Source organism: Arthrobacter sp. Ms25 (genome assembly GCF_059090365.1).
The window spans coordinates 173,015-229,115 of the sequence record NZ_JBNHFP010000001.1; the positions used below are offsets into that span (position 1 = coordinate 173,015).

The 56,101-nt window shown below is 67.1% G+C and carries 55 protein-coding genes (2 of these 55 cut by a window edge); 21 read left to right on the forward strand and 34 right to left on the reverse strand.

Annotated elements, in window-relative coordinates:
• From AC5RT8_RS00765 to AC5RT8_RS00785, 5 genes are all read left to right on the forward strand, one after another.
• A protein-coding gene (locus AC5RT8_RS00765; RefSeq protein WP_494093803.1) for an aconitate hydratase crosses the window boundary here: on the forward strand, window positions 1–1,658 show its 3' portion. It extends 1,171 nt beyond the left edge of the window; only the last 1,658 of its 2,829 coding nucleotides appear in the window; its start codon lies beyond the left edge, outside the window; its stop codon occupies window positions 1,656–1,658.
• 175 nt (window positions 1,659–1,833) lie between these two features.
• Complete coding sequence (gene dxs / locus AC5RT8_RS00770; RefSeq protein ID WP_494093804.1) at window positions 1,834–3,807, forward strand: 1-deoxy-D-xylulose-5-phosphate synthase; 1,974 nt, start codon at window positions 1,834–1,836, stop codon at window positions 3,805–3,807.
• A gap of 45 nt (window positions 3,808–3,852) precedes the next feature.
• Window positions 3,853–4,710 carry an SDR family oxidoreductase gene (locus tag AC5RT8_RS00775; protein ID WP_494093805.1) on the forward strand — a complete coding sequence of 286 codons (858 nt, stop codon included), beginning with the start codon at window positions 3,853–3,855 and terminating at the stop codon, window positions 4,708–4,710.
• A gap of 49 nt (window positions 4,711–4,759) precedes the next feature.
• The gene (locus tag AC5RT8_RS00780; protein ID WP_494093806.1) at window positions 4,760–5,068 is read left to right on the forward strand and encodes a hypothetical protein; all 309 of its coding nucleotides are present in this window, start codon (window positions 4,760–4,762) and stop codon (window positions 5,066–5,068) included.
• 50 nt (window positions 5,069–5,118) lie between these two features.
• Window positions 5,119–6,096: an aldo/keto reductase gene (locus AC5RT8_RS00785; RefSeq protein ID WP_494093807.1), complete on the forward strand. Its 978-nt coding sequence runs from the start codon at window positions 5,119–5,121 to the stop codon at window positions 6,094–6,096.
• A gap of 27 nt (window positions 6,097–6,123) precedes the next feature.
• On the opposite strand, the gene AC5RT8_RS00790 is transcribed toward AC5RT8_RS00785, so the two are convergent.
• The 3 genes from AC5RT8_RS00790 to AC5RT8_RS00800 form a co-directional block, all read right to left on the reverse strand.
• Complete coding sequence (locus AC5RT8_RS00790; protein ID WP_494093808.1) at window positions 6,124–6,360, reverse strand: hypothetical protein; 237 nt, start codon at window positions 6,358–6,360, stop codon at window positions 6,124–6,126.
• A 148-nt stretch (window positions 6,361–6,508) separates the two neighbouring features.
• The gene (locus AC5RT8_RS00795; protein WP_494093809.1) at window positions 6,509–8,638 is read right to left on the reverse strand and encodes a 3-hydroxyacyl-CoA dehydrogenase NAD-binding domain-containing protein; all 2,130 of its coding nucleotides are present in this window, start codon (window positions 8,636–8,638) and stop codon (window positions 6,509–6,511) included.
• Window positions 8,638–9,879, reverse strand: coding sequence for a thiolase family protein (locus tag AC5RT8_RS00800; protein ID WP_494093810.1), 1,242 nt, complete (start codon window positions 9,877–9,879; stop codon window positions 8,638–8,640). The genes AC5RT8_RS00795 and AC5RT8_RS00800 overlap by 1 nt, the downstream gene beginning before the upstream one ends.
• Before the next feature lie 187 nt (window positions 9,880–10,066).
• On the opposite strand from AC5RT8_RS00800, the gene AC5RT8_RS00805 reads away from it, so the two are divergent.
• From AC5RT8_RS00805 to uvrA, 3 genes are all read left to right on the forward strand, one after another.
• The gene (locus AC5RT8_RS00805) at window positions 10,067–11,026 is read left to right on the forward strand and encodes an alpha/beta hydrolase fold domain-containing protein (RefSeq protein ID WP_494093811.1); all 960 of its coding nucleotides are present in this window, start codon (window positions 10,067–10,069) and stop codon (window positions 11,024–11,026) included.
• Window positions 11,027–11,259: 233 nt separating this feature from the next.
• Window positions 11,260–12,621, forward strand: coding sequence for an MFS transporter (locus tag AC5RT8_RS00810; RefSeq protein WP_494093812.1), 1,362 nt, complete (start codon window positions 11,260–11,262; stop codon window positions 12,619–12,621).
• A 245-nt stretch (window positions 12,622–12,866) separates the two neighbouring features.
• The gene (gene uvrA / locus AC5RT8_RS00815) at window positions 12,867–15,392 is read left to right on the forward strand and encodes an excinuclease ABC subunit UvrA (protein ID WP_494093813.1); all 2,526 of its coding nucleotides are present in this window, start codon (window positions 12,867–12,869) and stop codon (window positions 15,390–15,392) included.
• Here uvrA and AC5RT8_RS00820 read toward each other — a convergent pair.
• From AC5RT8_RS00820 to AC5RT8_RS00830, 3 genes are all read right to left on the reverse strand, one after another.
• The gene (locus AC5RT8_RS00820) at window positions 15,376–17,082 is read right to left on the reverse strand and encodes a 3-ketosteroid-delta-1-dehydrogenase (RefSeq protein ID WP_494093814.1); all 1,707 of its coding nucleotides are present in this window, start codon (window positions 17,080–17,082) and stop codon (window positions 15,376–15,378) included. The genes uvrA and AC5RT8_RS00820 overlap by 17 nt on opposite strands.
• Before the next feature lie 129 nt (window positions 17,083–17,211).
• Window positions 17,212–19,200, reverse strand: a complete 1,989-nt coding sequence (locus AC5RT8_RS00825) for a glycosyltransferase (protein WP_494093815.1) — start codon at window positions 19,198–19,200, stop codon at window positions 17,212–17,214.
• Window positions 19,201–19,358: 158 nt separating this feature from the next.
• On the reverse strand, window positions 19,359–19,814 hold the full coding sequence (locus AC5RT8_RS00830; protein WP_494093816.1) for a PGPGW domain-containing protein: 456 nt from the start codon (window positions 19,812–19,814) through the stop codon (window positions 19,359–19,361).
• 264 nt (window positions 19,815–20,078) lie between these two features.
• On the opposite strand from AC5RT8_RS00830, the gene AC5RT8_RS00835 reads away from it, so the two are divergent.
• Window positions 20,079–20,624, forward strand: a complete 546-nt coding sequence (locus AC5RT8_RS00835) for a GNAT family N-acetyltransferase (RefSeq protein ID WP_494094507.1) — start codon at window positions 20,079–20,081, stop codon at window positions 20,622–20,624.
• 9 nt (window positions 20,625–20,633) lie between these two features.
• On the forward strand, window positions 20,634–21,143 hold the full coding sequence (locus AC5RT8_RS00840) for a GNAT family N-acetyltransferase (protein ID WP_494093817.1): 510 nt from the start codon (window positions 20,634–20,636) through the stop codon (window positions 21,141–21,143).
• 222 nt (window positions 21,144–21,365) lie between these two features.
• Here the strand turns inward: AC5RT8_RS00840 and AC5RT8_RS00845 are convergent, their stop codons facing one another.
• Window positions 21,366–23,180: an immune inhibitor A domain-containing protein gene (locus tag AC5RT8_RS00845; RefSeq protein ID WP_494093818.1), complete on the reverse strand. Its 1,815-nt coding sequence runs from the start codon at window positions 23,178–23,180 to the stop codon at window positions 21,366–21,368.
• 199 nt (window positions 23,181–23,379) lie between these two features.
• Here AC5RT8_RS00845 and AC5RT8_RS00850 point away from each other — a divergent pair, with 199 nt between their 5' ends.
• Entirely contained in the window at window positions 23,380–25,173 is a 1,794-nt protein-coding gene (locus AC5RT8_RS00850; protein ID WP_494093819.1) for a bifunctional metallophosphatase/5'-nucleotidase, read from the forward strand.
• Between the two features lie 158 nt (window positions 25,174–25,331).
• On the forward strand, window positions 25,332–25,601 hold the full coding sequence (locus tag AC5RT8_RS00855) for a GlsB/YeaQ/YmgE family stress response membrane protein (protein ID WP_494093820.1): 270 nt from the start codon (window positions 25,332–25,334) through the stop codon (window positions 25,599–25,601).
• Between the two features lie 120 nt (window positions 25,602–25,721).
• Here AC5RT8_RS00855 and AC5RT8_RS00860 read toward each other — a convergent pair whose 3' ends face one another.
• Window positions 25,722–25,910 (reverse strand): hypothetical protein, encoded by a 189-nt coding sequence (locus tag AC5RT8_RS00860; protein ID WP_494093821.1) that lies wholly within the window; start codon window positions 25,908–25,910, stop codon window positions 25,722–25,724.
• 173 nt (window positions 25,911–26,083) lie between these two features.
• On the opposite strand from AC5RT8_RS00860, the gene AC5RT8_RS00865 reads away from it, so the two are divergent.
• A complete protein-coding gene (locus tag AC5RT8_RS00865) occupies window positions 26,084–26,584 on the forward strand; it encodes a DinB family protein (protein ID WP_494093822.1) in 501 nt (166 codons plus the stop codon).
• On the opposite strand, the gene AC5RT8_RS00870 is transcribed toward AC5RT8_RS00865, so the two are convergent.
• Both AC5RT8_RS00870 and AC5RT8_RS00875 read right to left on the reverse strand, forming a co-directional pair.
• Window positions 26,581–27,126, reverse strand: coding sequence for a GNAT family N-acetyltransferase (locus tag AC5RT8_RS00870; protein ID WP_494093823.1), 546 nt, complete (start codon window positions 27,124–27,126; stop codon window positions 26,581–26,583). The genes AC5RT8_RS00865 and AC5RT8_RS00870 overlap by 4 nt on opposite strands.
• 39 nt (window positions 27,127–27,165) lie before the next feature.
• Complete coding sequence (locus tag AC5RT8_RS00875; protein WP_494093824.1) at window positions 27,166–27,609, reverse strand: SRPBCC domain-containing protein; 444 nt, start codon at window positions 27,607–27,609, stop codon at window positions 27,166–27,168.
• Window positions 27,610–27,670: 61 nt separating this feature from the next.
• On the opposite strand from AC5RT8_RS00875, the gene AC5RT8_RS00880 reads away from it, so the two are divergent.
• On the forward strand, window positions 27,671–28,159 hold the full coding sequence (locus AC5RT8_RS00880; protein ID WP_494093825.1) for a GNAT family N-acetyltransferase: 489 nt from the start codon (window positions 27,671–27,673) through the stop codon (window positions 28,157–28,159).
• Here the strand turns inward: AC5RT8_RS00880 and AC5RT8_RS00885 are convergent.
• The 7 genes from AC5RT8_RS00885 to AC5RT8_RS00915 form a co-directional block, all read right to left on the reverse strand.
• Window positions 28,156–28,704: a hypothetical protein gene (locus AC5RT8_RS00885; protein WP_494093826.1), complete on the reverse strand. Its 549-nt coding sequence runs from the start codon at window positions 28,702–28,704 to the stop codon at window positions 28,156–28,158. The genes AC5RT8_RS00880 and AC5RT8_RS00885 overlap by 4 nt on opposite strands.
• Before the next feature lie 57 nt (window positions 28,705–28,761).
• Window positions 28,762–30,093, reverse strand: a complete 1,332-nt coding sequence (locus AC5RT8_RS00890) for an HRDC domain-containing protein (RefSeq protein WP_494093827.1) — start codon at window positions 30,091–30,093, stop codon at window positions 28,762–28,764.
• A gap of 70 nt (window positions 30,094–30,163) precedes the next feature.
• The gene (locus AC5RT8_RS00895; protein WP_494094508.1) at window positions 30,164–30,787 is read right to left on the reverse strand and encodes a DUF3000 domain-containing protein; all 624 of its coding nucleotides are present in this window, start codon (window positions 30,785–30,787) and stop codon (window positions 30,164–30,166) included.
• 122 nt (window positions 30,788–30,909) lie between these two features.
• Window positions 30,910–31,992 (reverse strand): threonine aldolase family protein, encoded by a 1,083-nt coding sequence (locus AC5RT8_RS00900; RefSeq protein WP_494093828.1) that lies wholly within the window; start codon window positions 31,990–31,992, stop codon window positions 30,910–30,912.
• A gap of 35 nt (window positions 31,993–32,027) precedes the next feature.
• Window positions 32,028–32,795 carry an SDR family NAD(P)-dependent oxidoreductase gene (locus tag AC5RT8_RS00905; RefSeq protein ID WP_494093829.1) on the reverse strand — a complete coding sequence of 256 codons (768 nt, stop codon included), beginning with the start codon at window positions 32,793–32,795 and terminating at the stop codon, window positions 32,028–32,030.
• Window positions 32,792–34,201 (reverse strand): DUF6421 family protein, encoded by a 1,410-nt coding sequence (locus AC5RT8_RS00910; RefSeq protein ID WP_494093830.1) that lies wholly within the window; start codon window positions 34,199–34,201, stop codon window positions 32,792–32,794. The genes AC5RT8_RS00905 and AC5RT8_RS00910 overlap by 4 nt, the downstream gene beginning before the upstream one ends.
• A 511-nt stretch (window positions 34,202–34,712) precedes the next feature.
• Complete coding sequence (locus AC5RT8_RS00915; protein ID WP_494093831.1) at window positions 34,713–36,341, reverse strand: peptide chain release factor 3; 1,629 nt, start codon at window positions 36,339–36,341, stop codon at window positions 34,713–34,715.
• Window positions 36,342–36,624: 283 nt separating this feature from the next.
• On the opposite strand from AC5RT8_RS00915, the gene AC5RT8_RS00920 reads away from it, so the two are divergent.
• The 4 genes from AC5RT8_RS00920 to AC5RT8_RS00935 all read left to right on the forward strand — a co-directional run bounded on the left by AC5RT8_RS00920 (window position 36,625) and on the right by AC5RT8_RS00935 (window position 40,588).
• A complete protein-coding gene (locus tag AC5RT8_RS00920) occupies window positions 36,625–37,791 on the forward strand; it encodes an acetyl-CoA C-acetyltransferase (RefSeq protein WP_494093832.1) in 1,167 nt (388 codons plus the stop codon).
• 227 nt (window positions 37,792–38,018) lie between these two features.
• Complete coding sequence (locus AC5RT8_RS00925; protein WP_494093833.1) at window positions 38,019–38,495, forward strand: YybH family protein; 477 nt, start codon at window positions 38,019–38,021, stop codon at window positions 38,493–38,495.
• Window positions 38,496–38,506: 11 nt separating this feature from the next.
• Entirely contained in the window at window positions 38,507–39,916 is a 1,410-nt protein-coding gene (locus AC5RT8_RS00930; RefSeq protein WP_494093834.1) for a purine-cytosine permease family protein, read from the forward strand.
• 3 nt (window positions 39,917–39,919) lie between these two features.
• Entirely contained in the window at window positions 39,920–40,588 is a 669-nt protein-coding gene (locus AC5RT8_RS00935) for a cyclase family protein (RefSeq protein WP_494093835.1), read from the forward strand.
• A gap of 7 nt (window positions 40,589–40,595) precedes the next feature.
• Here the strand turns inward: AC5RT8_RS00935 and AC5RT8_RS00940 are convergent, their stop codons facing one another.
• From AC5RT8_RS00940 to AC5RT8_RS01000, 13 genes are all read right to left on the reverse strand, one after another.
• Window positions 40,596–41,477 carry a hypothetical protein gene (locus tag AC5RT8_RS00940; protein ID WP_494093836.1) on the reverse strand — a complete coding sequence of 294 codons (882 nt, stop codon included), beginning with the start codon at window positions 41,475–41,477 and terminating at the stop codon, window positions 40,596–40,598.
• Window positions 41,478–41,698: 221 nt separating this feature from the next.
• On the reverse strand, window positions 41,699–42,358 hold the full coding sequence (locus tag AC5RT8_RS00945; protein WP_494093837.1) for a V-type ATP synthase subunit D: 660 nt from the start codon (window positions 42,356–42,358) through the stop codon (window positions 41,699–41,701).
• Window positions 42,312–43,712 carry a V-type ATP synthase subunit B gene (locus tag AC5RT8_RS00950; protein WP_494093838.1) on the reverse strand — a complete coding sequence of 467 codons (1,401 nt, stop codon included), beginning with the start codon at window positions 43,710–43,712 and terminating at the stop codon, window positions 42,312–42,314. The genes AC5RT8_RS00945 and AC5RT8_RS00950 overlap by 47 nt, the downstream gene beginning before the upstream one ends.
• The gene (locus tag AC5RT8_RS00955) at window positions 43,705–45,489 is read right to left on the reverse strand and encodes a V-type ATP synthase subunit A (RefSeq protein ID WP_494093839.1); all 1,785 of its coding nucleotides are present in this window, start codon (window positions 45,487–45,489) and stop codon (window positions 43,705–43,707) included. Before AC5RT8_RS00955 ends, AC5RT8_RS00950 begins: the two co-directional genes overlap by 8 nt.
• Window positions 45,486–46,013, reverse strand: a complete 528-nt coding sequence (locus AC5RT8_RS00960; RefSeq protein ID WP_494093840.1) for a V-type ATP synthase subunit E family protein — start codon at window positions 46,011–46,013, stop codon at window positions 45,486–45,488. Before AC5RT8_RS00960 ends, AC5RT8_RS00955 begins: the two co-directional genes overlap by 4 nt.
• Window positions 46,010–46,243, reverse strand: a complete 234-nt coding sequence (locus AC5RT8_RS00965; RefSeq protein ID WP_494093841.1) for a hypothetical protein — start codon at window positions 46,241–46,243, stop codon at window positions 46,010–46,012. The genes AC5RT8_RS00960 and AC5RT8_RS00965 overlap by 4 nt, the downstream gene beginning before the upstream one ends.
• Window positions 46,240–46,695 carry an ATP synthase subunit C gene (locus tag AC5RT8_RS00970; protein ID WP_494093842.1) on the reverse strand — a complete coding sequence of 152 codons (456 nt, stop codon included), beginning with the start codon at window positions 46,693–46,695 and terminating at the stop codon, window positions 46,240–46,242. The genes AC5RT8_RS00965 and AC5RT8_RS00970 overlap by 4 nt, the downstream gene beginning before the upstream one ends.
• Window positions 46,692–47,996 carry a V-type ATPase 116kDa subunit family protein gene (locus tag AC5RT8_RS00975; RefSeq protein WP_494093843.1) on the reverse strand — a complete coding sequence of 435 codons (1,305 nt, stop codon included), beginning with the start codon at window positions 47,994–47,996 and terminating at the stop codon, window positions 46,692–46,694. The genes AC5RT8_RS00970 and AC5RT8_RS00975 overlap by 4 nt, the downstream gene beginning before the upstream one ends.
• Window positions 47,983–48,945 (reverse strand): hypothetical protein, encoded by a 963-nt coding sequence (locus AC5RT8_RS00980; protein ID WP_494093844.1) that lies wholly within the window; start codon window positions 48,943–48,945, stop codon window positions 47,983–47,985. Before AC5RT8_RS00980 ends, AC5RT8_RS00975 begins: the two co-directional genes overlap by 14 nt.
• A gap of 14 nt (window positions 48,946–48,959) precedes the next feature.
• On the reverse strand, window positions 48,960–49,403 hold the full coding sequence (locus AC5RT8_RS00985) for a hypothetical protein (protein ID WP_494093845.1): 444 nt from the start codon (window positions 49,401–49,403) through the stop codon (window positions 48,960–48,962).
• A 158-nt stretch (window positions 49,404–49,561) separates the two neighbouring features.
• Complete coding sequence (locus AC5RT8_RS00990) at window positions 49,562–50,110, reverse strand: flavin reductase family protein (RefSeq protein ID WP_494093846.1); 549 nt, start codon at window positions 50,108–50,110, stop codon at window positions 49,562–49,564.
• Between the two features lie 6 nt (window positions 50,111–50,116).
• Window positions 50,117–50,545: a peptide-methionine (R)-S-oxide reductase MsrB gene (gene msrB, locus AC5RT8_RS00995; protein WP_494093847.1), complete on the reverse strand. Its 429-nt coding sequence runs from the start codon at window positions 50,543–50,545 to the stop codon at window positions 50,117–50,119.
• Window positions 50,546–50,559: 14 nt separating this feature from the next.
• Entirely contained in the window at window positions 50,560–51,051 is a 492-nt protein-coding gene (locus AC5RT8_RS01000; RefSeq protein WP_494093848.1) for a hypothetical protein, read from the reverse strand.
• Between the two features lie 85 nt (window positions 51,052–51,136).
• On the opposite strand from AC5RT8_RS01000, the gene AC5RT8_RS01005 reads away from it, so the two are divergent.
• Window positions 51,137–52,396, forward strand: coding sequence for an alpha/beta hydrolase family protein (locus AC5RT8_RS01005; protein WP_494093849.1), 1,260 nt, complete (start codon window positions 51,137–51,139; stop codon window positions 52,394–52,396).
• A 194-nt stretch (window positions 52,397–52,590) separates the two neighbouring features.
• Complete coding sequence (locus AC5RT8_RS01010) at window positions 52,591–53,331, forward strand: class I SAM-dependent methyltransferase (protein ID WP_494093850.1); 741 nt, start codon at window positions 52,591–52,593, stop codon at window positions 53,329–53,331.
• On the opposite strand, the gene ybaK is transcribed toward AC5RT8_RS01010, so the two are convergent.
• The 4 genes from ybaK to AC5RT8_RS01030 form a co-directional block, all read right to left on the reverse strand.
• Entirely contained in the window at window positions 53,328–53,837 is a 510-nt protein-coding gene (gene ybaK, locus AC5RT8_RS01015) for a Cys-tRNA(Pro) deacylase (RefSeq protein ID WP_494093851.1), read from the reverse strand. The genes AC5RT8_RS01010 and ybaK overlap by 4 nt on opposite strands.
• Window positions 53,838–53,882: 45 nt before the next feature.
• Window positions 53,883–54,353, reverse strand: coding sequence for a SufE family protein (locus AC5RT8_RS01020; protein ID WP_494093852.1), 471 nt, complete (start codon window positions 54,351–54,353; stop codon window positions 53,883–53,885).
• Window positions 54,354–54,383: 30 nt separating this feature from the next.
• On the reverse strand, window positions 54,384–55,283 hold the full coding sequence (locus tag AC5RT8_RS01025; RefSeq protein WP_494093853.1) for a sulfurtransferase: 900 nt from the start codon (window positions 55,281–55,283) through the stop codon (window positions 54,384–54,386).
• Window positions 55,284–55,521: 238 nt separating this feature from the next.
• Window positions 55,522–55,935, reverse strand: coding sequence for a hypothetical protein (locus AC5RT8_RS01030; protein ID WP_494093854.1), 414 nt, complete (start codon window positions 55,933–55,935; stop codon window positions 55,522–55,524).
• 155 nt (window positions 55,936–56,090) lie between these two features.
• Between AC5RT8_RS01030 and zapE the strand changes: the two genes are divergently transcribed.
• Window positions 56,091–56,101, forward strand: the 5' portion of a protein-coding gene (gene zapE / locus AC5RT8_RS01035) for a cell division protein ZapE (protein ID WP_494093855.1). The gene runs 1,027 nt beyond the window's last position; 11 of the gene's 1,038 nt are visible here — the first part of the coding sequence; the start codon lies at window positions 56,091–56,093; the stop codon falls past the right edge of the window.

Here is a 56,101-nt window from a genome sequence, read left to right on the forward strand (position 1 = left end):
ATGACCTGAAGAACTACGTCACCCACGTGGATGAGGACGTCACCGCCGGCAACACGGCCGACGACGCGTCAGCGCAGTCCTTCCCGGCATCCGACGCCCCGGCGTTCGACGCCACGGACGAGCAGTCCGAGAAGGACCAGCCGCGCGAGGACCACGTACACGTGGTCAACGGCCGCACCAGCAACACCGTGCCGGTCACCATGGCGGACGGCCGCAGCTTCGAGCTGGACCACGGTGCGGTGACGATCGCGTCGATCACCTCCTGCACCAACACCTCCAACCCCTCCGTGATGATGGCCGCCGCCGTGCTGGCCCGCAACGCGGTGGACAAGGGCCTTGCCTCCAAGCCGTGGGTCAAGACCTCTGTTGCCCCGGGCTCGAAGGTCGTCACCGACTACTACGAGAAGTCCGGCCTGATCCCGTACCTCGAGAAGCTCGGCTTCTTCGTGGTGGGCTACGGCTGCGCCACCTGCATCGGCAACTCCGGCCCCCTCGAAGAGGAAATCTCCGAGGCGATCAACGAAGCCGACCTGGCCGTCACCGCCGTTCTCTCGGGTAACCGCAACTTCGAAGGCCGCATCAACCCGGACGTGAAGATGAACTACCTGGCCTCCCCTCCGCTGGTAGTCGCCTACGCCCTGGCCGGCACCATGGACTTCGACTTCGAGAATGACCCGCTGGGCCAGGACGAAGCCGGCAACGACATCTTCCTGAAGGACATCTGGCCGAACCCGGTCGAGGTCCAGCAGATCATCGATGCCTCCATCGACCAGAAGATGTTCAGCGACAGCTACAACACCATCTTCGAAGGCGACGAGCGCTGGCAGTCCCTGCCCACCCCCGAGGGTGCAACCTTCGAGTGGGATGCGGAGTCCACGTACGTCCGGAAGCCCCCGTACTTCGAGGGCATGAAGGCTGAGCCGGAGCCCGTCTCGGACATCGAGGGCGCACGCGTCCTGCTGAAGCTGGGCGATTCGGTCACCACCGACCACATCTCCCCGGCCGGTTCCTTCAAGTCCGACACTCCGGCGGGCAAGTACCTGCTGGAACACGGCGTGGCCCGCAAGGACTTCAACTCCTACGGCTCGCGCCGTGGCAACCACGAAGTCATGATCCGCGGCACCTTCGCCAACATCCGCATCAAGAACCAGCTGCTCGACGGCGTTGAAGGCGGTTTCACCCGTGACTTCAGCCAGGCCGACGCACCGCAGGCTGCCGTTTACGATGCCGCGATGAACTACCAGGCAGCCGGCACCCCGCTGGTTGTCCTGGCCGGCAAGGAATACGGCTCCGGTTCCTCGCGTGACTGGGCCGCCAAGGGCACCGCCCTGCTGGGCGTCAAGGCCGTTGTTGCCGAGAGCTACGAGCGTATCCACCGCTCCAACCTCATCGGCATGGGTGTCCTTCCGCTGCAGTACCCGGCCGGCGTCAACGCCGAGTCCCTGGGCCTGACCGGTACGGAAACCTTCTCCGTTGAAGGTGTCACCGAGCTGAACAACGGGACCACGCCCAAGACCGTAAAGGTCACGGCCACCCCCGAAAACGGCGAAGCCATCACGTTCGACGCGGTCCTGCGCATCGATACCCCGGGCGAAGCCGACTACTACCGCAACGGCGGCATCCTGCAGTACGTACTGCGTCAGATCTCCGCGAAGTAGCAGTAACCGCACCACGTTCAGGGCCCTGTTTCCCGATCCGCTCCCAGGGGCGGAGGAGGGAAACGGGGCCCTGAAGCGTTCCATAGGAATCACGCGGGGCACGCCGCGCGTTAGAGTTAATTCATATTGCGACGGTGTGCAGTGCCGCCGATAACAACTCAAGGGAGGCACCCTGTTGGGACTTCTGGAAACAATCCGGGATCCTCGGGACCTCAGCAGGCTTTCGCTGGCACAGTTGAAGCGGCTTGCTGAAGAGATCCGTTCGTTCCTGATCACGAACGTCGCACAGACCGGCGGGCATCTGGGCCCGAACCTGGGCGTGGTGGAACTGACCATGGGCATCCACCGTGTCTTCGATTCCCCGCGGGACAGCATTGTCTTCGACACCGGGCATCAGTCCTACGTGCACAAGATCCTCACCGGCCGCCAGGACTTCGCCTCGCTACGGCAGCAAGGCGGCATGTCCGGCTATCCGTCGCGGGCCGAGTCCGTCCACGACATTGTGGAAAGCTCCCATGCCTCCTCGTCCCTGTCCTGGGCCGACGGCATTTCCCGCGCCCGCCAGCTCAACGGCGAGGGCGACCGCTACACCGTGGTGATGGTGGGCGACGGCGCGCTGACCGGCGGCATGGCCTGGGAAGCCCTGAACAACATTGCGGCCGACCAGCGGCGGCGCGTGGTGATTGTCGTCAATGACAACGGCCGTTCCTACGCTCCGACCATCGGCGGCCTGGCGGATTATCTGGCCTCCCTGCGTCCGACCATCGACGCCGTACGCACCCATCACGCCTACGAGAACACCCTCGGCTGGTGGCGCGACCGCCTGCAGCACGGCGGGCCCGCGGGACGCTTCGCCTACCGCAGCCTGCATGCCGCCAAGAAGGGCATCAAGGACTGGTGGTCCCCGCAGGGCCTCTTCGAGGACCTCGGCATGAAGTACGTGGGACCGATCGACGGGCACGATATCGACGCCGTCGAACGCGCCCTGCACAAAGCGAAGAACTACGCCGGCCCCGTCATCGTGCACGCCATGACCGAGAAGGGCCGCGGCTACGCTCCGGCCCGCGCCCACGAGGCGGACCAGTTCCACGCCGTCGGGATCATCGACCCGGAAACCGGCGCCCCGGTGGAGCCGGGCGGCAAGGAGTCCTGGACCTCGGTCTTCGCCACCGAGATCGCCGAGATCGCCGACGAACGCAAGGACATCGTCGGCATCACCGGCGCCATGCTCATTCCGGTGGGCCTGCACAGGTTCGCCGAGCGGCACCCGGAACGGGTGTTCGACGTCGGCATCGCCGAGCAGCACGCCCTCACTTCGGCGGCGGGCATGGCCTTCGGCGGACTGCACCCGGTCGTGGCGCTGTACGCCACGTTCCTGAACCGGGGCTTCGACCAGCTGCTGATGGATGTTGCCCTCCACAAGGCCGGCGTGACGATCGTCCTGGACCGTGCGGGGGTGACCGGCCCCGACGGCGCCAGCCACCACGGCATGTGGGACATGTCCATGCTCCAGATTGTCCCGGGACTGCATCTGGCCGCGCCGCGGGACGCCACCCGCCTGAAGGAAGAGCTGCGCGAAGCCGTCGCCATTCCCGATGCCCCCAGCGTGGTGCGTTTCTCCAAGGGCACCGTGGGCAGGGATATTGACGCCGTGGAGCGGACCTCCGACGGCGTGGACATCCTGGCCCGCCGGCCCAGCGGAGACAGCTCCAATGATGTGCTGATTGTCAGTGTCGGTGCCATGGCGGAGATGGCCCTCGACGTCGCCGGGCGGTTGGGCGACCAGGGCATCAGCTCCACCGTGGTGGACCCGCGCTGGGTGCTGCCGGTGCCGCGCTCGATTATCGACATCGCAGCCGACCACCGGATTGTCATCGTGATCGAGGACGGTGTCCGGGCCGGGGGAGTCGGCTCCCGGATCCGGCAGGAGATGCGCGCGGCCGGCGTCGACACCGCCTTGAACGAAGTGGGACTGCCCGTGGAATTCCTGGACCACGGCAGCCGCAGCGAGGTGCTGGAGCGCGTGGGACTGACGGCCCGGCAGATCGCCAACGACGTCGTCGCCCAGGTCCTGGGCACGAAGGTACCGTTTGCCCGGCCCTTGCCCGGGCAGGATCTGCCCACCGGGCAGGTGCCCAAGATCCAGTAGCCGCGCAGGGTCCGGGACCGGACCATGACCGAAGGGGTGTAAGCCATGGCGGATAACGTTCCTGCCCTCGCCGTCACGGGGGCTACTGGAGCCCTGGGCGGTGCCGTTGCGCGGTTGCTCGGGGAGGCAGGCGTCCGCCAGCGGTTACTGGCCCGGCATACCGCCAGGCTGCCCGAACTGCCGGATACTCCTGTCTTCGCGGCGTCGTACCTGGACGGCCGCCAGGCTGCCAGTGCGCTGCGCGGTGTGCACACGCTGTTCATGGTGTCGGCGGCCGAGAGCCCGCACCGCGTCGAGGACCACTGCACCTTCGTGGATGCGGCGGTGGAGGCCGGCGTCGAACACATCGTGTACACGTCCTTCATGGGTGCTGCTCCGGATGCCGTCTTCGCCCTGGCGCGGGACCACGCTGCCACCGAGGAGTACATCGCTTCCCGCGAGGGCCTGGAACACACCTTCCTGCGGAACTGCCTCTACCAGGACGTGCTTCCCACGTTTGTCCAGCCCGACGGCGCCATCCGCGGCCCTGCGGGCGAGGGACGGTTCGCTCCGGTGGCCCGGGCGGACATTGCCCGCGCCGCAGCGAAGATCCTGCTGTCCCCGGAGCAGCACCGGAACCGGACCTACACGCTCACCGGGCCCGCGGAGCTGACCATGGAAGAGGTCGCCGGCATCCTGGCCGAGGTGACCGGAGAGCCGGTGCGCTATGAGGCGGAAACCTACGACGAGGCGATAGCGTCGCGTATCAAGGCGGGAGCTGCGCGATGGCAGGCCGAGGCCTGGAGCAGCAGCTACCAGGCCATTGCAGCGGGGCAGCTGGCACCCGTGAGCCCGGATGTCGAACGGCTCACCGGTACTCCGCCGCTGGGGTTCGAGGATTACCTCCGCGGCGCGGGTAGCTGACGGCGCTAAAAGAGTGCAGGGCGGGGGAGCACGGGATAGGGTCGTAGATATGGATTACGACATGGATGTCCGCCGGTTCCTTGCTGAATGCACCGTGAGCGACTTGGATGACGAAGCAACACCGGTAGCCGACCTGTACGGCATGTACATCATCTGGAGCGAACAGCAGGGAATCGAGCCCCTGGCTGTCCAGGCGTTTTCCGCCGCTGTCCAGGAGGAGGGCATCGAAGCCGAGCGCCGCCGAAGCGAGCAGGTGTACACCGGCCTGCTTCCCACCGGCGCCATTCCCATCCAATACATCCTGGAAACGGACAAGGCTCCGGGCCCCAACAACACCCTGGACACGTTCCTGGGCTGAGTCTTCCGCCGGATACAGGGAGCCCGGTTCCCGGGGGTACCGTAGCTTCCATGACTTCTTACAACAGACTCGGAAATTCCGGCCTGACCGTCTCCACGGTAGGACTGGGCTGCAACAACCTCGGCCGCTCCGGAACGCCCACCGAATCCCAGGCGGGAACCGATGCCGTCATCAACGCCGCGATCGACGCCGGCATTACGCTTTTCGACGTTGCGGATACCTACGGCCGCACGCCGGGGCTGAGCGAGGAGATGCTGGGCAAGGCCCTGGGGTCCCGGCGCGAGGACATTGTCCTTGCCACCAAATTTGGCATGGACATGCAGGGCGGCAACGGCGCCGACTTCGGCGCCCGCGGCTCCCGCCGCTACATCGTCAAAGCCGCCGAAGCCTCCCTGCGCCGGCTGAACACCGACTGGATCGACCTGTACCAGTTCCACACCCCGGACCCGCTGACTCCCATCGAGGAGACCCTTGCGGCCCTCGACGACCTGGTGACCAGCGGCAAGGTCCGCTACATCGGCCACTCCAACCGCACCGGCTGGCAGATTGCCGAAGCCGAGTTCACCGCACACATGGGGGGCTACACCCCGTTCATTTCCGCGCAGAACCATTACAACCTGCTGGACCGCCGGGCTGAACTTGAAGTCACTCCCGCCGCCGAGGCCTACGGACTGGGTGTGCTGCCGTACTTCCCGCTGGCCAACGGCCTGCTCACCGGAAAGTACAGCAGCGGCAAGGCGCCCGAGGGCAGCCGCCTGACGCATTCCCGGACGAACCTGCTGGAAAACGCCGACATGGAGCAGCTGGCCGAGTTCGGCCGGTTCGCCGCCGACCGTGGCCTGACCGAGGTGCAGGTCGCCTTCTCCTGGCTCGCTGCGCAGCCGTCCGTTGCCTCCGTGATTGCCGGAGCCACCAAGGTGGAGCAGGTGCGGCAGAACGCCGAGGCCGTGTCCTGGGTGCCCTCGGACAAGGACCTGGAGGAGCTGGACCGGATCTTCCCGAAGACGCCGAAGGTTGCCTTGTTCTAGGGTCCCCGTGTGGGCGCCGGTCGATCGCTAGCCGTCAGGGCCGTCTTCGCGTTCCTGCCGGTAGCCTTCCCGCTGCTGCCGGACAAAGAGCGTAGCCAGCCGAAGGAAAGCCGCTGCCAGTGCCAGGAATAGGCCTACCAGCAGCCAGTTCCATGGCTCGTCGAACGGCAGGAGCAGAACCAGCCACAAGGAGACGGCAGCGCTGAGCAGGAGCACAACCATCCGCTTGGCACGATTCTGCGACCATGCCGGCTCCTGGGTCATGCTGAGAGGCTAGCGCCGTTGCGGCATCCTTTCCAGACCAGAGTGCAAAGCGCATGCACGGGAACGCAAAAGCGCCGGGCGGACCGGGTGAGGCGGCATCACTGCCGCCGTTCCGGTCCGCCCGGCGCGGGCGAAGCAGACGGGCTAACTAGGCAGCCACAGCCGCCTCATGGAACGTCTTGCCGTTCACGCGCTCGGACGCACCGACGCGGTCCAGGTACGGCGTGATGCCGCCCAGATGCATCGGCCAGCCGGCACCGAGGATGACGCACAGGTCGATGTCCTCGGGACCGGCCACAACGCCCTCTTCGAGCATGAGCCCGATTTCCTCGGCCAGGGCATCCTGCGTGCGGCGCAGGACTTCCTCGGAGGTGGAGGGCGTGGTGCCGAAGTCCAGCATCGCCAGGGTTTCCTCCGGGATGTAGGCGTTGCCGTCCTCATCCTTCTGCCACAGGGACTTGATGCCGGCGTCGATGATCTTCTGCGAGTTCTTCGAAAGCCAGAACCGCTCACCGAACGCCGAGTGCAGGGATTCCTGTACGTGCTGCCCCACCGGCAGGCCCACGAGGGCCAGCAGGGTGAACGGCGACATCGGCAGGCCCATTGGGCGCAGTGCATTGTCCGCGGTGGCAGCGTCGGTGCCCTCGTCGAAGACCTTGGTGATCTCGCCGAACATGCGGCCGAGGATGCGGTTCACCACGAAGGCGGCGGCGTCCTTGACCAGCACGGCGGTCTTCTTCAGCTGCTTGGCCAGCACAAAGGCGGTGGCCAGCACGGCGTCGTCGGTCTTCGGTGCGCGCACGATTTCGAGCAGCGGCATGACGGCGACCGGGTTGAAGAAGTGGAAGCCGACCACACGCTCGGGGTGCTGCAGGTCCGCGGCCATTTCCGTCACGGAGAGGGAGGAGGTGTTGGTGGCCAGGATGCACTCGGGGGAGACTACGGCCTCCACCTCGGCGAAGACCTGCTTCTTCACGGACAGCTCTTCGAAGACGGCTTCAATGACGAAGTCCGCGTCCGAGAAGGCTTCCTTGGAGACCGAACCGGTGACCAGGGCCTTGGTGCGGTTCGCGGCGTCGGGGGAGATGCGCTTCTTGGCCAGGAGCTTGTCAATCTCGGCGTGCACATAGCCCACGCCCTTGTCCACGCGTTCCTGGTCGATGTCCGTCATCACCACGGGCACCTTGAGCTGGCGGGCGAAGAGCAGGGCGAGCTGGCTGGCCATCAGGCCGGCACCGACCACGCCGACCTTGGTGACCGGGCGGGCGAGCTTCTTATCCGGGGCTCCGGCGGGTCGCTTGCCGCGCTTCTGGACCAGGTCCAGGAAGGCATACACGGTGGAGCGGAACTGCGGGGTCTGCATCAGTTCGGCCAGGGCATTGCACTCGGCGTCGCGCGATTCCTCGCGGGTCCAGGTTTTGCCCTTCTCCAGCAGGTCCAGCACCCTTGCCGGTGCCGGAGCGGCGTTGGAAGTCTTGGCCTCCACAAAGGCACGTCCCGTGGCGACGGCGGCATCCCACGCGTCTCCGGCGTCGGCAGGGTCGACGGCGTTGGGCCGGGAGACCTGCTCCTCGCCGGTGATGACGCGGGCGGCCCAGGTGAGGGACTGCTCCAGGAAATCCGCCGGCTCGAACAGGGCGTCGGCGATGCCCAGCTTGTAGGCGGCTGCCCCGGACAGGGTGCGGTTGTTGCTCAGCGGGTTCTCGATCATCACCTTCACAGCGTTCTCGGGACCGATCAGGCGCGGCAGCAGGTACACGCCGCCCCAGCCCGGAACCAGGCCGATAAAGGCTTCGGGCAGGGACAGGGCGCCGGCGCCCGTGGAGACCGTGCGGTAGTCGGACTGCAGGGCAATCTCCAGGCCACCGCCGAGGGCCACCCCGTTGATGAAGGCGAAGCTGGGCACGCCCAGGGTGCCCAGCTTGGCGTAGACGTCGTGCCCCAGACGGGCCATGGCGTAGCCGGCCTCGACGTCGGAAATGCTCTTCACGGCGGACAGGTCGGCACCGGCCACGAGGTAGAACGGCTTGCCGGTGACACCGACGCCGACAATCTCGCCGTTGTCGGCCCGGACCTTGAGCTCATCCAGCTTCTCACCGAGCTCGAGCAGCGTGTTCGGGCCGAGCGTGGTGGGGCGGGAGGAGTCGACGTCGTTGTCCAGCGTGATCAGCGCGAAAGTTCCGGCATTCCCGGGCAGGGAGATGTCGGAGACGTAGGAGTGGGTGACAACCTCGGTGGGGAAGAGCCCCGCGAGGCGCTGGTAGTCAGGAGCAGACATTACTTCGTGGCCTCCGTGGAATCGGTGTTGTAGTCAGGGTGGTTCGGGTTTTCCCAGATCACGGTGGCGCCCATGCCCAGGCCGATGCACATGGTGGTCATGCCGTAGCGGACGCTCGGGTCTTCCTCGAACTGGCGGGCCAGCTGGTTCATCAGGCGCACGCCCGAGGAAGCCAGCGGGTGCCCGACGGCGATGGCGCCGCCGTAGCGGTTCACGCGGGGATCGTCGTCGGCGATGCCGAAGTGGTCCAGGAAGGCCAGCACCTGGATGGCGAAGGCCTCGTTGATTTCAAACAGGCCGATGTCCTCGATGGACAGGCCGGTCTGCTCCAGCACCTTTTCGGTGGCGGGGACCGGTCCGTAGCCCATGACCTCGGGCTCGACGCCGGCGAAGGCGTAGCCGACCAGGCGCATCTTCACGCCCAGACCCAGTTCCTCGGCGGCGTCGGCGGAGGCCAGCAGCGCGGTGGTGGCGCCGTCGTTCAGGCCCGCGGCGTTGCCGGCGGTGACGCGGCCGTGTGCGCGGAACGGGGTGCGCAGCTCGGCCAGGTCCTTGACGGTGGTGCCCGGGCGCGGCGGCTCGTCCACGGTGTTCAGGGTCCAGCCGCGGCCGGGCTTCTTCGTGGCCACAGGGACCAGGTCCGGCTGGATGGCGTTGGCCGCGTAGGCCTTGGCCAGCTTCTCCTGGCTGGCGGCGGCGTACGCGTCGGTGCGGTCCTTGGTGATGTGCGGGAAGCGGTCGTGCAGGTTCTCCGCGGTGTTACCCATGTTCAGGGCCGCCGGGTCCACCAGGCGCTCGGTCATGAAGCGGGGGTTCGGATCGGCGTCCTTGCCCATCGGATGGTTGCCCATGTGCTCCACGCCGCCGGCGATAACGACGTCATAGGCGCCGAAGCCGATGCCCGAGGCGGTGGTGGTCACGGCCGTCATGGCGCCTGCGCACATCCGGTCGATCGCGAATCCGGGCACCGTGCGGGGCAGGCCGGCCAGCAGGGCGGCGGTGCGTCCGATGGTCATGCCCTGGTCACCGGACTGGGTGGTGGCGGCAATGGCCACCTCGTCGACGCGTTCCGGAGGAAGGGAAGGGTTGCGGCGCATCAGTTCGCGGATGCACTTGACCACCAGGTCATCGGCCCGCATCCCGGCGTAGATACCCTTTTCGCCGGCTTTGCCGAACGGGGTCCGCACTCCGTCAACGAAAACTACGTCCCTGATCTGCCGTGATCGGCTTTGTGGGCTCACGTACTTACTCCTCTTTGAGATAGAAAACGGAACGACGTCCGAGATGATGTTACTCGTGGGTAACATAGCCTGCAAGGAAGACGGCGGCAGGCGTCGGAAAGAGGCAGGTATGTCCCGGCTCACGCTGCTCCCGCACCGACCCTACCGACATACCGCCGTCCGAGAAACCCGGTGCTACGTTGGCCCGATGGATTCCGTCGAAGACCCCGCACTGGCCGGCTGGCTGCAGGAGGTCCGGGGCTCCGAGCATGGTGAAGCCTCCCTCGAACACATCCGGCAGCTGCGTGCCCCGCGGGACCGTCCGGCCGGGCCCGCGGTAGGCGAGGTCAGGGACCTCGAAATCCCCGGCTCCGTGCCGGTGCAGGCCCGGTTGTACCGTTCCGACGCGCAAGCTCAGCCATTGACGGTCTTTGTCCACGGCGGGGGCTTCGTGTTCGGCGGGATGGAATCGCACGACCGCCTGTGCCGTCGGCTTTCCCTGCTGGCCGGAACCGCTGTCCTCGCGGTGGACTACCGGCTGGCGCCCGAGCATCCGGCCCCGGCAGCGGTCGACGACGTCGCGGCGGTGCTGGCGTGGGCTGCCGGGGGACGGGCGGGGCTCGCTCCGGAGGGACTCGGCCCGGTGCTGCCGGGCGTCGGACTGGCCGGCGACAGTTCGGGCGGGCTTATCGCGTTCCTCGCTGCCCGCAGGCTGGCCGGCACATCGGCTTCGCCGGTCCTCCTGTTCCTGGCCTATCCGAATGCGGACCTGACCCTCAGTTCGCCCAGTGTCCGGGAGAAGGGGGAAGGGTGGGGTCTGTCGGTGCAGGATCTGTCCTATTACATTTCCTTGTGGGTTCCTGACGCCTCACCGGCAACCCTCGCGGAGTTCAGCCCCCTGCATACGCTGGCTGCCGCTGCTCCGCCGCCGGTACCGGCACTGGTGGCCACGGCCGAACACGACCCCCTCCGGGATGAGGGGGCGCTCCTGGCGGCAGGTCTGGCCGCGGGATCCGCTGAAGTCGACTACGTTCCGCACCCCGGACTGGTCCACGGATTCCTGACGCTGGATGCGGTATCGCCGGCCGCCCGTCGGGCGGGGGATGAATTATTCCTGAAGTATGGGAAGCGTCTGATGGCGCGGAGTGGAGCCGGGAATATGTCATAAAGGCAATGGGTAAAAACGCAGAATTGCGCAGAATACTCCTACGCCGGTTTCATCGCCAATAAGTCGAAGACGCGCGCTGTGAAGCCGTGGGCGCGAGGGGTACTGCGCGGCGGGAATATGGTGAATAACCGTTACAGGGAGTATCGTTCTGGCCGCAGCTTTATATGCTCAGTCAGATAAGGAATGACGTGTCACAACAACTAAATAATCGCCCTTCGCGCACTCAGCGCGGTTTGGCGGGTTTTCTTGCCGCACCGCCGCCGGCTCCCCGTCTCGATGAAGAGACGGTCAATAAGCGATACCCGCGGCTGCGGCTGCAGGTGTTTATGGGTATTTTCATCGGCTACGCCGGGTACTATCTTGTCCGCAACAATGTGCCGCTGGTAGCCACGATCCTGCGGGATGAACATGGCTTCAGCGCGCTGGGCATCGGCGTTATCACCAATGCCGTTCTTGTGGCCTACGGGCTCAGCAAATTCTTCAGTGCCATTGTCAGCGACCGCAGCAGCGCACGCCTGTTCCTGCCGATCGGCCTGGCGCTGTCTTCGCTGGCGAACCTCTTCATCGGCTTCGTCCCGGCGGTTGCCGGTTCGGTGGCCTTCTTTGCCGTAGTGATGATTTTCAACGGATTCTTCCAGGGCATGGGGTGGCCTCCCAGCGGCCGGACCCTGGTGCACTGGTTCTCCACCTCCGAGCGCGGTTCCAAGACCGCACTGTGGAACATCGCCCACAACGTCGGCGGCGCCGGGTCCGGCGCCCTGGCCGGTGCGGCCATTGCCGCCTTCGGTGGCTGGGAAGCCGCGTTCTGGCTGCCCGGCATCGTCTGCCTCGTGGTCGCCGTCATCGCGTTCTTCCTACTGCGCGACACCCCGGTGTCCGAGGGCCTGCCGCCCATCGAGGAATACCGCAATGATCCGGCACCGGTCGAAACCGATGCGGATGACGAAGCTGCAAGCACCTGGGACACGGTCCGCCGCTATGTGCTGACGAACGCCACGATGGTGAAGTTGGCCCTGGCCAATGTGTTTGTCTACACCCTGCGCTACGGCGTGCTGGTCTGGGCGCCCGTGTACCTGGCGGACGTGCGGGGCGCGAGCCTGGGCGAAGGCATTGCCGGTTTCTCCCTGTTTGAACTCGCCGGCATTCCCGGAACCCTGCTCTGCGGCTACATCAGCGACAAGGTCTTCCGCGGACGCCGGTCGCCGGCCGGTATCACCTTCCTCATCGGCGTCTTCCTGGCGGTAGGGGTCTACTGGCTCTCACCCGTGGAATGGCCGCTCTGGATCTCGTATGTGGCACTGGTGGTCATCGGCGGCCTGATCTACGGTCCGGTCATGCTGATCGGCCTACAGGCACTGGACCTCAGCCCGCGCCGGGTCGCCGGCACGGCCGCCGGATTCACCGGCCTGTTCGGCTACGTGCTGGGCGCGACGCTCGCATCCACGGGCATCGGCTTCGCCGTGGAACACTTTGGCTGGGACATCACGTTCGTGGTTATCCTTGCCTGCGTTCTCCTGGCAATCGCTTTCATGTACTCGGTGGGACGCGACGAAGCAGCCATGCGTGCCCGCAAGGCGGAAGCTGCGCAGAAATAAAATTCTGTAGTCGTATTCTCCAGCAGTAATCAAAAAGCGTCCTTACCGCGCGTCGTACCAGCCGCGCGGTAAGGACGCTTTTCTGCATCCGGCTACCTCTGCTGTCAGCAGTGTCGCCGGAGCTCGCCCACGTCGTACGCCAGGGTGCGTTCCTAGGTCTCTACGGGTCCCGGTGCCTGACGCTCTGAGAGGAAGCATGCTTAGTAATTCGTTGTCACGGCCATCGCCTCGCTAACCTGAGAACGATGAGTACTGCAAAATCCTCCCTGAAGACAGCCTCCCTGCCCGGCACGGGCGGTATGGTCCGTGTGCGCGGCGCGCAGGAAAACAACCTGCGCAACGTCAACGTCGATATCCCGCGCGATGCGATCGTCGCCTTCACCGGCGTGTCCGGCTCGGGCAAGTCCTCGCTGGCCTTCGGCACCATCTACGCGGAGGCGCAGCGCCGCTACTTTGAGTCCGTGGCCCCCTACGCCCGCCGGCTGCTGTCCCAGGGGCACAACCCCAAGGTGGAGGAAATCAGCGGCCTGCCGCCGGCGGTCGCACTGCAGCAGCGCCGAGGAGCTCCCAGCTCCCGCTCCACCGTAGGCACCCTGACCACGTTGTCGAACTCCATGCGCATGCTGTTCTCGCGCGGCGGCACGTACCCGGCGGATGCCGAACCGGGCAGCCTCGACTCCGACGCCTTCTCACCCAACACCGCAGCGGGTGCCTGCCGGGAATGCTCCGGACTGGGGATCGCGCATACGGTGACCGAGGACTCCCTGGTCCCCGATCCCACCCTCAGCATCCGGGACGGCGCGATCGCCGCCTGGCCCGGGGCATGGCAGGGCAAAAACCTGCGCGACATCCTCATCCAGCTGGGCTACGACGTCGACGTGCCCTGGAACAAGCTGCCGAAGAAGGACCGCGACTGGATACTGTTCACCGAGGAACAGCCGGTGGTCATGATCACGCCGCAGCGCGACCGCGTGGCCAAACCGTACAAGGGCCGCTTCTGGAGCGCCAAGAGCTATGTGATGCACACGCTGGCCGATTCCGGCAGCGAACAGATGCGCAACCGCGTCCTCGAATACATGGTCTCGGGTCCGTGCCCGGTCTGCGGGGGAGCAGGTCTCCGCCCGGAGGCGCTTGCCGTGACGTTTGCCGGCCGGAACATCGCCGAACTGAACGGCGCCACGCTGGCTGAACTGGCGGAGATCATCCGGCCGACGGCGGAGCTCAAGTCGGCCGGCACGGCCTCCCGTGCGGCTGCCTCCAACGAAGACACTGAAGTAGCCGTCACCATCACCCGGGACCTGCTCGGACGGCTCGAGGTGCTGATCGGCCTGGGGCTGGGCTACCTGAGCCTGTCGCGGGCCACCCCTACCCTCTCACCGGGGGAGATGCAGCGCCTGCGCATCGCCACCCAGCTGCGTTCAGGCCTGTTCGGCGTCATTTATGTCCTGGATGAGCCGTCCGCGGGTCTGCACCCGGCGGACGCCGAGCCACTGCTGACGGTCCTGCAGGAGCTGAAGGACGCAGGCAACTCGGTATTCGTCGTCGAACACAACATGGACGTGGTGCGCAGCGCCGAATGGATTGTCGACGTCGGCCCGCAGGCCGGTGACGGCGGCGGCACCGTCCTGTACAGCGGGCCCGTGGAAGGCCTGTCCGAGGTGGAGCAAAGCGCCACCCGTCCGTTCCTGTTCGGTGAAGCGGAAACCGCACCGCCGGCCCGCCGCACACCGGACCAGTGGCTGAGCCTGAAGGGGATCACGCGGCACAACCTGCGCGGCCTGGACGCCGATATCCCGCTGGGCGTGCTCACCGCGGTCACCGGGGTCTCCGGCTCCGGCAAGTCCACCCTGGTCAGCCAGGTGCTGGCAGAAACCGTGGGCGGGAAGATCAACGGCGTGCCCACCGAGCCCGAGGACCCCGACACGGCGGAGGGAAACGATCCGGGCGCCCACGTCCGCAGCATGGCCGGGCTGGAACACCTGGACCGGCTGGTCCGCGTGGACCAGCGGCCCATCGGCCGGACCCCCCGCTCGAACCTGGCCACCTACACCGGCCTGTTCGACGCCGTCCGCAAGCTCTACGCCTCCACGGACGAAGCGCGGGCCAGGGGATACAACGCCGGCCGGTTCTCCTTCAACGTGGCCGGCGGCCGCTGTGAAACCTGTCAGGGTGAAGGTTTCCTCGCCGTCGAACTCCTGTTCCTGCCGGGCACCTACGGGCCCTGCCCGGTGTGCCACGGCGCCCGCTACAACGAGGAAACCCTCGAGGTCACCTACCGGGGCCTGTCCATCGCGGACGTGCTGGACATGCGGGTGGAATCCGCCGCGGAGTTCCTCTCCGACGTGCCTTCAGCCTCCCGCAGCCTGCAGACCCTGCTCGACGTCGGCCTCGGCTACCTGCGTTTGGGGCAGCCCGCCACCGAGCTTTCCGGCGGCGAGGCCCAGCGGATCAAGCTGGCCACCGAACTGCAGCGTGCCCGGCGCGGACATACCCTCTACCTGCTCGACGAGCCGACCACCGGCCTGCACCCGCAGGACGTGCAGCTGCTGCTGCGCCAGCTGAACCGGCTGGTGGATGCTGGCAACACCGTGGTGGTGGTGGAACACTCCATGAACGTGGTGGCGTCCGCGGACTGGGTGATCGACATGGGCCCGTCCGGCGGCGAGGAAGGCGGGCGGATCATCTGCGCCGGCACCGCCGGCGACGTCGCGGGGTGCCACGCCAGCCGGACGGCTCCCTACCTGTCGGCGGCGCTCAAACTGCTTCCGTAAGCCGGCCTGCGGCGTCGCGGGCCACCACGTAGCCGTAGACCAGGCCCTGGCCTATGGTGGCTCCGGCGCCGGGGTAGCTCTTGCCGAACACATTCGCTGCAGTGTTGCCGATGGCGTACAACCCCTCCACCGGGCTGCCGTCCTCATGCCGCACGCGGCCGCGCTCATCTGCGGTGAGACCTCCGCAGGTGCCCAGATCCGCCAGGACCACCTTGACGGCGTAGAACGTCTTGCCGGCAAGGGGGCGCAGGTTCGGGTTGGGCCGGACCGTGGGATCGCCGTAGTAGCGGTCATAGGCGCTGGCCCCGCGGTGGAAGTCCTCGTCCACGCCGGCGGCGGCCAGTTCGTTGAACCGCTCGGCCGTGGCGGTGAACGCCGCTTCCGGGACGCCGATGCTGCGGGCCAGCTCGCCAAGACTGCCCGCCTTGGCGGCGATGCCCGCCTCATACCAGGCCGCGGGCAGGGGCGTGCGCGGGTACAGGCCGCCCGCGAGGAGGTAGCTGTTGCGGTACTCCTGGTCGAAGACCATCCACATGGTGCCCACCGGATCCCCCTGGCGTTCCCGTTCCAGTACGCGCTGCCCGAAGGACATGTAGTCCTGGGCCTCGTTGGTGAACCGGTGGCCGGCGTCGTCCACGATAAAGGATCCCGGCAGCGACCGTTCGGCCAGCATCACCGACGGAGCGCCGTCAGGCAGCGGAGCGACGGCGGGGAACCACCAGGACTGGTCCATGAGGGCGGTGCCGGCTCCGATTTCCGTCGCTGCCTTGATGGCGTCACCGGTATTGCCCTCGGCTCCGAAGCTCCAATTCTCCAGCGCGGCTGACTGGTGCTTGCGGCGCATGGCCATATCGTGATCGAACCCTCCTGCCGCCAGGACCACGCCCTGCCGTGCCGTCACGGTGACCTCTCGCCCGTCCTGCTCCACCACGGCTCCGGTGACCCGCCCGTCCTCGCTGACGAGGCGGACCAGGGACGTCTCGGTCCAGATTGGGATCCCGGCGCGCAGCACACCCGCGTAGAGCCCTGCTGCCAGTGCCTGCCCGCCGGCCACATAGTCCCGGCGCAGGGCCAGCCCGCCGATGCCCTGAACGGCACGTGTTGCCGCCGTCGGCAGCCCTTTCGCGGGCACCTTCGCCATCAGGTTCAGCCACCGGTAGTCCTTGCCGGTGACCGGCATCGGCAGGGGAGCCTCCATGGTTCCCCCGCGCAGCCGGCCGCGTTCGGGGCCGAGCCGGTTGGCGTCAAAGGGGACGCATTCGCAGCTGCGGCCCATGGCAGAACCGCCCGGCTGCTCCGGCTGGTAGTCCGAGTACTCCTTGTCCCACATAAAGCGCATGGGCGTCATGCGCTGCAGCATCTCTACGGCCGAACTGCCGTGATCAAGGAAGGTTTCCCAGCGCCGGCGCGGCGAGGTCCCGCCGACGACCGCGTCCACGTAGGTGGCGGCACGGGCCGGGGAATCCACTGCCCCCGCCTTGTGAAGCACCGGGTTGTTCGGAATCCAGAAGGCCCCTCCGGACCTGGCCGTAGAACCGCCGACGTAGGGGGTCTTTTCAATGATCAGGGCCTCGGAGCCGAGCTCGGTGGCGGCAAGTGCGGCAGCCATGCCGGTTCCTGAACCGATCACCAGGAGGTCCACGGTGGTGTCCTGGGCGGTGTGGGTACGGGCGGGCACGGATGTAGCCATGTCAATCTCCTTTGATTGCGAGCTGCGCAAAGTGCATCCGCAGCGGCGAGCTTTGATGCGGTGGCAGCACCCTAACGGAGAATCGGGCAGACGGCTCCCAATCCGGGTTCCGGCGCGTCGGGGTAGTGGTCACCCGGCGCCTTCCCGGAAGGTTTCCGCCCAGGTTTCCATTGACGTAATTTCCGGGAGGGCCTCGCGGTAAGCGGCACGCAGCCCCTCCCATTCGGCGAGGAGCCGTGCTGTCAACACCGCCGTTTCGGCCAGCATCCGCCGGACCTGACGGGGATCCCGCTGGTAGCGGGCCGCTCCGGTTCCGTCGGCGTTGGTGACAACGGCGTCATCCAGCCCGGACAGGATCCACCATTTGCTGTCCTGGTGGGACACTGCAGACTCAATCCGCCGCTGTGTCCTGCGCGGTTGCACCGTGTGTTTGACTGCGGCCTTGAGGGTCCAGGGGCCCCATCGCAGATTGTCGGCGGAGCGTCTGCGCAAGGGTTTGGACAACCCATTCCCGGTCCGTCCCGACGGGAGGGTTCCCGGCTCCTGGTCGGCAAGGGCATCAGGATAGTTCGCCCGCAGTTCCTGCAGCCGGGGAAGAACGTGGCGCAGTGCCGCATGGAGGCCTGCGGGTCCCTTCAGGACATCCTGCAGGGCCATCAGCCGCAGCGTTTCAGCGTAATACTGCATCGAGAACAGATGCCGGAAGTCCGTATCGAGGCTTTCCCGCAGAATACGGCCGCCCTTGGCATACGGCGAGTGCAGGAGCGCGGCAATGACGCGGTTCCGCTCATGGAAATATGCCTGCCAGTCCACGGCATCGTCTTTGTCCGCCCACGAGACGTGCCACACTGCCGCTCCGGGCAGGGATACCGTGGGGTATCCGAGCGCCCGGGCACGCAGCGAATACTCGGCGTCGTCCCACTTGATGAAGACCGGAAGGGGCAGTCCGGCGTCCCGGATGACCTGCACGGGGATCAGGCACATCCACCACCCGTTGTAATCCGCGTCCCAGCGCCGGTGCAGGATCGACGACGACCGCAGCCCGGCGGCAGCAAAGTCATGGGTGCCCAGGCCCTTGCCGGGGCCCCAGAGGAATCTGTAGGAATCCACCATCTCGGCGAACGCGTTCAGGACCGATCTGTTGTGCATGTCGAACATGTGCCCGCCGACAATCGCGGGCGTACGGCACAGGTCCGCGAAGGTAATGGTGCGCAGGATGCTTTCGGGCTCAAGGACAACGTCGTCGTCCAGGAGGATCGCATAATCGGATCCCTCTGATCGGACGGTTTCGCTCATCACCCGGGCAAAACCGCCTGAACCGCCCAGATTGTCCTGGTTGATGACGCGCAGCTGCCCGCCCATTGCCCGGGCGAGGCCAGCGTAGCGGTCCTGATCCTGGACTTTCCTGTTTCCCTGGTCCACGACGATCAGCTCAGAAATGGCTTTCCGGACCTCCGGGTCGGCCGCGACGGCAGCGATCGTGTCCAGGCAGTAATCGGCACGGTTGAAAGTAGTGATTCCCAAGGTGGCCTTCCCGGCAGCAGCTTCCGAGGCCGCGCACCACTGGGCCGATGCCAGCTTCAGGCCTTCGTCCCCGGCTGCCAGATCAAACCAGTACCAGCCTCCGTCGCTGAAGGCGTCGAGTGGAAGCTCGAAGACGGAGTGCTGTTCGCCGTGTACCCGCCGGATGTCTACACGCTTGGGTGCCCCTGCTGCGTCGGAACGGTAAACCAGGAGCGATCCGGCGCCCTCCGTCCGGACGCGGAGGATAACTGCATCCACTGATGTCCACCGCCGCCAGTAGGCCGCGGGAAAGGCGTTGAAGTAGGACCCGAGCGACACCCGTTCCCGGGCGGGCAAACGAATGGAGGAGCGGCTAAGAATGTTGTTGGGCTGGAGTCGGCCGAGGGCCCCGGGCAGACCCTCTCGCGCTGCTCCGCGGCCCGGACCTCTGCGTCCCGTGTCCGGATCGAGGTAGAGCGGCAGGGCATCGAGGTTGTGCGTTTCGGGGAAGATCACCCGCTGCAGCACCCGGAGTTGCCGGGACTGCCCGCCGATGAATGGCGAAACCGGTCCGGCGCCCAGTTCACCGGATGCATTGTCGATGCTGATGTCCATACTCGCCCCCGAACGTCCACGCGGAGGCAACACCCGTTCCCGGGATCGACGGCTGGTTGCCCCGCTTGCCGGTCCGCCTCCTGGTTGCAGGTTCGACAGCATGGGCTACTCAGGGGCCGGGCACAAGAGTGGTTTCGGTTCGCCAGGTGCCGGCGCGGTTACCCCCGGGGCTGCCGCGGAAGGCGGAAGCGGATGTAGCTGTAGATAATCAGGGCAAGGCCGATGCAGCCGGAGGCAATCAGCGTTCCACCCGTGACCCAGCCGCCGGGCAGCCACCAGGAATCCTGCAGCGGCCACCAGTAGGGCACCTGCCGCCAGAGGCCCCAGAGGACGCCGGCGGCCATCACCACCAGACCACCGCCCACCGCACCGACAATCCGCGGCGTGGTCTGCACACCCTGCGCTGCCGCACGGAAGGCACGGGCCTTGACGGGGTGGAGCCAACGGTGGGCCCAGGCATAACGCAGCGACAGTACAGCCAGCCCGGCTACCACCATGAGCAGTCCCGGTCCGGGGAGCACCAGGGCGGCCAGGCCCAGGACAACCAGGGACCAGCCGGCCACTTCAATACCGGTGCGGCGCAGCCAAGCGGGAATGCGTTCGGTCCTGTTCATTGGCCCAGCCTTCCACACCAACCTGCGAGTTGGCCGCGTGGGAAGATGCTGCCGCCCCATGGAACGGAAGACGGCACGATGTGTGCGCGGAGGTTGCTGGTGATGGCAGACTGGGCCCGTGATCGCACTGCTGTCGGCACCCTCGAATCCTGGCCTCCGCCCACCGCAGCCGGGCAGCGTGCCGGGCTGTGCCAAGGCACCCGACGCGCTGCTGTACCCCGCGTTCCGGAGTGACCGGCACCACGCCAGCTACGCTGAAGTGTGCTGAGCGAACCGTTTCCCGTTAAACAGCTGCTGCACGGCGTCCGGCTTCGGATCGCCGACCCGGCCGACGCCGAAGCGCTCGCCGATGCCTACCAGCGGAACCGGAGCTATCTGGCCCCCTGGGAACCGCTCCGCGAAGACTCGTTTTACACCCCGTCCGGGCAACGCTCGGTGATCCGGTCCAAGCTGGTCCAGCAGGCTGCGGGAATGGAGGTGCCCTGGGTCCTCATGCATCACGAGCGGATCATTGGGACCTTGACGCTCACGGGGATCGTCGGCGGTCCTTTCCAGTCCGCCAACCTCGGCTACTGGGTCGACGGTGACTACGCCGGACGTGGGATCGGGACCGCTGCGGTTGCCTCCGCCGTCGAGTTGGGCCGAAGCGAGCTGGGGCTGCACCGGATCCAGGCCGCAACCCTGCTGGATAACGCTGCATCACAGAAAGTCCTGGCCCGCTCCGGGTTTGAGCGGATCGGCATGGCGCCGGAGTATCTGCGCATCGCCGGGGAGTGGCAGGACCATCTGCTTTTCCATCGGATCCTCTAGGGCGGGGCGATGACCCTCCGGGCTGCCCTGATCACCACTGAGCGCTTCACCCTGGAGCCCCTGGGTGTGCATCACGCTGCCGAAATGGTGGAAGTGCTGGGCGGCACGGCGATCTACACATACATCGGCGGGCACGCGCCGACAGTGCAGGAGCTAACGAAGCGCTACGCCGGCCAATCCATTGGGGAGTCGCCGGACGGCCGGGAAACCTGGCTGAACTGGATAATCCGCGAACAGGGCCGGAGCCTTGGCTTCGTGCAGGCCACGGTGTCGGGGAACGGCCCGACGGCGGACGTGGCATGGGTGGTCGGGGAGGCCTTCCAGCACCGCGGTGCTGCCACCGAGGCTTCCCGGGCAATGCTCTCCTGGCTGCGGCAGCAGCAGCCCTCACTTCACATCACGGCGTCCATCCATCCCAAAAACACTGCCTCGGCCTCTGTCGCCCATAACCTCGGCCTAACCCCTACCGGCCATCTCGACGAGGACGGCGAACAACTCTGGGAAGATTCCACCCCCTAAGCCCCATCCTGACAACGAAACGGCAGGACCCCGGGACTGTACCGAGGCCCTGCCGCTTTCGTGCGCTGGCTTATGTGGTGTGGTGACGCTGCGGCGGTAGCCGCAGGGGTCGGGTGGAGGCGGCTTTAATATTCTCCGCGAGCTCTGCGAGCGGGGAATTTCGTTGCAGCCGGAGTCCGGCCCCGTAGGCGGGCCGAGCCAAAGCGCCAAGCATGATCGGCACTAGTTCACCCGCACCGTCATCATGCCCTTCGGGTTACTGTTCACCACGGTGATCTTCGTGCCCGTTCCGGCCACCACTACGCTCGCTTCGGGGTTTGCCGGGTCGTAGTAGGCGTTCGGATTGGTATCGTCGAATACCGGAATGCCGGGCCGGGACGGTGCCTGCAGAGTGGTCATTCCCGTTGCCGTTTCCCGGTGCAGGAGGATCGGGTCCGTGGCCTCCTTGCCGAAGGTGGCATCGAAGCTCTGGATGCGGTTGCGGGCGATGGTGCCATCGGACCACCTCAGGGACTGAGGATGCGCGTCGACCGGAAGGACCAGGCCGGCACCGGGGTGCTGGCGGGTGTTGTTGTTCCGCTGGCCGGCGTTCCAGTAGGTGACCAGCAGGCCGTCCTGGTAGGGGTAGTGCTCCACCCGGTCCGGAGCGCTGACGGCCCAGCCGAAGTTGTACGGGCCGGTCCGCAAGGTGTCGTCATACCCCAGGTACTGACGGTTCTCGGCAATGTAGTACCGGCCGTTGCCGGCGGCATCGCGGGGCAGCGTGACCACCAGGGCCTGCTGCTTCTTGGTGGCGTGGTAGGACGGGCCGAGCTTGTGGGTGGACTTCGTGCCGGCGGTTGCGGTGTCGTAATCCAGCCAGCCGAGCTGCAGCTTTTCCCAGGCGCCCATGTGGTTCGGCGTGGTGCCGATCGAACCGTTGCCGTGGCCCAGCCAGGAACCGGAGCTCATCAGCGTCCAGAATCCGGTACCGTTTTCGCCCCCGCTGGTGTCGTAGAGATCCGGCAGTCCGAGGTCATGGCCGTACTCGTGGGCGAAGACACCCAGGCCGCCGTTCTCCGGTTCCGTGGTGTAGTCCCGGATCCACACCTTCGAATCGCCGATCCGGATACCGCCGAACGGGTTGGCGGCAGGTCCCTCTGTGCCGGCGCCGGCCTGGCCCACGGACCAGCGGTGCGCCCAGATGGTCGACGTCGGAGCTCCGGCTTCCTCGCCTTCGCCTGCATGGATGGCCTGGAAGTGATCGATGTAGCCGTCGGGTTCATCGAAGTTGCCGTTGTTGTTGTAGTCATAGCGGTCCCACTGGTCGAATCCGGCCAGATAGGCGTCGATCTCCGCGGCGCTCTTGCCCGCCGCGATCTGCGCCTCGTACCAGGCATCCGCTGCGTCCTGAACGAACCGGGTCATGTCCTGCTGGCTCTCGGTCTCCCCGTAGCTGGCGGAGTTATAAGGGACCGTGACCCAGTCGCTGACATCACCGTCGACCGTGTAGCGGCCGCTGGACATTTCCTCGTAGAGGGTCTTCAGCGACTCTTCCTCCGGATCGAAGAACATGTCCAGGTAATGCTCCCGGTCGAACTTCGGCTCCCAATACGTCGAGTTATCCGCCGAGCGGTCCGGTTCCGGAATTTCGTTATGTTGCGGCCCTGCCGGCGCGTCCGGGAAGCGGGGATCCACTTGGTCGCCGAAGTCGATGAGGAAGGACAGGATCTGGTCGCTGTCCTCCAACCCGTACTCGGCCCACTGGCCGGGCGCCACCTGCACGGCCTTGGAACCGCCGCGGGTCTGCACGGGTGCCTCTCCGCGGATGACCTTCTCGATGCCCTGCTGGTTCAGCTGACGGCGTGCGTCGGCCGCCGGGTCGGAACGGTCGTCGGCTTTGACCGCTTTCCCGTCCGCACCCGGAGCGCCGGAGAATCCGCTGGACGCTGGCGCGGGGTTGGCCGGAGCGGCTACGGCCGCCACCGGCGAGAGGGCAACGGCACCAGCCAATACCAATGCGCACCGGAACCTCCGGTGCCTGTTTTCGATTTTCACGGTTTCCCCTTAGTGCGAGTGTCAGTGAGGTGGAACCACGTTACGTTTTCTACGTCGCCTGTCGAGGAAGACATCCCGGTGGTTTGCGGATGTGAAGAAAAATGAAAGCAAAAAAACTCCCGAGTCTTCCGGAATGCAGCTTTTACCTGTAAGGGTGCCTAAGGGGACATTTACCCGCACTATAAGGAGTTGTTTTTTGATGCATTCATCCACCCGCCGCCGGGGTGCTGCCGCCGCAGTCACCGCGGCCGTGGCAGTTACACTCGTGTCGATGACACCTGCAGCAGCGGCACCGCCCGAGCATGCCGGCAAGGACCAGAAGGCCAGCGTCACGGTCATGGGGACTTCCGACATGCACGGCTACGTCGAGAACTGGGATTACTTCAAGGACGGCGAATACGACGACGCCGCGCACAACGACGTCGGGCTGGCGAAGGTTTCCACGCTGGTGGACTCGGTCCGCGCCGACCGCGGCGCGGATTCCACGGTGCTGATCGATGCCGGCGACACCATCCAGGGCACCTCCCTGACCGACTATTTCGCGAACACGGAGCCGATCACCGAAACCGGTGAAATCCACCCCATGGCTGCGGCAATGAATTCCATGGACTACGACGCCGCGGCGCTGGGCAATCATGAATTCAACTACGGTCTCGACATGCTGCGCGAGTTTGAAGGCCAGTTGGACTTTCCGCTGCTCGGAGCCAACGCCGTGGACGCCGCAACGGACAAGCCGGCCTTCACCCCGTACATCATCAAGACCGTCAAAACCAAGGGCAACAAACCCGTGAAGGTCGGAATCCTGGGACTCACCAATCCGGGAGTGGCCATTTGGGACAAGAACAACGTGGACGGGATACTCGAATTCCCCGGCATAGTTGAGCAGGCACAGAAATACGTTCCGGAGATGAAGGCCCGCGGCGCCGACGTCGTGGTGGTCAGTTCCCACTCCGGAACGTCCGGCACCTCCTCCTACGGCGACGACCTGCCGCTGGAAAACGCCTCCACGCAGCTGGCGGAAACCGTGCCGGGCATCGACGCCATCCTCGTCGGGCATGCCCACCAGGAAATTCCGGAGCGCTTCGTGGCCAACAAAACCACCGGCGACCAGGTCCTGCTGACGGAACCGCTGAACTGGGGCATGCGCCTGTCCGTCATGGACTTTGAACTGACCAAGGTGCGCGGCCAGTGGGACGTGACGTCGGCGTCGTCGTTCCTATTGAACGCCAACACCGTCGAGCCTGATCCGGTGGTCTCCAAGCTGGTAGCCGAACAGCATCAGCGCGTCATTGACTACGTCAATACGCCCGTAGGCAACGCCACTGAGTCCATGCCCGCGGAGGAATCGCGGTACCGCGACACCGCCGTAATGGACTTCGTGAATTCCGTCCAGGCCCGGGCTGTGGACCGGGCGCTCGACGGCGGCCCCAATGCCGACCTGCCGGTACTCTCGCTGGCTGCACCTTTCAGCCGCACCGCGGAAATCCCCGCCGGTCCGGTCACCATCCGCGACCTGGCCGGTTTGTACGTCTTCCCGAACACCCTGTTCGGCGTGGAAATGAACGGAGCCCGGGTGAAGGAGTACCTGGAGTATTCCGCAAAGTACTTTACGCAGACCGCCCCCGGCGCCCCGGTGGATCCGGCAACGCTGACCAATGCAGACGGGACTCCGGACTACAACTACGACATGATGTCCGGCGTTGACTATGACATCGATATCAGCCGTCCGGTGGGGGAGCGCATCGTCAATCTGAGCTTCAATGGTGCTCCGGTGGATCCCGACCAGCGGTTTGCCGTCGCGACCAACAACTACCGGCAGTCCGGCGGGGGCAACTTCCCGCACATTTCCACGGCTCCGGTGCTGGTCAACCAGCAGACGGAAATCCGCCAGCTGCTCATTGACTATGTGGTTGCCCAGGGCACCGTCGACCCGGCGGACTTCGCCGAGAACAACTGGCGCCTGGTGCGCAACGGGGTGCCTGTCTTCGAATAGCCAAGCATCAGCAGGCGGCCGGTTATCCCGGCTGTCAGCACGGAATTAGACAGTACGCTTAGGAAATTCAGCGGTCTTTGTCTAGGATTGATGGCAGAACGATCTGTTGGGAGCCCTCATGTTCCCGGCGCATGCACCGCTACGAAGGGACCAGAATCATGATTGGATTCATCATTGCAGGGCTTATCATCGGAGCCCTTGCACGGCTGATTAAGCCGGGCAGGCAGAACCTCGGAATCGTTGCCACCCTTCTGCTCGGCCTTGTCGGGTCCGTGATCGGCGGCGTCATTGCCAGCCTGCTGGGCACCGGAGACATCTGGGAGCTCAACGTCGTTGGATTTATCGTTGCGGTGATCGCCGCCGTCCTGCTGATCGGCGTTGCCGAGAGCATTGCCGGCCGCGGCAAGGGCAATCAGGTCCGCCGCTAACCGGCACCATTAACCAATCCGTCCCGGTACCCGGCGCTCAACGCGCTGGGTACCGGGACGGCTTTGTATTTGGCGCAGCTGATCCGTCAGCCGGCCTCATGCATTAGCAGGTGCGGTGTTTCACGCAGAAACGGGCTGTTGGAGGCTTTGCGGGGCCGGGAGTACCGCCGTCTGGACCGCAAGCGCCTGCCGGTCTTCAATCTCACCCTGCAGCGAGAGGTAGTAGGCGAGAAGGCCTTCAACGAGGGGGCCGTCTTCGAGCTGGGTATACGCCTGGTCGCACAAGGACTCGAGGGTGCTGTCCGTCATAGCGGAAAAATCCGGAAAAAGGTCAATTGAAACAATGGGAGGTCGCGTCATGTGGCTTCCTTATAGAAGAGCCCACGGCCTCTGTCTAAACCAAGGGAGTCCCCACACTAACCCGTTCGGCTCCCTATGTAAATACGGGCTGCCATGCAGCGAAGTTCGTTTAGATTGAGCTCATGGAAAATGACACCCGGGTTCAACCGCCCGAGACGGCAGGCGAACGCGCGACCCTGACCGGCTTCCTGGACTACTTCCGGGAGACGGTGCACCTGAAGGCAGCCGGACTCAGCGACGCAGACGCCGCCAAGCGGCTGCTGCCCTCCCTGACTACGGTCTCCGGACTCGTACAGCACCTGACCGACGTCGAGCAGTTCTGGTTCCGGGGCCGCATTGACGGGCAGCCGGCCGTGCGTACCCGGTGGTCCGAGGAGGATCCCGACGGCGAGTTCCGCGTCTCCGAGTCAGTCAGTCTGGCCCGGCTGCTCGCCGAATATGAGGCTGCGTGCAGGCAGTCGCGGGAGGTGCTGGCACGGTATGACCTGGAGGACCGTTGCCGGGGCGGCAACGGGGAACAGAGCGTGCGTTGGGTGCTGGTCCACATGATCGAGGAAACCGGCCGGCACTGCGGGCACCTGGACATCCTGCGCGAGCTGCTGGACGGCTCCACCGGAGACTAAAACGTCAGGAGGCTGCTCTTCGAAGCCGATCTGGTCCAGTAGTACATCCGAACCAGCTCGCCGCGCTGGCGTTGCTTCTCGGTCCGCATGGGATGGAAGCCGGACCGCCGGGCAACGGCCTCGCTCAGGCTGTTGCCGTAGATGGTACGCAGAGCGACCTCGGGAGTGCCGCTGGCCAGTGCCCAGTCGCTGAGTCCGCGCGTGGCGGCCGTCGCGGCGCCGCGTCCACGTCCTGCAGGCAGCAAGGCGTACATAAGCTCCGGAGTGCCGCCCACGGAGCAGGAAATGCCTGCGGTACCCAGTACTTCATCGCCCTCCCGGAGCGAATACCTCGCCGACAGGCTTTCCCCGCGTGCTTCCTGGCTCCGCTGCATCCGGAGCCTCGCGCGGTCGTCAGTGAGGTCCGGGGGGAAGAGGGTCCAGCGGATGACGTCGTCGTCCCGGGACAGGGCCTGTTCGAGCCGCCAGTCCGCGGCCGTCAGGATGCGGAGGGTGAATCTGCCCACCTGGAGCGTGTCCGGGGTCGGTGCTGGAAGTGCCATCCGCCATTATTGCGCCCGCGGGCCGGCCAACCCAACTCCCTAGGCCGGTTCGGTGGGCCGGACCCCGGGAACTGCTTCCAACAGGGTCTTCAGTCCGGCGAAAATGCCTGGTGTGTCGTGATCCACCGAGATGGCCGAGGCGCCGTACAGCCCCGTGATCCGAACCGTCAGTTCGCATCCGTCGCCGACGTGTTCCAATGTGTACTCGAGGACCCCCGGAGCTTCCCCGGCCACCATTCCATCCCACTGCGGGTTGAACGTCACAGCCAGGCGTACGGGAGACTCCGCAGCCAGGACGGTCCCGGTGATCAGGTCCTCTCCGTCGAAGCGGAAGGCGTAGGAACTGCCCTCCGTCAATGTTCCGGTCAGGACCGAGTCCAGCATCCACGGCTTCGGGACGTCGGTGGCAGTCAACTCGGCCCAGACCCGCTGGGGAGGTGCTGCAATGTGTGTGCGGTAAATCGTCGAAGCTGTCTCGTCCATATCTGTCCGCTTCCTCTCGGGCATACTTGCGCGTGCCATAGCGGGTGACGATAATCCATTGATGCCCGAACCGCTATCCCTCCGTCGACGTACTGCCCGGGATCTGGACACCGTCCTGAGCTGGATTCCCGACGAGGCCGCGCTCTTTATGTTTACCGGACCGCGGATGTCGTGGCCGCCAACCAGAGCGCAGTTCGCGGAGCTGGCCGCCACGCCTGGACTCACAGCATGGGTGCTGTGTGCCCGGGATACGCCGCGGACGGCGCTGGGGCACGCGGAGATGACGGTACGGAACGGTCACGCGCATATCGCCCGGGTCATCGTGGATCCGGCGTTTCGGGGGCAGGGGCTTTCACGAGAGCTGATGTGCAGGGTACTGGGCCGGGCCCGCGTCGACGGAGCCCGGAACGCCGGGCTGAGAGTCATCAAGGGGAATGCCGTTGCCCTGCGCGCCTACGAGAGGCTGGGGTTCACCGTTGATCCGCGCGGGGAAACCGCGGAGGCGTGGACGCTTGACCTCGATCTGGGAGAGCCGGCAGCCAACGGCTAGGCTGCCGCCGTTCCGTGGACGGCGGCGCGGGCGGCGTCCAGGTACCTCGACGGTGCGGCGATTTCGATGACAGCTCCGTTGGCGGAGTACCGCGCGACCGGGTGTGCGGCGCCGAACCGGAGCACTTCAGACAGCGAAGGGTCGCGCCGGGACACCTCGACGACATTGTCCAACTGCACCAGACCCTCCCTGATCGGTTCGTCCCAGGTCAGGTGGGTGGTCGGCGGCAGGTCCGCCGCATGGCCGGTGATGCTCACCCGATGGTGATAGGGGACGACCGTGGCACGTTTCCACCGCCCGGAGAGTCCGGCCCCGCCGCCCGGTACCTCCCGCAGCAGGCAGGGGAACTCGCAGCGCTCCCGGAAACGTGCCTTCTCCCGCCGGTTGCCGAAGCGGAGCTGGAGCATGAAAACCAGGAACAGCACCGGGATAAACCAGTGCCTTTCCGTCAGGAAAGGGAAGCCGGGTTCCACGAAGGCAGCAAACAACGCGGCCAAAACCAGCGCACGGAGAGCGACGGTGAGGACGGCGTTTCGACTGGGCACGGCGACATCCCAGCAACCGTGCCGGTTCCTGTCAATGAGTGGCCGGAGCCGTGCCGGTTACCGGCGCCGGTCCCGGGCCGGCTTGTCTGCCTTGTGCTCTGCCGGCTTTTCCTCCAGCGGGTCAGGATCCAGGAATGCCACGGTCAGCACGGCGGCAGTCTGCTCGATCTGCCATTCCCGGGCACCGAGCCCGCGCAGGGCTGCGCTGACGGTGTCCAGATTGATCTCGGCGGGCGGACGCCAGGCCAGGCGCCGCAGGTGGTCCGGCGTGAGCAGGTTCTCCAGCGGCAGGTTCAGCTTCTCCGCGAGGGCAGCCAGACGCGGCTTGGCGGTCTGCAGGCGGGCCGCGGCGGCAGGGTCGTTCTTGGCCCAGACCCGGGGAGGCGGCGGGGCATGGGTCGGAATATGCAGCGGGGGCAGGTCCGCAGTCGAACGCGCCGCAGAGATGCACCGCAGCCAGCGCGGTGCCTCCTTCTGCGCGGCACGTCCGTGGAAGCCGGGGGTCTTGAGCAGCTGCGGAACCGTGCTCGGCATCGCCCGGGCAGCGGCGACGATGGCCGAATCGGGAATCAGGCGTCCGGGAGCGGTGTCCCGCAGCTGGGCCAGATGCTCGCGTTCAGTCCAGAGTTCGCGGACTGCCGCCAGCTGGCGGCGGTCCCGGAGCTGGTGCATACCGGAGGTGCGGCGCCACGGATCCACCCGAGGAGGTGCCGGCGGGGCAGTACGGATGGCTTCGAATTCCTCTTCGGCCAGTTCCAGCTTGCCGCCTTCGGCCAGGACCCGGATCAGCTCCACGCGCAGCTCGGCGAGGACCTCGACGTCGAGTGCTGCGTAGCGGAGCCACGGCTCGGGCAGCGGGCGGGTGGACCAGTCCGCGGCGGAGTGTTCCTTCGCCAGGGAGAAGCCCAGGAGGGTTTCGATGACGGCGGCCAGGCCTACCCGCGGCAGCCCGGCGAGGCGGGCGGCCAGTTCAGTGTCGAAAAGCTTGTCGGGCCACATGCCCAGTGCCGAAAGGCAGGGCAAGTCCTGGGTGGCGGCGTGCAGGATCCATTCGACGCCGCTCAAGGCATCGTTGATGATGCGCAGGTCATCGAAGGCTTCCGGATCAATCAGCCAGGTCCCGGCACCCTCGCGGCGGATCTGGACCAGGAAGGCACGCTGTCCGTAGCGGAACCCGGAGGCCCGTTCGGCGTCGACCCCGGCCGGGCCGGTCCCCGCAGCCAGAGCTGCGGCGGCCCGTTCCAGGCCGCGCTGGGAGTCAATGACCAGCGGCACGCCGTCCCGCGGCATTTCCAGCACGGGAACCGGCTGCGGCTCCGGCTGTTCCCCGGCTTCGTCAGGTGTGGTGCTGGACTGGTTTTCGGTGGTGCCGGGTATGTGCGCGGTCATAAGGATTCCATTCTACCGAGGAAGACAGCCGCCGCGGACAGCCGGTCCGCCGCCTCGGCGCGTGCAGCGCTTAGCTCCGCCGACGGCCGGGAAGGGGAGTGACGCCGTCGGGCAGCGGGGGCAGGCCGGCGAAGGTGCACACCATATCCGACCAGGCCTCCAGATGGGACTGGACGTCGGCGTCCGCCGGGGTCCAGGACGCGCGGAGCTCGATGTCGATCGAATCGTCCTGGCGTTCAAGCGTGCCGTAACTCTCCGACAGTACGCGGGTGGCGGTTCCGCCAGCCATGGAATACCGGGCGTCATGCTGCTCCAGTGCTTCCACCAGCCACGTCCAGGCGACCGAGCCGAGCAACTGGTCATTGCCCATGTCCGGTTCCAGCTCGGCGCGGATATAGGTGACAATGCGGAAGGTGCCGTTCCAGACCGGGGAGCCTGCGGGATCATGGAGCAGGATGAAGCGGCCGGTGGCCAGCTCCAGCTGCTCGGGGATCTGCGGGGCTGCCGGTCCGTGGAGGCTGCCGGGGCCAACGGGGCCGGGAGCCAGGACCTCCGCGCCGAGGGACACGGCATACGGGGCCAGCCTCGTGGGTGCGGGGATTTCCTCCAGCTTCAGCTCCGACCGGCAGGTGGCTCGGCGGAGGGCGCCGAGCGCGGTCAGGAAATCCGGGGGCACCTGGGACAGGTCACCTATTGCACTCACCTCCGCAGACTACGGGCTGTAAACCGCCGGGGGCCGGGCAGGCTCGCCGCCGTGGCCGTTTCGTTACCTGCCGTCCGGTCCGCAAAGACGGCCGGACGGCAGGTAACCACGGCTTAGAGTGCGGCCAGCGGTGCCGGATCCGCAGCGACTTCGCGGGCGATGGCCGCAGCGAAGGCATCAACGTCATCCTCCGTCGTATCGAAGGTGCACATCCAGCGGACTTCGCCGGTGGACTGGTCCCAGTCATAGAACCGGAAGTCGTTGCGCAGCCGGTCGGCAACGCCGGCGGGCAGCTTGGCGAAGACGGCGTTGACCTGGGTGGGCTGGGTGATTTCCACGCCGTCGATCTGTTCGACGGCGGCCCGCAGGCGGGCGGCCATGGCATTCGCGTGCGAGGCCGAGCGCTGCCAGAGGTCCGTGCCGTAGAGGGTGACAAACTGGGCGGAAATGAACCGCATCTTGGATGCCAGCTGCATGTTCATCTTGCGCAGGTAGTCCAGGCCGGGGGAGGCCTCGGTGTCGAAAGTGATGATGCATTCGCCGTACATCATCCCGTTCTTGGTGCCGCCCAGGGAGAGGATGTCCACGCCGGCATCGGCCGTCATTTCCTTGAAGGAGACACCCAGCGCTGCGGCGGCATTGCCCAGCCGGGCGCCGTCCATGTGCAGCTTCATGCCGCGGGCATGGATGTGCTCCGCGATGGCGGCTATTTCCTCCACCGTATAGAGGGTGCCGAGCTCGGTGGACTGGGTGATGGACACGGCCAGCGGCTGGGCGCGGTGCTCGTCGCCCCAGCCCCAGGCTTCCCGGTCGATCAGTTCGGGGGTGAGCTTGCCGTCGTCGGTGGGGATGCCCAGCAGCTTCATGCCGCCGATCCGTTCCGGTGCCCCGTTTTCGTCCACGTTGATGTGCGCCGTCGTCGGGCAGATGACCGCACCCCAGCGGGGCAGCAGGGACTGCAGGGCGGTGACGTTTGCGCCGGTGCCGTTGAAGACCGGGAACGCACGGATATGGGAGCCGAACTGGTCGGTCAGGACCTCGCGCAGCTTTGTGGTGTACACGTCCTCGCCGTAGGCCACCTGGTGGCCCTGGTTGGCGGCGGTGAGTGCGGCCAGGATTTCCGGATGGACACCGGAGTAGTTGTCGGAAGCAAAAGCCTTGATTGCGGTGTCGTGCAGGGGGAGTATGTCAGTCACGGTTCCTAGTATCTCTTACCTTGATGTCGTTCAGGTCACTTCTGCGGTACGAGGTGAATCCGCTGCCCGTTGACCTCGGCGGCGTCCTGCGCGAAGAGCCGGACGACGGCGGCGGCCAGGTCCTCGACGTCGGTGTAGCCGGGGAACCGGCGGTCAGGGGACGCGGCACGCTGGGCAGAGTCCACCAGTGCCTTGACCACGAAGACGAGGGCGGCCGAACGCTGCGGCTGCGGGGCGTCCTTCCGCCCGGACTGGGAACCGCGGAAGCCGGCGGCGACGGCCCGCACCCAGGTTTCGGCCGCTGCCTTGGCGGCGGCGTATCCGGCGCCGGCGGCCGTGGGGGAATCCACCGCCGTTGAGGACACGATGGCCAGGCGTCCGGCCGGGGAGGCCTCGAGCTGGTCGTAGAAGCTGCGGCTGGCATTGCGCAGGGTGCGCAGGATGTTGGTCTCCAGGAAATCCCAGTCCTGGTCGGTCTGGGAACCGATATCCGTCCCGCCCCGCCAGCCTCCGACCAGGTGGATCAGCCCGTCAATGCCCCCGTAGGTTTCCTGCAGGTCGGCTGCGAGGGCGGCGACCTCGCCGGGATCACTGAGGTCGCAGGTCCGCAGGTCGGTTTTTTCCAGGCCGGACAGGCCGTTTTCCAGCCGGGCGGCGTCCCGGCCCACTGCCACCACCTCGGCGCCCGCCGCGGCGAGGGCCCGGCACACGGCGGTGCCGGAGGCGCTGCCGGCTCCGGCGACCAATACCGTCCGCCCTGTCAGCGGGATCGCGCTGGCCGCCGCGCCGGGCGCGGTGCTCATTCGGCGGTGCCTGCAGTGCTCTGTCCGGTGATGCCGGCGGTGGATTCGATCACCGGCGCCATCTTCTTGGACAGTGCTTCGTAGAACATGGACAGCGGGAACTCGTCATCGAGTACCTGGTCGGTGAGCCCGCGCGGCGGTCCGTCCAGCGGCAGGGCCTTGGGGCCCTGGGCCCACACCGACGCCGGGTTCGGGGTCAGTGTTCCGGCCACCAGGTCGTACGCCGCCAGCCAGTGGGCGGTCTTGGGCCGGTCGATGGAACGCCAGTACAGGTCCTCGATCTCGGCACCCAGGCGGACGACGACGTCGGCCGTTTCCTCCCAGTCGATGCTCAGCTTTCCGTCCGTCCAGTGCAGCACATGGTTCTGGTGCATCCACGCAAAGAGCAGCTGGCCGCCGAGCCCGTCGTAGTTGCGCACCCTGCTGCCGGTGATCGCGAAGCGGAAGATGCGGTCGAAGATCACCGCGTACTGCACCAGCCGGGCGTGCCGGCGGGTGTCCTCCGGGGCGTCCTCGTGGCGCTGGATTTTCACGGCTTCGCGGAAGGCGGTGAGGTCGCAGCGCAGTTCCTCCAGGGAGTACAGGAAATAGGGCATGCGCTGTTTGATCATGAACGGATCAAAGGGGAGGTCGCCGCGCATGTGCGTGCGGTCGTGGATGAGGTCCCACATGATGAAGGTTTCCTCGGTGAGTTTCTGGTCGTGCAGGAGCTCTGCGGCCTCGGCCGGCAGCTTCAGCGACGTGATGTCCGCGGCCGCGGCCAGGACCTTGCGGAAACGCGCGGCCTCCCGGTCGGCGAAAATCGCACCCCAGGTGAAAGCGGGGGTTTCCCGCACGGCGACGGTTTCCGGGAAGAGCACGGCGGAGTTGGTGTCGTAGCCGGGGGTGAAGTCCAGGAACCGGATGGGAACGAAGAGCCCGTTGGAGTATTCGCCGGCCTCGAGCTCGGCGACGAAGTCGGGCCAGATGACCTCGATCAGTACGGCTTCCACGAACCGGTTGGAGCTTCCGTTCTGGGTGTACATGGGGAAAACCACTAGGTGCGCCAGGCCGTCGGAGCGGTGCTGCTGCGGGGAAAAGGCCATCAGGGAGTCGAGGAAATCAGGTTCGTTGTCCAGTCCGCCGGCTACCCAACGTTCGAAGTCCTCCACCACCAGCCGCAGGTAATCTGCATCGTGCGTGAAGGCCGGCGCCAGTGCCGTCACCGCGGCCGTGATGGTGCCGATCAATTCGGCGGCCCGGGCGTGGTTCTCGGCGTCCACGGACCCGTTCTTGTTCTGCAGGCCCTGCAGCTGTGTGGCGGCCTGCTTCAGTGCGGCCCAGGCGTCGCTTTCGGCGGGCGGCGCATCGGCGGGTACGGCGGCGAAGACCGGGCGGGACAGTGACGGGAAAACGGAGGAGGACATGATGCGTGCCTTCCGGAACGGGGCTGCCCCGGAAGGATCGGGACGGCTGGGTGGAATAGTTCCGGCCAGCATACTCACGAATTCCTAACGCTTATCGGAAAGTCCTCCAATAATTAGCAATGCTTATGCTCAGTGGTCTGTGGCCGGGATCACGCCCTAAGTGCTGCTTCCGGTCCCGGTCGTTTTCCCCACGCCGGGTTACTCTGCAGCTATGTCGCGTAAATGGTTCGCCGCCGGTACCGCGCTTCTCGCAGCAGCGCTGTTGATAACGGGCTGCCGAAGCGGGCCGGGCACGCCGCCGGCTCATCAGGGGGCCGAGCCCGATTCCGACGGGCTGAGCGTGACCTCGCCGCCGGAACCCAGCGGGGCGGCTGAGGAGTATTGGACGCCTGAACTCATGGAGAGCGCCCTTCCGGAGCCGATGCCCACCGAGGACTCCTGGATCGACCCATGGCCGCCCGGGCCTCCGGAGGGCACCGTTCCCGCTAAACCGACGGGGTAGCGGCCGTGCCTAGTAACCGCGGCTGTTCGGTGATTCGGTGCCGATGACCGTCAGGCTGATGTCCGGGTGGTTCTTCTCCACGCGGCGCAGGGCCCAGACATCGTTGAACACGGCCACGAAGGCACCGTCGGTACGGACCAGGACTTCGGCGCCGTGCACATTGCTGAGCTTCTCGGCGGCGTCGGCAGTGGTGAGCCGGGCCAGCGAGTAGGAGAGCTGTTCGTAGCGCATGGGCGCGTTGAAGTCCTGTGTCATGCGGTCCTCGACCACTTCGAACTGCATCGGGCCGACGGCGGCCAGCACCGGAGCCTGGTCGCCGCGCCGGTCCGAGCGCAGCACCTGGATGATGCCCTCGTGCTCGAGCTGGTCGATGCCGCGGCGGAACTGCTTGTACCGGCTGGGGTCTTGGGACCGGGCCACGCGGAAGTGCTCGGGGGAGAAGAACGGGATGGGCGGGTATTCCACCGGTTCCTCGACGTAGAGGCTGTCGCCCACCCGCAGGGCGGAGGCGTTCACCAGCCCGACGACGTCGCCCGGGTACGCCTGGTCAATCACTTCGCGTTCACGGCCGAACAGGTGCTGGGCGTACTTGGTGGCGAAGGTCTTGCCGGTGTTCGAATGCGTGACCACCATGCCGCGTTCGAAGATGCCGGAGCAGACGCGGATGAAGGCCACGTGGTCGCGGTGGGCGCGGTTCATGCCCGCCTGCACCTTGAACACGAAGCCGGAGAACGGGGCCTCGACCGGGCGGAGACCGCCGTCCTTGTCCTCGCGGGCGGACGCCGACGGCGCCAGGTCCACCAGGGCGTCGAGGATCTGCTTCACGCCGAAGTTCAGGGCGGCGGAGGAGAAGAGGACGGGGGTGGCCTTGGCATCCAGGAACTTGTTGCGGTCGAACTCGCGGCCGTCAATGACCAGTTCGGCTTCGTCCAGCGAGTCCGTCCAGACGTCGCCTTCGCGTTCCAGTGCCTGCTCGGGGGTGAAGTGTTCCTCCTTGGCGAGGGAGGCTCCGGAGTTCTGCCGTTCGAAGTGGACGTATTCGTCCTTCTGCAGGTCCCAGACGCCGCGGAAGTCGCCGGCAATGCCCACGGCCCAGGTCAGCGGCATCGGCTCCAGGCCGGTGCGTTCGGTGATCTCGTCCATCAGGGCCAGCGGATCCAGGCCGGGCCGGTCCCACTTGTTGATTACGGTGATGATGGGCAGGTTCCGGGCGCGGCAGACCTCGAACAGCTTCATGGTCTGGGTTTCCAGACCCTTGGCGGCATCCACGAGCATGACGGCGCAGTCCACGGCGGCGAGGACACGGTAGGTGTCCTCGGAGAAGTCGGCGTGGCCGGGGGTGTCCAGGAGGTTGATCACGGTGTCGCGGTAGGCGAACTGCAGGGCCGTGGAGCTGATGGAGATACCGCGGTCCTTCTCCATCTGCATCCAGTCGGAGACCGTTTCGCGGCGGTTTTCCTTGCCGTTGGTGGCACCGGCCGTGCCGATCACCCGGGCGTGCAGGGCCAGCGCTTCGGTGAGCGTGGACTTGCCGGCGTCGGGGTGCGAGATCACGGCGAAGGTGCGCCTGCGGGCGGACTCCCGAACGATCTCTTTGGTGGCGGTGGCGCTGACGGGGGTGGAAACCTGTTGGGACACTCCGCTGCTTTCAGACTCTGGTGGGTGGGACTACCGGCGGGGAAACTGCATGGTACCCGGCAGTCGGCTGCTCAGAACACAGCTTTTTTATTCTACCTGTCCGCCCGCGGGCACCCGGACGGGCGTGCCGTCGACGCGGTGCAGGACACATACCGTCGGTCGGGTTACGGGCCAGCCGGAATCACTTAGTGTGGTGCACGGCACATGCCAGAGGCATCGAGTGCCGTACCCAGGCCCGAAGGCCCGGGAACCTCCGCCTTACAACGACGAAAGGCCCTCCACAATGGCTGAAGCGTTCATCATCGACGCCGTCCGCACGCCCATCGGCAAGCGCAAAGGGGGACTGAGTACAATCCACCCCGCCGACCTCGCCGCACACGTCATCGCCGAAACCGTCCGGCGGACGGGGATCGACTCCGGAGAGTATGACGAGGTCATCCTCGGCACCATCGACCAGGTGGGACCGCAGTCCATGGATATTGCCCGGACGTCCTGGCTCGCGGCCGGATTGTCCGAACGTGTGCCGGGCACCACCGTGGAGCGGCAATGCGGTTCCGGCCAGCAGGCCGTGTCCTATGCGGCCCAGGCCGTCATGAGCGGCACCAGCGATCTGGTGATTGCCGGCGGCGTGCAGAGCATGTCCTCCGTGCCGTTGTCCTTCGCCAACTCCGCAGCCAAGGAGCTGGGCTTCCCGAACCCGTTCGCCGGCTCCGTGGGATGGGAAAAGCGCTACGGGAACCAGCAGATCTCACAGTTCATCGGTGCGGAGATGATGGTGAAGCAGTGGGGGCTGACCCGTGAGGAGATGGAGGACTTCGCGGTCGAATCCCACGTCCGCGCCATTGCCGCCCAGGCCGAGGGGCGCTTTGACCGGGAGATCCTGCCCATGAACGGGGTCACCGCGGACGAAGGTCCCCGCGATCCCGACCGCGCGAAGATTGCCACACTGGCCCCGCTGGCCGAAGGCGGGCACCTGACCGCTGCAACGTCGTCGCAGATTTCCGACGCCGCCGCCGTGCTGCTGCTTGCCTCCGAGGGTGCGGTCCGCCGGTACGGCTTGAAGCCCCGGGCCCGCATCCACTCCATTTCCGCCCGCGGCGATGATCCGGTCATGATGCTCAGCGCACCCATCGAGGCCACCCGGCACGCGCTCAAGCGCACCGGAATGAGCATTGACGACATGGACCTGCTGGAAATCAACGAGGCCTTTGCCTCCGTGGTGCTGGCCTGGCAGCGGGAGCTCGGCGTGGACATGTCCAAGGTCAACGTCAACGGCGGCGGCATCGCCCTGGGCCACCCCATCGGAGCCACCGGAGCCCGGATCATGACCACCCTGCTGCACGAACTCGAGCGCACGGGCGGCCGTTACGGCCTGCAGACCATGTGCGAAGGCGGCGGCCAGGCGAACGTCACGATCATCGAACGGCTGGACGAGCGCTTCCGGCTCTAGGGCCCAAGGCCGGGTGTACCGCCGCGCCGTAAGCGGCGGGTTGCGCCGCCGGACCGTGAGCAACCGGGGATCCCGGGCGTTCATATTCCGGCGGCGTTTGACTAGTGACCGGTGTCACTTCAGACTGGAGCAGGTTTTCCAATATGCACCTGAAGTTTTCTTCGGGTCGGTATCGGGAGCCGCCCCACCCGATGATGCTGCCTGCAGCCCGTTCTGAAAGGCTGGCCATGAATACCCCTACTCCGGCCCAGTCCCTGTCCGAAAACGATGTCCTTGAAGCAGCGGCACGCCTGGTCGGTGCGTTCGCCCGCACGGACACGGAGGCGTACTTCGCCGGGTTCGCCCCGGAGGCAACCTTCGTCTTCCACGCGGAGCCCAACCGGCTCGAAAGCCGGGCGGAATACGAGGCGCTGTGGGCGTCATGGCTGACCGCGGGCTGGTCCGTTACGGCATGTGAAAGCACCGATGCCCGGGTGCAGATCTTCGGCACCAGCGCCGTGTTCAGCCACACGGTACTCACAACTGCCGGGACAGCAGGAGCGCAGGAGACCACAAGGGAGCGGGAAACCATCGTGTTCACCCGTTCCGGCGACCGGATCCTGGCCGTGCACGAGCACCTTTCCACGGCCCCCGATCCCGGCTTTGAGCTGGTCGACACCGGCACCGCCGACGCCGCCGCCACGCCCGTCGTCGTCGTCGCCTAAAGGGGTTGTCAATGTCCGCAACCGCGCAGCCGTCCGCCTGGACCCGTCTTTCCCGCCGCCTCGACGAGGACGCCGAGGGCTACGGCCCGCTCCGCGGCACCCTCGGCGTCGGGCGCATCGGCATGATCTGGCTGGCCGCCAACCTCGTGGTCACCACGCTGCTCACCGGCACTCTTTTCGTTCCCGGGGTCAGCTGGCCCATGGCCTTGGGCATGATCGTCCTGGGCACCCTCATCGGGGGAGCGGTACTGGTGCTCGTGGGCAACATGGGCACCCGCACCGGGCTGCCCACCATGTCCCTGACCAAGGGGTCGTTCGGTCTGCGCGGATCCTTCGTGCCCGTGGCCGCAAACGTCGTCATCCTGATGGGCTGGAGCTGGGTGCAGGCCATGCTTGCCGGCGTCACGGTGAACTTCCTGGTCGAACGCGCCACCGGTTTCTCCAGCCCCGTCCTCTTTTCGGTGCTTTGCCAGCTGCTGGTGGTGGCCCTGGCGATCTTCGGGCACAAGGGAATTGCCCGGGTGGAACCGTGGCTGGCGCTGGTGATCCTGGCCATCATGGCCTACGTCTTCGCCGTCGCCTTCCGGGAATTCCCGGTGGCGGATTTCATAGCCATTCCCCGGGACACCAGTGCCGGCATGTCGGCTATCTCCGTGCTCGACGTCGTTATTGCCACCGCCATTTCCTGGACCGTGCTTTCGGCCGAGTTCAACCGGCTGGCCAAGTCGCAAACGGCGGGCGTGGCGGGTTCCGCCGCCGGGTACGTGGTCTCGACCGTGCTGGCCATGGCCTTGGGCGCCACCGCCATCGGCTATGTGGTGCTCGACGGCGGCGAGGCGGTGGGCTTCGATCCGGCCCTGATCGTGGGGATCTTCGGTGCCCCCTTGGCCGTGGTGATTTTCCTGTCCGTGATGGCAACGAACACCATGGTGGTGTACGGGATGGTCTCCTCGGTGGTGAACATGGTGCCGTCGCGGCGGATCCGCTTCCTTCCCACGGCCCTCGTGCTCGGTGCCGTCTCCATTCTCGGTTCCACCTGGCTGGGCCTGCTGGACAGCTTCACGTCCTTCCTGACCGTCATCGGCGCGCTGTTCATTCCGGTGTTCGCGGTGATGATCGCCGACTACTACGTGGTGCAGAAGCGTTCCTACACGGCGGACATCCTGCTGGGCGACGGCGGACGGTACTGGTTCCGGGGCGGCATCAACGCGGCGGCGCTGGTGGCCTGGCTGGTGGGTGCGGGGGCCTCCCTGCTGCTGACCTACGTGCTGCCCAGTCCGCTGGGCGCCACCATCCCCACCTTCGCGATTACCTTTGTGCTGTATCTGGGCTGGTGCGCCGCGACCCGGCAGATAGCTCCGGGCAAGCCCCGCTCCCTGCACCTAAGCGAACCGGCTCCCGGTCCCGCCGGAACGGCCTAGCCAATGCAGGTTGTCGACCTCAGCCATCCGCTCCGCACCGGAATGCAGGTGTTCCCGGGCGACCCGGCCGTAGAGCTGCGCAGTGCCGCCACCATTGACGTGGACGGCTTCGCCGTGGCGCAGCTGCATCTGGGCAGCCACTCCGGAACGCATCTGGATGCGCCGGTGCATACCGTCCAGGACGGAGCTGCCGTAAACGAGATGCCGCTGGAGGACCTCGTGGGGCCGGCGCGGATCGTTTCCCTGCCTGAGCCTGCCGCCGGCGCCGTCCTTCGCTGGGACGATGTGAGCGGGCAACTGGCGGGCCTGCTGCCCGGAACCATCGTGTTGTTTTCCACCGGATGGTCCCGGTACTTCAACACGTGGACCTACCTGCGGCATCCGACCTTCGGTGCCGACGTCGCCGAAGGGCTCGTCGCCGCCGGGGTGCGGCTGGTCGGCGTCGACACCCTGAACCCGGATCCGACTCCCGACCCGGCGGAGCCCGGGCAGACCCAAGGCGGATTCTCGCTGCCGTTCCACGACGTGTTCCTGGGTTCCGGCGGCGGGATTGTCGAGAACCTGACAAACCTGGCGGCGGTGCCGTGGCCGGACCCGTGGTTCTCGGCGCTGCCCCTGCGGCTGGAGGGACTGGACGGTTCGCCCGTGCGCGCCGTGGCGTTTAGGCCCTGACCCGCGCTCAGGAGAATTTACGCATGTGCTTCCATCCCGGGTCGGGGATGTGCCGGGTGTCCCCGCCAGCGGCACGTGCTGCAGCCTCGATTGCTTCGGCACTGTTCTGGTCCTCGGAGTCGGAGTAATAGTGCAGCAGCCGGCTGCCGCCTGCCGTCTCCTGCGCCACCAGGATTCCGCGGACGCCGAGTGCGGCGGAAATCCCGTCTTCGGCCCGGCGGAGGAGGTCCAGGGACGCCTGGGTGGGCAGGCCGTCGTCCTGGTGACCGCTGTAGGTGAGGCGCACCTCGGTGTGGAGATCGAACAGCGGGTAGTCGATCCAGCGCAGCGGCCGGCGGGCCTTGGCCATGACCCTTTCCCCGGAGGGCGTCGTGGCCTCCATCAGGACCCACGTTTCGCCTCGTTCCCCGTCCGCCAGGGCCTTGGCTGCTGCAGCAAGGTCGGATGCGGTGGCCGTTGCTCCTGCTCCGTTGGCCCTTGTCTCGACGGCACCCACCCACCGCTCTACGCCGTCCTCGCCAAGGATCCAGTCGAGGATCAGGAACGAGACCTGCAGCTGGACGCCTTCGGGCAGGTCAGGGAACAACGGGTGATGTACCTCGAGGTTAATCCGTTGCCCGCCGGGGTCCATGCGGAAACGGACATCACCGGCGTCCAGTCGATGGCCGTCGATCATGAGGGTCTGGCCGCTGACACCGGGAATGGGCTGCCGGGCGGCCGCGTATTCCCATGCGTCGCCTGCCGCCGGAGCCGACCGGAGCCACTGTTCAGCAATCCGGCGCAGGGCAGCATCTCCTCCGGAACTGACGGCGAGCAGGTGCCGAGCGGTTCGTCCGGTGCCGGTGTCCCAGGCCAGGTCGGGATGAACAGCAGCCAGTCGTTCGCCCATCTCCGCGGGAAGACTGCCACCCCATTCTCCGCTATCCGCCGCCGCGGTGAACCGGGCACATCCCTCGGTGCTCCACCACTGCCAGAATTGCGTGATCGGATGTGCCGATGGAAAATCCCCGCGTGTGAACAGTCCCATGTGTCCTTCCCCCTGCGATCTGTGCTGCCGCGCATGAATGTACTCCAGACGCACCGCAGGGGCCTAACTTTGGCCCGGCCCCCTCACATCAGCCCGGCCGCCCAGCGAAGCCGCAGGCTCTCCTCCAGTTCCTGCTCGGCGATCCGCCGGTCGATGGCGGTCAGCTGTTCCTCTAGCCGGGGGATCCACCGGTTCTCCACCGCCCGTTGCCGGGTTCGGGTCGCCGCCAGTTCCTGCGAGACCAGCAGCAGCGCCCGCTGTCCGGCCGCCGCCGCGACGGCAGCTTCCAGAGCCGCACGGTGGGCCGACGCCGCATACGCCAGGGCGGAACTGCCGCCCGACGGGTGGGCCGCCGGTACCGTGCAGGACGCCGACTCCGGATAGGAGATGCCCATGGCTCCACCCCACTGCACGACGGCGGCGGCAGGCTCGGACGGCGCGGCTTCCAGCAGGCGGTCGGCACCATCCAGTCCGGTACTGCGCCGCAGCCACACCGCGGCCTCCCGTGCAGCGGTTTCCCACGCCCGGGTGCCCTCGCCCGCCCGTTCCTGCAGCCCGGCTATGGCCGCCTGCAGGATGCGCTGCTTGCGGTCCAGCAGTTCGGCGCCGCGCCGGGCCGTGGCGAGCCGGCGCTGCACCTCGGCACGCTCCGCCCTGCTGCCCCCGGACCGGAACCCGCTCACCGCCGGACCCGGCTCACGCCGGACCGCCCGGTCCGGGCAGGTACCGGTCCAGGAACTCACCGGGGAGCATGGTCAGTTCCCGGCGTGGCAGCAGCGAAAGTGCCTGCCACGCCAGGTCCAGCGTCTGTTCCAAGGTGCGCAGCTCATCCCGTCCCTGGTTGAGCAGTTCCCGTTCCACCACGGTCCGGAACTCGATGTACGCCTTGTCGGTCTCGCTCAGCGCGGCGGCCCCCACGAGTTCTGCCAGTTCCGCTGCGGAGCGCGCGCGGGCCATGGCGGAAAGGATCTGGGCTGCGACGTCGAGGTGGTCCTCCCGCGTGCGGCCCTTCCCTGCACCGCTGCGCATCAGCCGGGAGAGCGAGGAGAGCACATCCACCGGCGGATAGATACCGCGGGCGTCTATGTCGCCGTCGAGCACCACCTGCCCTTCGGTGATGTAGCCGGTGAGGTCCGGCACCGGGTGGGTGATGTCCCCGGCGGGCATGGTCAGCACCGGCACAACGGTCACCGACCCCTCCCTGCCCCGGACCCGGCCGCAGCGCTCATACAGTTCGGCAAGGTCGCTGTAGAGGTACCCGGGATATCCGCGCCGGGCGGGGATTTCCCGGCGGGCTGCGGACACCTCACGCACCGCTTCGGCGTAGCTGGTCATGTCCGACATCACCACCAGCACGTCCGAGCCGTCGTCATAGGCCAGGGACTCGGCAATGGTCAGGGCAATGCGCGGAGTGAGGATGCGTTCGATAACCGGATCGTCGGCGGCATTGAGCAGCAGCACCAGCTCGCCGGCAGCGGAGCGTTCCTCCAGCCGGTCCCGGATATAGGCAATGTCGGCGTGCGTCATGCCCATGGCCGCGAACACCACCCGGAAGGCCCGCCCCGAGGACGCCGTGGCCTGCGCGGCGATCTGGGTGGCCAGGGTCAGATGCGGCAGCCCGGGGATGGAGAAGATCGGCAGCTTCTGCCCGCGGACCAGGGTCGTCAGGGCGTCCACCACGGAGATGCCGGTGATTACCGGGTCCTGGGGCGGTTCCCGGTATACCGGGTTCAACGGCCAGCCGCTCACCGGGGAACTGCGCTCGGCAGTGACGGGCGGGCCGCCGTCGAGCGGCTCACCCCGCCCGTTGCAGACCCGGCCCAGCCAGCCGGTCCCCACCGGAACGGCAAGCGGTCTGCCGGAGAACCGGACTTCCACTCCGCCCAGCGCCATGCCCTCGGTGCCTTCGAGGACCTGCAGCGTGGTTTCGTCGCCGTCGACCTCCAGCACCAGCCCGTGCCGCCGGGTCCCGCCATCAACGTCTACTTCGGCGAATTCGTCCCAGCCCACGCCCTCCGTGTCTCCGAGGACCAGCAGCGGTCCGCGCAGCTCCCGTACATCACTGTGCCCCACCCGCGCCCGGTTGCTGCTAGCCATTCGCTTCTCCTGTCGCCGGCCGGTCCAGGGTCTCGGTCAGATGCCGTACGAAGGCCCGGCCGCGCTCGGCCACGCCGGCGGCATCGGTGGGCCCGGTGTCCTCGCGCAGGCGCAGGACGGGAGTGAAGTCGTAACGGTCGACGTCGGCCGGCGGCACGCCCCGGGCGACCAGGGTCTGGCAGGTGTCCACCACGTCCAGCACCGCCTGCAGCAGGGCCGCGCCCTTCTCCGACGAGCTGTAGCCGTCATTGGGACTGAGCGCGTTCTGCAGGAGCACCCCGTCACGCAGCAGCCGGCCGCCGAGCAGGACCATCTGCTCATGCCCCGGGAGGGAGGAAGCGCCGATGATTTCCGCAAGGGCCGTCAGTCGGTCCGCCTCCGCCAGGAGCAGGGACGCCTGGGCCCGGCGCTGCGCCCACTGCGGATCGCCGTGGGCCGAGTACCAGCGGCCCAGGGACTCCGCGTCGCGGGAGAAGGACCCGCGCCAGCTGACCGCCGGGTAGTGCCGGGAGTAGGCCAGGTCCCGGTCCAGCAGCCACAGGGAGCGGACAAAGCGCTGGGTACCGGTGGTCACCGGTTCGCTCATGTCCCCGCCGGGAGGCGAGACCGCGCCGATGACGGTGACCGACGCTGTCGCGCCGCCCAGCGTGCGCACCCGGGCGGCCCGCTCGTAGAACGCGGCCAGCTCACTGGCCAGCGACGCCGGATATCCTTCCTCGGCCGGGAGGTCGCCGTTGCGGTTGGCGAATTCGCGCAGCGCCTCGGCCCAGCGGGAGGTGGAGTCGGCGATCACGACGGCGTCGTAGCCCATGTCGCGGAAGAACTCCGCTACGGTCACGCCCGAGGCAATGGAGGCTTCCCGGGCCATCATGGGCATGTTGGAGGTGTTGGCGATGATGACCGTCCGGTCAATCAGCTTGCCGCCGGTGCGGGGATCATCCAGACCGGAGAGTCCTTCGAGGACGTCGGCCATCTCGTTGCCGCGCTCGCCGCAGCCCACATAGACAATCACGTCCGCGTTGGACCACTTGGCGATCTGCTGCAGCGTGAGGGTTTTGCCCGTGCCGAAACCGCCCGGGACCGCAGCTGCGGCGCCGCGGGGAACCGGGAAAAGCAGGTCTAGGACCCGTTGCCCGGTTTGCAGCGGGACCACGTCGGTGATGCGCTCGCCGAAGGGCCGGGGCGTGTGCACCGGCCAGCGCTGCGCCAGGGGCACCTCCACACCGCCGATCCGGGCCACGGGGTCCAGGGGACGGACCTTGCCTTCGGCCAGCCACGTCACTTCTCCGGCGACCGACGGCGGCGCCAGCACTCGGAACTCGATCGTCCCCACTCCCGGGACGGTCCCGAGGATCTCTCCCGCCCGCACGGTGTCCCCAAGTTCCACGGACGGGGCGAACTCCCACAGGGTCTCCAGCACCGCCGGGTCTTCGGCCGAACTCTGCCGCTGCTGCGTCAGCCACAGGGGTGCGGAAGAGAGCGGCCGCAGCAGCCCGTCGAAGACCGTGCCCAGCAGCCCCGGACCCAGCAGTCCGGCGAGCTGGTGTCCGGTCCGCTCAGCCCGGTCGCCGGTTTTCAGCCCGCCGGTGTATTCGTAGGCCTGCAGGGTGGCTTCGTCTCCGTTGATGGAGACGGCCTGCGCGGCTATCCCGTCCGGACCGATCCGAACCACCTCGAGCATGGACAGCCCGCGCAGGCCGGTGACCTCCACGAGCGGTCCGCTGACCCGGGTGATCCTGCCGCTGCCTGTTGTTTCAGCGGGGCCCGGAGTGCTCACGCGTTGTGCCATAACCTCTGCACCTCCCCGGCGGAGTCCTCAAGCGCCTGCTGCGCCAGGGTGGGCAGCGACAAATCCAGCCGCCGTGATCCTGCGGTGCCGATGACGCCGCCCTTGTAGCTTTCGGTGACTGAGGCCATCGGCCCAAGGACCCGGTCCGCCTGGGCCGTCAGTCTCCGCAGGATCTGCGGATAGCGCGGGTCCCGCCGCACTTCGCGCACCTGCTCCTGCACCTGCTCGGCCAACAGCGTACGCAGGTGCTCCTGTTCAGCCAGCACCGTCCGGCGTGCTTCCCGGCGGGCACGCGCGGAGGACGCCGCGGCCTCGGCACGGGCGGCCTCGGCGCCTTCCCGCTGCGCGGTGCGGTGGATGGCGTCGGCCTCCGCCTGGGCCCGTCCGAGGAGCTCCGCCGCCCGGCCCCGGGCCTCCGCCTCGGTCCGGGCCGCAGCCGTTGCGGCTTCCTGCTGCAGTGCCCGGCGCACCGGGTCCAGGGCTGCCTCGGCACCCTGCGGCAGCCGGGTCATGAAGGCAGCACCACTGTCAGGGGCGACGCCGGGTCCGCCAGTTCCCCGCCCAGCTGCTCCGCGGCGTCGGGCGTCAGCAGGAGAACGCAGACGTCCTCCGGCAGGCCGGCCCAGACCGCCCGCACATCGGCAGCGCCGGCAGCCGGATACAGCACGGCACCGGCCAGCCGGTATCCCTCCAGCAGGGCCGGGCTGCCCAGTGCGGCCACGGTTCCTTCCCGGCGGCTCATGCCTGGCCGATGAGGATGATGGAAATGATCAGGCCGTAAATGGCAATCCCCTCTGCCAGTCCCACCACCACCATGGCCCGCCCGAAAATCTCGGGCCGCTCACTCATGGCGGCCAGGGCCGCTGAACCGGTGTAGGCCACGGCAATGGCCGCGCCGATGGAGGACCCGGCCACGGCGATCGCGGCGCCGAGCAGGGCTGCGCTGCTGCTGTCGCTGCCGTCGGTGGCTGCCGCCACTGCGGTGGCCGCGGCACCGCCGGTTCCTGCCGTTGCCGGGACGGCGTTCAGTGCGGAGACCAGCAGCGCCAATGCCCCTGCCATGAGGACGGCGTTCAGCCCGAGCAGCGCCCTGACTCCCGCCCGGCGGCGGCGGCGCATCAGGGCCAGGGCACCTCCGGCAAGCAGGATGGTAAGGAACAGTGCCAGCGGAAGGACGGCAAACCAGGGATTCACGGCAGGTGCCTTTCAACAGGGGGAAGGGCGGAGGCAGCGGGGCCGAGATCGGGGGCCCAGGGCCGGAAGCGGCGTCCCTCCTCCGTGAAGACACGGGAGAAGAGCTCGTAGTACTCCAACCGCAGCGCCTGGATTCCCGCGACCAGGCCCTCCAGTGCGAAGGTGAGCGCGTTGCCCAGGATGAACATCAGGACGGCCGGAATGACCCGCCAGCCCGGTTCCCAGATGGCAGTTGTCGCCTGCCAGACCACCATCATCAGTGCGGCGTGGGTGAGGCCGAAGGCCGCCAGGCGGGTGAAGGACACCAGATTGGATGCCAGCTGCACCACGGTGTCCACCAGCTCAACCGTGGCCTGCAGTCCACCGGTGGGACCGCCGCCGGATTCCACGAACAGACCGATGAAGATAAGCACCAGGGCCACCATTGCCACGGTCCCTGCAGCCACCAGGATCACCGGGCTGCCGGCTAGCAGGCCCCAGGCCACCAGCCCGATGGCGGTGAACAGCAACGCACCGGCCAACCCGGAGCGGGCGTACAGGGCATACCCCCAGCCGCCCTCGCGTACCCGGTTGACGGTGCCCAGGGCATAGGAACCGGCCAGCAGCACGGCGCCGAGCACCAGGGCGGCAACAATCAGGGGGATGGGGTCCTCCAGCGGCTCCAGCCACAGCACCGGCAGCACGTGGGTGGGACCGAAGAACTCCCCGTACAGGAACCCGAAGAACACTGCGGCGGCACCGGCTCCCGTGATGAACAGCCACGTCCGCCGGTAGCGGTCCAGCCGCGCTGCCGGAAGGAACCGGATCAGCAGTCCGGCAATCACCAGCAGCGCGCCCTGCCCGGCGTCGCCGAACATCATTCCGAACATCACCACGTAGGCCACGGCGGCTATCCGCGCCGGATCCAGGTCCGCGTAGGGGACCGTGGTGTAGGTGTCCACGAGCAGCCGGGAGAGCCGCGGCCGGCGCCGTTCCTCACCGGTCAGCTGGGTCGGCGGCTGCACGCCGCGGGGCCGGCGCAGAGGAACGGCGGAAGCGCCGTGCGGTTCCAGTGCCTTCCGCAGTCCCGGCAGCTCCAGGGCGGGGGACCAGCCAACCAACCCGGCAACGGGACCGTGGACGACGGCGGCGTCCGCCGCGCGGTCCAACTCCTCCGGGCCGTTGCCGGGTTCGTAGGGCAGATCCAGCTCGACGACGCCGCTCGCGGCCACCTCAGTGAGCACGGGACGGCCGGCATCCCGCGGCCAGACGAGGGCAATGCGGTCCATCCGGACCGGGCTGAGGGTTTCACGCCACGGCATCGAGCACCTCGCTTCCCCCGGCGCCCGCAGCCGCCGCGGCCAGTGCGGCCCGGACCCGCCAGGCATCCGTGGCCAGGACAGCCATGGCGCCGAGCACCACGTCCGGGCCGGGCAGACCCGCCCGCAGCAGATGAAAGCCGTCGCCTTCCACTTGGGCGGCGACCCGGGTTTCGGCCCGCCACAGTTCGTGCGGCTCCTGCACCTCGGCCAGCACCTGGCCTGCGGCCGGACTCAACGATGCCGTCAGTTCCGGCAGCGAGGCAGTCTCGGTCCAGCCGGCGCCGATCAGGGGACGCAGCAGGGACACCAACCGGTCGGCGGGCCGGGTGCGGTCCACCAGCAGCAGGCGGGCTGCGAGCAGCACGGCACCGGCTACGGCCCACGGTCGTGCTGCGGGGGCCGCTGAAGCCAGCCGGCGGAGCCAGACGGAGGTCAGGACGTCCGGTAGTGCAGATTCGCTGCCCGGATCGCCCCACGGGGAGGCGGCAAGCATCGACTGCAGGGTCTCGGCGGAATCTGCGGTGCGTAGCCGGGGCCAGGCCGTGGCCAGGCCGCCGAGGTCGAATGCGTTACCGGGGGTCGTCGGGGAATCGGCAACACCGGGTGAGGCGGGCGGCTCCGGCGCGGCCGGGGTTCCGGGGCCTGTCCGGAGTGCGGCCGCGAGGGCAATGATGTTGTCCGCCTCGAACCGTGCCGCCGCCGCCCGGACCAGCGGTGTCCCGCCGGCGGGCAGCCACCCGGCCAGGACGCGCAGCTGCCACAGCACGGTCCGCCGGGTGGCCTGCTGGGCGGCTCCAAGCGTCCGGGCGCCGGACACCTGGTCGGAGTACACCGATCCTTCCAACGCCTGAACGGCCTCCGGCAGGTCCGGCAGCGCGGAAAGTTCGCGGGACGCACCGGCGCCTATCCGCCGCTGTGCCATGGCCCGCGCCCGGACGGAGGCTGCCACCCAGTCCGCCCGCATCAGCTGGTGTCCGTTCCGCGGCCCAGGAGGTCCTGCACGAGGTCTGCCACGATCGCGGAGGCAAGTTCGGGTACCCGGGCTTCACCGCGTGTGCGGAGGGCTTCGGCCTCTTCCCGGGCATCGGCGCGCAGTTGCTCGTCCCCGCGTGCGGCTTCCGCGGACACCCGGGCTGCGGCGTCGGCCCGGACAGCGGCACTGTCCATCCGTGCCTGTTCCACCAGTGCTGCAGCCTGCCGGCGGGCCGCAGCCACGGTTTCCTGCGCCCGGGCTTCGGCGGATTCGGTGCGGCCGCGGCTCTCGCTGATGGTGGGGTCGAGGGCTTCGAAGACCGGGATGAGTTCCGCGGCTGTTCCCTCGTCGTCTGTGGCCGGAACGCCCGCGGGTCCGGCAGGTCCCGGCGCGCCGACGGGACGGAAACGGTCCAGCAGGCTGTTGCGTGCCATGCGGCACCTCCCTGAGCGGAGGGGTGGTCCTGGAGAGCTGCGGCCCCGCTCTGCCAACCGGCTGCGGAACGTTTTCCCCCGTCCTCGACGTTACGTGGGGCGTGCTGCGGAAACAATGGTTCCGCGATGGCCGGGCACCGGCGGCGGAAGGATCAGGCTCAGCGGGCCAGCCGCGCGTACGCGGACGCGAAATGCACCAGCGGATCGGACTCGTCGTCGGCGTTGGCCCTGCGGCCCATGGACACCACCTCACCGATGACCAGCTGGTGCGTGGCCGCCGTCGTAACCTGCGTGGTGCGGACCTCGAACCAGGCGATTGAGTCCTCAATGATGACCGAGCCGGTTTCCGGCGCCCGGCCGTAGTCGACCGTGGTCAGCAGCCCTTCCAGCGGTGAGCCGGGACTGGCGAGCCAGTTGGCGGTGCCGCGCAGCCGGGCCGGCAGCAGGCTCAGGGCCCAGCTGCCGGCGTCGACCACTGCCTCGGCAATGCGTGCCTCGGCGTAGAGGCTCACCAGGAGGGTGGGTGGATCGTAGGAGACGGAGAGGAAGCCGCTGACGGTGGCCGCGTAATCGCGTCCGCGCAGGCGGGTGGACACCACGCCGACGCCGGACGCGATGTCCGCGCTCAGCTCCCGGTACTGGTCAATGACCTCGTCCGGGATCTCCGGCCCGGCCACGGACTCGCCGGGGAAGACTCCGTGCTCCATTGGTGCTTACTCGCCTGCCGGGACGAGCTTCACGGAGATGGAGTTGATGCAGAAGCGCTGGTCGGTGGGCGTGTTGAAACCTTCGCCCTCGAACAGGTGGCCCATATGCGAATCGCAGTTGGCGCAGCGGACCTCAATGCGGTCCATGCCCATGCTGCGGTCATGCAGGTAGCGGACCTTGCCCTCGGCCAGCGGGGCGAAGAAGGACGGCCAGCCGCAGTGCGAATCGAACTTCTCGTTGCTGGTGAACAGGTCGCTGCCGCAGGCGCGGCACTGGTAGACCCCGGCGGTCTTGGTGTCCCAGTACTCGCCGGTGTAGGGGCGTTCGGTGCCGGCCTGGCGCAGCACGGCGAATTCCTGCGGGGTGAGTTCCTCGCGCCACTGTTCGTCAGTCTTCTGGACAGGGACGGTTCCGGTGTTCTCTTCGGTAGTCATATCCGCGTCAACGCTTAAGAGTCGCCAATAAATCCCGAGCCGCTGTACAGGTGCAGCACGGGCACCCCGAGCCGGTCCTGGGCTTCGTTGGCCCAGTCGGTGCGGAACGTATCCTCCACGGCGTGCGGGGTGGTGATGACCACCACCTGGTCCGCGGAGGTGCGCTTGGCGGTTTCGACGACGGCCGCCACGGGGTCTTCGCCGGTGACCGTGCCGGTGGCTTCGAGGCCTGCTGTCTTCAGGTGTTCCAGGGAATCGGCAAGCGTGATGACTGCTTCCTTCACCTCTTCGGCCTTGGACGGGCGGCCGCCCGTGAGGTTCCGGAATGCCTCGGCGAAATCCAGCAGGCTCAGGTTGTCCAGCACATCCACCAGCAGGTTCCGGCCCGGATCGGCCGGTACCAGCACCTCGAAACGGGCGGGGTTCTCTCCTGCCACCGCACGCAGGTTCTCAATGTCGCGGCTACCCAGCGATTCTTCCGTCAGCACCACAATTGTCGAAGTCATGCGCACCAGCCTAGTACGCGCGTCCCTTCCGCCCCACCGCGGGCCCCGTTACACGGACCCGTCGCGCATCCGGTAAGAATGTTCTATGGCTATCTCCGTTCCTTCCGATGCAACCTCCGGCTCCACCGCGGCCCGCTCTGTTCCGTGGGTGCGCTGGACGGCGTTCGGTGCCGGCGTAGGTGCGGCAGCATCCACCGCCGTGGTGGCGGCTGCCTCCGGCCTGGGCATTTACTTCGCCCGCCAGGTCGTCACCCCGGCACGGACGCGGGACGCGAACCTGGAGATCCTGGCGGTCACCGACAGCGAGCACGGCCGCCAGATCATCCTGCCTGCCAACGCGGACACTACGGTCGACGGAACGTACAGCCTGTACTTCGACGACGGCGACGGGCACGCCCGGATCGGCGCTATCCGTTCCTATGTGCCTCGCGAGGGTACGGTGCAGCGGGACGTGGAAGAGGTGTACAGCGGAGATCTGGGTAAGGCACGGCGCGGCTGGTGGAGCGGTTCCATCTATCCCTCGCCCGCCGCCGTCGGGCTTCCGGAGGAAGAAGTGCGGATTCCCGTGGACGGCGGGGAAGCGCCGGCCTGGCTGGTGCGCACCCCCGGAGCTGATACCTGGGCGGTCATGGTGCACGGCCGCGGCGCCCGGCGGACCGAATGCCTGCGGGCGCTGCGTACCGCCCGTGAAGCCGGACTGACCAGCCTGGTGATTTCCTACCGGAACGACGGCGAGGCGCCCTTCGCTTCGGACGGCCGGTACGGGCTGGGGCTGACCGAGTGGAAGGACGTCGAGGCGGCCGTCCGGTATGCACTGGACCACGGTGCCAAGGATGTGGTGCTGTTCGGCTGGTCCATGGGCGGGGCGATCAGCCTGCAGGCTGCGGACCGCTCGCCGCTGCGCCGTTACATCCGTGCCATGGTGCTGGACGGGCCGGTCATCAACTGGGTGGACGTGCTGGCACACCATGCACGCGTCAACCGGATTCCGGCGCAGGCCGGACGGCTGGGGCAATGGCTGATCTCCAATGCTGCCGGACGGGCCCTCACCGGTCTGGCGGCTCCGCTGGACCTCAAGAGCATGGACTGGGTGACCCGCGCGGAGGAGATCCGCATTCCCACGCTTATCCTGCACAGCAAGGACGACGATTTTGTGCCGTACGGCCCGTCTGCGGAACTGGCAGAGAAGAACCCGGGCGTCATCACGTTCGAGCCTTTCACCCGGGCGCGGCACACCAAGGAATACAACGTGGACCCCGAGCGGTGGGAGCGCGTGGTGCTGGGCTGGCTGAATGACGCCCTCGGCCGCACGCGGCACCCTGCGGAACACCGCGCGGCGGAGTAGCGGTTCGTGACGAGCGCGCTGGGGCATCGTCTGCCTAGACCCTTCGGTTTGTGACAATCCCCGCTCGGCGCGGCGTAGGAAAATGCACAGGCCGCAGGAAAATGCACAAACCGCAGGGAAAGTCGGGCGTGCCTGGATGAGGGCCGGTACGGAGTAGGTTAGTGCCCCACGGACACATCTAGGGGGGGCACAAAATGCAGCACCAACAGGACTCGCGGCTGGATGACTTTTTTCCGGCGTGGAACCAGGGTGCCCATCCCGGGCTGTATGAGGTGGAAAACCGGGCCTTGGACCGTGAAGGGGTGGTCTGGGATGCCCTGGCGGATCTGGCGCCGTGGGCGGGGCGGACTCTCCTCGATCTGGGCTGCGGCACCGGTTTCTGGCTGCCGCGCTATGCCGAATCCGCGGGATCCGTCATCGGGGTCGAACCCGATCCCGAGCTGCTTCCGGCCGCACGGTCACGCCCCGGGGGAGCCGAGGTCCTGCACGGATCGGCCGAACACCTTCCGCTGCCGGACAATTCGGTGGACGTGGTCCACGCCCGGTTTGCGTACTTCTTTCCCGCGCCGCAGAACGACTGCACGGCGGGGCTGGAGGAGGTCCTGCGGGTCCTGCGTCCGGGCGGATCGCTGGTTGTCATCGACAACGATCAGCACAACGGCGAGTTTGCCGTGTTGCTTGAAGCGGCCAACGCCTCGGCCCATCAGGGCGAGGGTAAGTACATCAACGACTGGTGGGCGCAGAAGGGTGCCTCCACGTCCCTGGTCATGAGCAGCTGGACCTTTGACAAGCCGCAGGACCTGGTCGACGTGGTCAGCATGGAATTCCCCAACGGCACCGCTGATAAGTGGCTAGCCCAGGACCCGGAGCGGGTCCGGCTGAGTTACGGTTACGCCCTGCATCACCTTCGCAAGGGCGAGCAGAACCGCCGCTAGGCAGCTGCCGCGGCGATGGGGGCCGTGACGGCGTGGGTGAGCCGGATCAGGTCAAACGGCGAAAGCCCGACCTGCAGTCCCCGCCGACCGCCGGACACGTACACGGTGTCCAGCAGCTCCACCCGGGAATCGATTCCGGCGGGGGAGGAGTGTTTCTGCCCGAGCGGGGAAATGCCGCCCACCACGTAACCGGTCCGCCGTTCCGCATCCCTCCGGTCGGCCATGACGGCCTTGCGGGCACCCATCAGGGCGGCGAACTTCTTCAAGTCCAGGTTCAGGGCCACCGGAACCATGGCCACCGCCAGATGACCGCCCAGGTCCACCATCAGCGTCTTGTAGACCGCTTCCGGCGGCAGCCCGAGTTTCTCGGCGGCTTCCAGACCGTACGACGGCGCACCGGCGTCGTGCTCATAATGATGCAGCGTGTACGTAACCCGGGCCTCGTCCAGGACCTTTGTGGCAGGCGTCGCGCCCTTGCCCGGATGCTTATCGCGGTTCCCTGCCATGGTGTCTCCTGTTCCCGGGGCCGCGGCACGCCCGGCCCGCTGTGGCTACGCCGGCTGCTGCGCCAGCTTTTCGTGCTGGGCAAGCCGGCGCTTGATGCGTCCCAGCATGGCGGACATTCCCCGCATCCGCAGCGGGGTAATGGCGCGGGTGAGGCCCAGGCGGTCAGGAACATCGGCCGGAACCGCCAGGATATCGGCCGCCGGAAGCCCGTTCAGGCCTTCGTACAGCACGCTGGCGAAGCCGCGCGTGGTGGGAGCTTCCGGCGGCGCCTTGAAGAACAGGGAGACGCGGTGCTCGGGGGAGTCATCCACGTCCAGGCTGAGGAACACCGGTGACTGGCATTCCACTACCTGTTCGAGCAGTTCGGGCCGGTCCGCAATTTCGGCCGGCAGATCGGGGAGGCTGCGGGAGAATTCGAGCAGCAGTTCCAGCCGGTCGGATTCCTCCATCGCCTGGAAGTCGTCGATGATCTCCGCCAAGGAGTCGGGGATCGCTGTTTCCGGGGTGGTACTCATACGTAAATCTTTCTGTGGAGCCGTGGAGAATCAGCTGGGGGCGTTGCCGGGCTCTTCGCCGCGGGCGATCGGGACACGGACGGCGTTGCCCCATTCGGTCCAGGATCCGTCGTAGTTGCGTACGGACTCGAAACCGAGCAGGTGCTTGAGGACAAACCAGGTGTGGCTTGAACGTTCGCCGATGCGGCAGTAGGCCACGACGTCGTCGCCCTCCTTCAACCCGGCGTCGTCCTTATAGAGCGCTTCGAGCTCCTCACGGGAACGGAAGGTACCGTCTTCAGCGGCGGCCTTGCTCCACGGCACCGACTTTGCGGTGGGGATATGGCCGCCCTTCATCGCGCCCTCGTCCATGTAGTCCGGCATGTGAGTGCGTTCGCCGGTGTATTCCGCGGGGGAGCGGACATCGATCAGCGGTCCCTGGCCCAAGTGTCCGACGACGTCGGGCAGGAAGGCGCGGATTTTTTCGTCGTTGCGCTCCACCACCGGGTATTCGGTGGGTTCCACCGACACCTTGTCCGTGCTGACCGGCCGGCCTTCGGCAATCCACTTGTCGCGGCCGCCGTCGAGCAGTCGGACGTCCTCGTGGCCGAAGAGGGTGAAGACCCACAGGGCATAGGCAGCCCACCAGTTGGACTTGTCGCCGTAGATCACCACGGTGGAGTCCCGGGTGATGCCCTTGCGTGCCATGAGCTGTGCGAAGGCCTTACCGTCCACGAAGTCGCGGGTATCGGCGTCGTTCAGATCAGTGTGCCAGTCGATTTTCCGGGCGCCGGGGATGTGTCCCGTTTCGTACAGCAGGATGTCCTCGTTGGATTCAAGGACCACCAGGTTCTCAGCGTCCAGGTTCTCGGCCAGCCACTGCGTGGAGACTAGGCGTTCCGGGTGGGCATAGGCGGAGAACTTGGGGCTGCTGTCAGCTGCGATCGACATACGCGGAACTTCTTTCCTCGGCAATTGGGCTTCTACCTAGCCTAACGATGACGGAGGCCGAAAACTTCCATGGGCTGAACCGTGGGGGGATCGAGGGGTGGCACGGCATGAGAAGGCACGATTTACCGTTTCGGGGATCGAAAGGGCACGAATTACCGGTTTCCGGCTGTAAATCGGTAATTTGTGCCTTTTCGATCCGGTTCGCACCCGTCCACCGCTCCCGGGAACCCAGCATCGATCAGGGAAGGCGCAGCGCCAGCACGACGACGGCGGCACCGACCCCGGCGAGCACCGCTTCCAGCGGCTGAAACTCGACGAAGGCTATTTCCCACGCTTCCAGACCGATGAGGGCGAGTCCGGCGGCGACAGAAACCGGCCGGGCAAGTCGATTACGCCGCACATGCAGCATCCCGGCGGTCAGGTAACCTCCACCGCAACCCGCAGCGAGGAGGAGGCCCGGAAGCCGCCAGTTCCGAAACGGGGTCCGCCGCAGCACGGATGGGTCAGCATGCAGGAAGGCGCCGTCGGGGCGCAGCGCCAGGAGAAGACCGGCGCCGAAGGCCGCCCCCGCCGTTCCAAACTCCAACCCCAACAGGGTCCGCTCTCCGGTCGAATACCCTCGAGCCTCAACCGTGTCCTGCCGCCGTGCCATGCTCCGACTATGGACTGCAGACACAGCCGCAGTCCACCCGCGGCAGTTCCAAATTCCCGGACCCGTTGGCGTATCGTTGCGAGGGCGGCAGGACGCCGCGGAACCGGCACGTTTTCGTGCCGGAAGCAGGCATCAAACGGACGGAAAAGCGCGCAGTGGCACAACT

Coding starts and splice junctions, on each gene's coding strand:
- AC5RT8_RS00850 (WP_494093819.1), top strand. CDS start 23,380: ATGCATTCATCCACCCGCCGCCGGGGTGCTGCCGCCGCAGTCACCGCG.
- msrB (WP_494093847.1), bottom strand. CDS start 50,545: ATGACTACCGAAGAGAACACCGGAACCGTCCCTGTCCAGAAGACTGAC.
- AC5RT8_RS00990 (WP_494093846.1), bottom strand. CDS start 50,110: ATGGAGCACGGAGTCTTCCCCGGCGAGTCCGTGGCCGGGCCGGAGATC.
- AC5RT8_RS00865 (WP_494093822.1), top strand. CDS start 26,084: ATGGAAAATGACACCCGGGTTCAACCGCCCGAGACGGCAGGCGAACGC.
- AC5RT8_RS00790 (WP_494093808.1), bottom strand. CDS start 6,360: ATGACCCAGGAGCCGGCATGGTCGCAGAATCGTGCCAAGCGGATGGTT.
- AC5RT8_RS00940 (WP_494093836.1), bottom strand. CDS start 41,477: ATGGGCGAACGACTGGCTGCTGTTCATCCCGACCTGGCCTGGGACACC.
- AC5RT8_RS00785 (WP_494093807.1), top strand. CDS start 5,119: ATGACTTCTTACAACAGACTCGGAAATTCCGGCCTGACCGTCTCCACG.
- AC5RT8_RS01030 (WP_494093854.1), bottom strand. CDS start 55,935: ATGGCACGGCGGCAGGACACGGTTGAGGCTCGAGGGTATTCGACCGGA.
- AC5RT8_RS00960 (WP_494093840.1), bottom strand. CDS start 46,013: ATGACCCGGCTGCCGCAGGGTGCCGAGGCAGCCCTGGACCCGGTGCGC.
- AC5RT8_RS00860 (WP_494093821.1), bottom strand. CDS start 25,910: ATGACGGACAGCACCCTCGAGTCCTTGTGCGACCAGGCGTATACCCAG.
- AC5RT8_RS00975 (WP_494093843.1), bottom strand. CDS start 47,996: ATGCCGTGGCGTGAAACCCTCAGCCCGGTCCGGATGGACCGCATTGCC.
- AC5RT8_RS01020 (WP_494093852.1), bottom strand. CDS start 54,353: ATGAGTACCACCCCGGAAACAGCGATCCCCGACTCCTTGGCGGAGATC.
- AC5RT8_RS00870 (WP_494093823.1), bottom strand. CDS start 27,126: ATGGCACTTCCAGCACCGACCCCGGACACGCTCCAGGTGGGCAGATTC.
- AC5RT8_RS00935 (WP_494093835.1), top strand. CDS start 39,920: ATGCAGGTTGTCGACCTCAGCCATCCGCTCCGCACCGGAATGCAGGTG.
- AC5RT8_RS00910 (WP_494093830.1), bottom strand. CDS start 34,201: ATGTCCTCCTCCGTTTTCCCGTCACTGTCCCGCCCGGTCTTCGCCGCC.
- AC5RT8_RS01025 (WP_494093853.1), bottom strand. CDS start 55,283: ATGTCGATCGCAGCTGACAGCAGCCCCAAGTTCTCCGCCTATGCCCAC.
- AC5RT8_RS01010 (WP_494093850.1), top strand. CDS start 52,591: ATGCAGCACCAACAGGACTCGCGGCTGGATGACTTTTTTCCGGCGTGG.
- AC5RT8_RS00880 (WP_494093825.1), top strand. CDS start 27,671: ATGCCCGAACCGCTATCCCTCCGTCGACGTACTGCCCGGGATCTGGAC.
- AC5RT8_RS00965 (WP_494093841.1), bottom strand. CDS start 46,243: ATGAGCCGCCGGGAAGGAACCGTGGCCGCACTGGGCAGCCCGGCCCTG.
- AC5RT8_RS00780 (WP_494093806.1), top strand. CDS start 4,760: ATGGATTACGACATGGATGTCCGCCGGTTCCTTGCTGAATGCACCGTG.
- AC5RT8_RS00950 (WP_494093838.1), bottom strand. CDS start 43,712: ATGGCTAGCAGCAACCGGGCGCGGGTGGGGCACAGTGATGTACGGGAG.
- AC5RT8_RS00930 (WP_494093834.1), top strand. CDS start 38,507: ATGTCCGCAACCGCGCAGCCGTCCGCCTGGACCCGTCTTTCCCGCCGC.
- AC5RT8_RS00875 (WP_494093824.1), bottom strand. CDS start 27,609: ATGGACGAGACAGCTTCGACGATTTACCGCACACACATTGCAGCACCT.
- AC5RT8_RS00775 (WP_494093805.1), top strand. CDS start 3,853: ATGGCGGATAACGTTCCTGCCCTCGCCGTCACGGGGGCTACTGGAGCC.
- uvrA (WP_494093813.1), top strand. CDS start 12,867: ATGAGTACTGCAAAATCCTCCCTGAAGACAGCCTCCCTGCCCGGCACG.
- AC5RT8_RS01005 (WP_494093849.1), top strand. CDS start 51,137: ATGGCTATCTCCGTTCCTTCCGATGCAACCTCCGGCTCCACCGCGGCC.
- AC5RT8_RS00905 (WP_494093829.1), bottom strand. CDS start 32,795: ATGAGCACCGCGCCCGGCGCGGCGGCCAGCGCGATCCCGCTGACAGGG.
- AC5RT8_RS00840 (WP_494093817.1), top strand. CDS start 20,634: ATGACCCTCCGGGCTGCCCTGATCACCACTGAGCGCTTCACCCTGGAG.
- AC5RT8_RS00820 (WP_494093814.1), bottom strand. CDS start 17,082: ATGGCTACATCCGTGCCCGCCCGTACCCACACCGCCCAGGACACCACC.
- AC5RT8_RS00855 (WP_494093820.1), top strand. CDS start 25,332: ATGATTGGATTCATCATTGCAGGGCTTATCATCGGAGCCCTTGCACGG.
- AC5RT8_RS00925 (WP_494093833.1), top strand. CDS start 38,019: ATGAATACCCCTACTCCGGCCCAGTCCCTGTCCGAAAACGATGTCCTT.
- AC5RT8_RS00795 (WP_494093809.1), bottom strand. CDS start 8,638: ATGTCTGCTCCTGACTACCAGCGCCTCGCGGGGCTCTTCCCCACCGAG.
- AC5RT8_RS00825 (WP_494093815.1), bottom strand. CDS start 19,200: ATGGACATCAGCATCGACAATGCATCCGGTGAACTGGGCGCCGGACCG.
- AC5RT8_RS01000 (WP_494093848.1), bottom strand. CDS start 51,051: ATGACTTCGACAATTGTGGTGCTGACGGAAGAATCGCTGGGTAGCCGC.
- AC5RT8_RS00890 (WP_494093827.1), bottom strand. CDS start 30,093: ATGACCGCGCACATACCCGGCACCACCGAAAACCAGTCCAGCACCACA.
- AC5RT8_RS00830 (WP_494093816.1), bottom strand. CDS start 19,814: ATGAACAGGACCGAACGCATTCCCGCTTGGCTGCGCCGCACCGGTATT.
- AC5RT8_RS00805 (WP_494093811.1), top strand. CDS start 10,067: ATGGATTCCGTCGAAGACCCCGCACTGGCCGGCTGGCTGCAGGAGGTC.
- ybaK (WP_494093851.1), bottom strand. CDS start 53,837: ATGGCAGGGAACCGCGATAAGCATCCGGGCAAGGGCGCGACGCCTGCC.
- AC5RT8_RS00920 (WP_494093832.1), top strand. CDS start 36,625: ATGGCTGAAGCGTTCATCATCGACGCCGTCCGCACGCCCATCGGCAAG.
- AC5RT8_RS00985 (WP_494093845.1), bottom strand. CDS start 49,403: ATGGCACGCAACAGCCTGCTGGACCGTTTCCGTCCCGTCGGCGCGCCG.